General features: G+C 72.7%; 54 protein-coding genes and 1 pseudogene (1 of these 55 only partly in view). 28 read left to right on the top strand and 27 right to left on the bottom strand.

The window, feature by feature from the left end:
- The 7 genes in view from VGL20_03685 to VGL20_03655 are tightly spaced (at most 16 nt apart) and all read left to right on the top strand, a layout consistent with a single transcriptional unit that may run on beyond the window.
- On the top strand, positions 1 to 1345 hold the 3' portion of the coding sequence (locus VGL20_03685; GenBank protein HEY2702771.1) for an ABC transporter substrate-binding protein. 77 nt of this gene lie to the left of the window's left edge; only the last 1345 of its 1422 coding nucleotides appear in the window; the start codon falls outside the window, past its left edge; its stop codon occupies positions 1343 to 1345.
- A gap of 16 nt (positions 1346 to 1361) precedes the next feature.
- On the top strand, positions 1362 to 2267 hold the full coding sequence (locus tag VGL20_03680; GenBank protein ID HEY2702770.1) for a branched-chain amino acid ABC transporter permease: 906 nt from the start codon (positions 1362 to 1364) through the stop codon (positions 2265 to 2267).
- Entirely contained in the window at positions 2264 to 3271 is a 1008-nt protein-coding gene (locus VGL20_03675; protein ID HEY2702769.1) for a branched-chain amino acid ABC transporter permease, read from the top strand. Before VGL20_03680 ends, VGL20_03675 begins: the two co-directional genes overlap by 4 nt.
- Positions 3272 to 3273: 2 nt before the next feature.
- The gene (locus VGL20_03670) at positions 3274 to 4044 is read left to right on the top strand and encodes an ABC transporter ATP-binding protein (GenBank protein HEY2702768.1); all 771 of its coding nucleotides are present in this window, start codon (positions 3274 to 3276) and stop codon (positions 4042 to 4044) included.
- On the top strand, positions 4041 to 4796 hold the full coding sequence (locus VGL20_03665) for an ABC transporter ATP-binding protein (GenBank protein ID HEY2702767.1): 756 nt from the start codon (positions 4041 to 4043) through the stop codon (positions 4794 to 4796). The genes VGL20_03670 and VGL20_03665 overlap by 4 nt, the downstream gene beginning before the upstream one ends.
- 11 nt (positions 4797 to 4807) lie before the next feature.
- Positions 4808 to 6271, top strand: coding sequence for a hypothetical protein (locus VGL20_03660; protein ID HEY2702766.1), 1464 nt, complete (start codon positions 4808 to 4810; stop codon positions 6269 to 6271).
- On the top strand, positions 6268 to 6513 hold the full coding sequence (locus VGL20_03655; GenBank protein HEY2702765.1) for a hypothetical protein: 246 nt from the start codon (positions 6268 to 6270) through the stop codon (positions 6511 to 6513). The genes VGL20_03660 and VGL20_03655 overlap by 4 nt, the downstream gene beginning before the upstream one ends.
- Before the next feature lie 16 nt (positions 6514 to 6529).
- Here the strand turns inward: VGL20_03655 and VGL20_03650 are convergent, their stop codons facing one another.
- Positions 6530 to 6781 carry a hypothetical protein gene (locus VGL20_03650; protein HEY2702764.1) on the bottom strand — a complete coding sequence of 84 codons (252 nt, stop codon included), beginning with the start codon at positions 6779 to 6781 and terminating at the stop codon, positions 6530 to 6532.
- A gap of 148 nt (positions 6782 to 6929) precedes the next feature.
- On the opposite strand from VGL20_03650, the gene VGL20_03645 reads away from it, so the two are divergent.
- Entirely contained in the window at positions 6930 to 7856 is a 927-nt protein-coding gene (locus VGL20_03645; GenBank protein ID HEY2702763.1) for a DNA-3-methyladenine glycosylase 2 family protein, read from the top strand.
- 9 nt (positions 7857 to 7865) lie between these two features.
- On the opposite strand, the pseudogene VGL20_03640 reads toward VGL20_03645, so the two are convergent.
- Positions 7866 to 8450, bottom strand: a pseudogene (locus VGL20_03640) (methyltransferase domain-containing protein).
- Between the two features lie 8 nt (positions 8451 to 8458).
- Positions 8459 to 9124: a class E sortase gene (locus VGL20_03635; GenBank protein ID HEY2702762.1), complete on the bottom strand. Its 666-nt coding sequence runs from the start codon at positions 9122 to 9124 to the stop codon at positions 8459 to 8461.
- A gap of 62 nt (positions 9125 to 9186) precedes the next feature.
- Between VGL20_03635 and VGL20_03630 the strand changes: the two genes are divergently transcribed.
- Positions 9187 to 10623 (top strand): FAD-dependent oxidoreductase, encoded by a 1437-nt coding sequence (locus VGL20_03630; protein ID HEY2702761.1) that lies wholly within the window; start codon positions 9187 to 9189, stop codon positions 10621 to 10623.
- A 55-nt stretch (positions 10624 to 10678) separates the two neighbouring features.
- Here VGL20_03630 and fdxA read toward each other — a convergent pair whose 3' ends face one another.
- From fdxA to boxC, 4 genes are read right to left on the bottom strand one after another with little or no spacing between them, the layout of a single operon-like run.
- Complete coding sequence (gene fdxA / locus VGL20_03625) at positions 10679 to 11011, bottom strand: ferredoxin (protein HEY2702760.1); 333 nt, start codon at positions 11009 to 11011, stop codon at positions 10679 to 10681.
- An 11-nt stretch (positions 11012 to 11022) separates the two neighbouring features.
- The gene (locus VGL20_03620) at positions 11023 to 11595 is read right to left on the bottom strand and encodes a DUF6158 family protein (GenBank protein HEY2702759.1); all 573 of its coding nucleotides are present in this window, start codon (positions 11593 to 11595) and stop codon (positions 11023 to 11025) included.
- A gap of 6 nt (positions 11596 to 11601) precedes the next feature.
- Positions 11602 to 13020 (bottom strand): benzoyl-CoA 2,3-epoxidase subunit BoxB, encoded by a 1419-nt coding sequence (boxB, locus tag VGL20_03615; GenBank protein ID HEY2702758.1) that lies wholly within the window; start codon positions 13018 to 13020, stop codon positions 11602 to 11604.
- Positions 13021 to 13025: 5 nt separating this feature from the next.
- A complete protein-coding gene (gene boxC / locus VGL20_03610) occupies positions 13026 to 14735 on the bottom strand; it encodes a 2,3-epoxybenzoyl-CoA dihydrolase (GenBank protein ID HEY2702757.1) in 1710 nt (569 codons plus the stop codon).
- Between the two features lie 179 nt (positions 14736 to 14914).
- Between boxC and VGL20_03605 the strand changes: the two genes are divergently transcribed.
- Positions 14915 to 15745: a PaaX family transcriptional regulator C-terminal domain-containing protein gene (locus tag VGL20_03605; GenBank protein HEY2702756.1), complete on the top strand. Its 831-nt coding sequence runs from the start codon at positions 14915 to 14917 to the stop codon at positions 15743 to 15745.
- Positions 15746 to 15755: 10 nt separating this feature from the next.
- On the opposite strand, the gene VGL20_03600 is transcribed toward VGL20_03605, so the two are convergent.
- Positions 15756 to 18365: a S53 family peptidase gene (locus VGL20_03600; GenBank protein ID HEY2702755.1), complete on the bottom strand. Its 2610-nt coding sequence runs from the start codon at positions 18363 to 18365 to the stop codon at positions 15756 to 15758.
- A 187-nt stretch (positions 18366 to 18552) separates the two neighbouring features.
- On the opposite strand from VGL20_03600, the gene VGL20_03595 reads away from it, so the two are divergent.
- On the top strand, positions 18553 to 18837 hold the full coding sequence (locus tag VGL20_03595) for a hypothetical protein (GenBank protein HEY2702754.1): 285 nt from the start codon (positions 18553 to 18555) through the stop codon (positions 18835 to 18837).
- Positions 18838 to 18840: 3 nt separating this feature from the next.
- Here VGL20_03595 and VGL20_03590 read toward each other — a convergent pair whose 3' ends face one another.
- A complete protein-coding gene (locus VGL20_03590) occupies positions 18841 to 20073 on the bottom strand; it encodes an ABC transporter permease (protein HEY2702753.1) in 1233 nt (410 codons plus the stop codon).
- A gap of 86 nt (positions 20074 to 20159) precedes the next feature.
- On the opposite strand from VGL20_03590, the gene VGL20_03585 reads away from it, so the two are divergent.
- On the top strand, positions 20160 to 20789 hold the full coding sequence (locus VGL20_03585; GenBank protein ID HEY2702752.1) for a phosphotransferase: 630 nt from the start codon (positions 20160 to 20162) through the stop codon (positions 20787 to 20789).
- A 54-nt stretch (positions 20790 to 20843) separates the two neighbouring features.
- On the top strand, positions 20844 to 21749 hold the full coding sequence (locus VGL20_03580; protein ID HEY2702751.1) for an LLM class F420-dependent oxidoreductase: 906 nt from the start codon (positions 20844 to 20846) through the stop codon (positions 21747 to 21749).
- Positions 21750 to 21756: 7 nt separating this feature from the next.
- Here the strand turns inward: VGL20_03580 and VGL20_03575 are convergent, their stop codons facing one another.
- The 4 genes from VGL20_03575 to VGL20_03560 all read right to left on the bottom strand — a co-directional run bounded on the left by VGL20_03575 (position 21757) and on the right by VGL20_03560 (position 27019).
- Positions 21757 to 22659: an SMP-30/gluconolactonase/LRE family protein gene (locus VGL20_03575; protein HEY2702750.1), complete on the bottom strand. Its 903-nt coding sequence runs from the start codon at positions 22657 to 22659 to the stop codon at positions 21757 to 21759.
- A 5-nt stretch (positions 22660 to 22664) separates the two neighbouring features.
- A complete protein-coding gene (locus VGL20_03570; protein HEY2702749.1) occupies positions 22665 to 24671 on the bottom strand; it encodes a CocE/NonD family hydrolase in 2007 nt (668 codons plus the stop codon).
- 148 nt (positions 24672 to 24819) lie between these two features.
- Positions 24820 to 25929, bottom strand: coding sequence for an NDMA-dependent alcohol dehydrogenase (locus tag VGL20_03565; GenBank protein HEY2702748.1), 1110 nt, complete (start codon positions 25927 to 25929; stop codon positions 24820 to 24822).
- A gap of 226 nt (positions 25930 to 26155) precedes the next feature.
- Positions 26156 to 27019, bottom strand: coding sequence for a DUF1206 domain-containing protein (locus tag VGL20_03560; GenBank protein ID HEY2702747.1), 864 nt, complete (start codon positions 27017 to 27019; stop codon positions 26156 to 26158).
- A gap of 628 nt (positions 27020 to 27647) precedes the next feature.
- On the opposite strand from VGL20_03560, the gene VGL20_03555 reads away from it, so the two are divergent.
- Positions 27648 to 28004 carry a hypothetical protein gene (locus tag VGL20_03555; protein HEY2702746.1) on the top strand — a complete coding sequence of 119 codons (357 nt, stop codon included), beginning with the start codon at positions 27648 to 27650 and terminating at the stop codon, positions 28002 to 28004.
- Between the two features lie 61 nt (positions 28005 to 28065).
- Here VGL20_03555 and VGL20_03550 read toward each other — a convergent pair whose 3' ends face one another.
- Positions 28066 to 28614: a tetratricopeptide repeat protein gene (locus tag VGL20_03550; protein HEY2702745.1), complete on the bottom strand. Its 549-nt coding sequence runs from the start codon at positions 28612 to 28614 to the stop codon at positions 28066 to 28068.
- Between the two features lie 164 nt (positions 28615 to 28778).
- Here VGL20_03550 and VGL20_03545 point away from each other — a divergent pair, with 164 nt between their 5' ends.
- The gene (locus VGL20_03545; protein HEY2702744.1) at positions 28779 to 29885 is read left to right on the top strand and encodes a hypothetical protein; all 1107 of its coding nucleotides are present in this window, start codon (positions 28779 to 28781) and stop codon (positions 29883 to 29885) included.
- Positions 29886 to 30047: 162 nt separating this feature from the next.
- Here the strand turns inward: VGL20_03545 and VGL20_03540 are convergent, their stop codons facing one another.
- Positions 30048 to 30497: a hypothetical protein gene (locus VGL20_03540; GenBank protein HEY2702743.1), complete on the bottom strand. Its 450-nt coding sequence runs from the start codon at positions 30495 to 30497 to the stop codon at positions 30048 to 30050.
- 228 nt (positions 30498 to 30725) lie between these two features.
- On the opposite strand from VGL20_03540, the gene VGL20_03535 reads away from it, so the two are divergent.
- Positions 30726 to 31127, top strand: a complete 402-nt coding sequence (locus VGL20_03535) for a CopG family transcriptional regulator (GenBank protein ID HEY2702742.1) — start codon at positions 30726 to 30728, stop codon at positions 31125 to 31127.
- A gap of 94 nt (positions 31128 to 31221) precedes the next feature.
- The gene (locus tag VGL20_03530) at positions 31222 to 32235 is read left to right on the top strand and encodes a PHB depolymerase family esterase (protein HEY2702741.1); all 1014 of its coding nucleotides are present in this window, start codon (positions 31222 to 31224) and stop codon (positions 32233 to 32235) included.
- 14 nt (positions 32236 to 32249) lie between these two features.
- On the opposite strand, the gene VGL20_03525 is transcribed toward VGL20_03530, so the two are convergent.
- Positions 32250 to 32588 (bottom strand): hypothetical protein, encoded by a 339-nt coding sequence (locus VGL20_03525; GenBank protein HEY2702740.1) that lies wholly within the window; start codon positions 32586 to 32588, stop codon positions 32250 to 32252.
- A 284-nt stretch (positions 32589 to 32872) separates the two neighbouring features.
- On the opposite strand from VGL20_03525, the gene VGL20_03520 reads away from it, so the two are divergent.
- Positions 32873 to 33154: a hypothetical protein gene (locus VGL20_03520; protein ID HEY2702739.1), complete on the top strand. Its 282-nt coding sequence runs from the start codon at positions 32873 to 32875 to the stop codon at positions 33152 to 33154.
- Here VGL20_03520 and VGL20_03515 read toward each other — a convergent pair.
- A complete protein-coding gene (locus tag VGL20_03515; GenBank protein HEY2702738.1) occupies positions 33147 to 34538 on the bottom strand; it encodes a rhodanese-like domain-containing protein in 1392 nt (463 codons plus the stop codon). The two genes, VGL20_03520 and VGL20_03515, sit on opposite strands and share 8 nt — an antisense overlap.
- Before the next feature lie 182 nt (positions 34539 to 34720).
- Between VGL20_03515 and VGL20_03510 the strand changes: the two genes are divergently transcribed.
- The gene (locus VGL20_03510; GenBank protein HEY2702737.1) at positions 34721 to 35359 is read left to right on the top strand and encodes a hypothetical protein; all 639 of its coding nucleotides are present in this window, start codon (positions 34721 to 34723) and stop codon (positions 35357 to 35359) included.
- A 74-nt stretch (positions 35360 to 35433) separates the two neighbouring features.
- Here VGL20_03510 and VGL20_03505 read toward each other — a convergent pair whose 3' ends face one another.
- Complete coding sequence (locus VGL20_03505; protein HEY2702736.1) at positions 35434 to 37140, bottom strand: helix-turn-helix domain-containing protein; 1707 nt, start codon at positions 37138 to 37140, stop codon at positions 35434 to 35436.
- Entirely contained in the window at positions 37137 to 37748 is a 612-nt protein-coding gene (locus tag VGL20_03500) for an MEDS domain-containing protein (GenBank protein ID HEY2702735.1), read from the bottom strand. Before VGL20_03500 ends, VGL20_03505 begins: the two co-directional genes overlap by 4 nt.
- A 234-nt stretch (positions 37749 to 37982) precedes the next feature.
- On the opposite strand from VGL20_03500, the gene VGL20_03495 reads away from it, so the two are divergent.
- Positions 37983 to 41057 carry an AAA family ATPase gene (locus VGL20_03495; GenBank protein HEY2702734.1) on the top strand — a complete coding sequence of 1025 codons (3075 nt, stop codon included), beginning with the start codon at positions 37983 to 37985 and terminating at the stop codon, positions 41055 to 41057.
- A gap of 18 nt (positions 41058 to 41075) precedes the next feature.
- The gene (locus VGL20_03490) at positions 41076 to 41216 is read left to right on the top strand and encodes a hypothetical protein (protein ID HEY2702733.1); all 141 of its coding nucleotides are present in this window, start codon (positions 41076 to 41078) and stop codon (positions 41214 to 41216) included.
- A 70-nt stretch (positions 41217 to 41286) separates the two neighbouring features.
- Here VGL20_03490 and VGL20_03485 read toward each other — a convergent pair whose 3' ends face one another.
- The 4 genes from VGL20_03485 to VGL20_03470 form a co-directional block, all read right to left on the bottom strand.
- Positions 41287 to 41886: a DinB family protein gene (locus VGL20_03485; protein ID HEY2702732.1), complete on the bottom strand. Its 600-nt coding sequence runs from the start codon at positions 41884 to 41886 to the stop codon at positions 41287 to 41289.
- Between the two features lie 100 nt (positions 41887 to 41986).
- The gene (locus tag VGL20_03480) at positions 41987 to 42637 is read right to left on the bottom strand and encodes a peroxiredoxin (GenBank protein ID HEY2702731.1); all 651 of its coding nucleotides are present in this window, start codon (positions 42635 to 42637) and stop codon (positions 41987 to 41989) included.
- A 200-nt stretch (positions 42638 to 42837) separates the two neighbouring features.
- Complete coding sequence (locus VGL20_03475; GenBank protein ID HEY2702730.1) at positions 42838 to 43299, bottom strand: GyrI-like domain-containing protein; 462 nt, start codon at positions 43297 to 43299, stop codon at positions 42838 to 42840.
- A gap of 104 nt (positions 43300 to 43403) precedes the next feature.
- The gene (locus VGL20_03470) at positions 43404 to 43979 is read right to left on the bottom strand and encodes a MarR family transcriptional regulator (protein ID HEY2702729.1); all 576 of its coding nucleotides are present in this window, start codon (positions 43977 to 43979) and stop codon (positions 43404 to 43406) included.
- Between the two features lie 89 nt (positions 43980 to 44068).
- Between VGL20_03470 and VGL20_03465 the strand changes: the two genes are divergently transcribed.
- A complete protein-coding gene (locus VGL20_03465) occupies positions 44069 to 45091 on the top strand; it encodes an aldo/keto reductase (GenBank protein ID HEY2702728.1) in 1023 nt (340 codons plus the stop codon).
- Positions 45092 to 45146: 55 nt separating this feature from the next.
- On the opposite strand, the gene VGL20_03460 is transcribed toward VGL20_03465, so the two are convergent.
- Positions 45147 to 46082 (bottom strand): alpha/beta fold hydrolase, encoded by a 936-nt coding sequence (locus VGL20_03460; protein ID HEY2702727.1) that lies wholly within the window; start codon positions 46080 to 46082, stop codon positions 45147 to 45149.
- A 187-nt stretch (positions 46083 to 46269) separates the two neighbouring features.
- Here VGL20_03460 and VGL20_03455 point away from each other — a divergent pair, with 187 nt between their 5' ends.
- Together VGL20_03455 and pdxH are read left to right on the top strand one after the other, a co-directional pair.
- A complete protein-coding gene (locus VGL20_03455; GenBank protein HEY2702726.1) occupies positions 46270 to 47148 on the top strand; it encodes an NAD(P)H-binding protein in 879 nt (292 codons plus the stop codon).
- A gap of 47 nt (positions 47149 to 47195) precedes the next feature.
- Positions 47196 to 47873, top strand: coding sequence for a pyridoxamine 5'-phosphate oxidase (gene pdxH / locus VGL20_03450; GenBank protein ID HEY2702725.1), 678 nt, complete (start codon positions 47196 to 47198; stop codon positions 47871 to 47873).
- Between the two features lie 23 nt (positions 47874 to 47896).
- Here the strand turns inward: pdxH and VGL20_03445 are convergent, their stop codons facing one another.
- A complete protein-coding gene (locus tag VGL20_03445; protein HEY2702724.1) occupies positions 47897 to 48967 on the bottom strand; it encodes a carbon-nitrogen hydrolase family protein in 1071 nt (356 codons plus the stop codon).
- The gene (locus VGL20_03440) at positions 48964 to 50442 is read right to left on the bottom strand and encodes an FAD-dependent monooxygenase (protein ID HEY2702723.1); all 1479 of its coding nucleotides are present in this window, start codon (positions 50440 to 50442) and stop codon (positions 48964 to 48966) included. Before VGL20_03440 ends, VGL20_03445 begins: the two co-directional genes overlap by 4 nt.
- Before the next feature lie 185 nt (positions 50443 to 50627).
- On the opposite strand from VGL20_03440, the gene VGL20_03435 reads away from it, so the two are divergent.
- From VGL20_03435 to VGL20_03425, 3 genes are all read left to right on the top strand, one after another.
- Complete coding sequence (locus VGL20_03435) at positions 50628 to 51353, top strand: SDR family oxidoreductase (GenBank protein ID HEY2702722.1); 726 nt, start codon at positions 50628 to 50630, stop codon at positions 51351 to 51353.
- A 93-nt stretch (positions 51354 to 51446) separates the two neighbouring features.
- A complete protein-coding gene (locus VGL20_03430; protein ID HEY2702721.1) occupies positions 51447 to 52427 on the top strand; it encodes a transcriptional regulator in 981 nt (326 codons plus the stop codon).
- A 64-nt stretch (positions 52428 to 52491) separates the two neighbouring features.
- The gene (locus tag VGL20_03425) at positions 52492 to 53331 is read left to right on the top strand and encodes a DUF6569 family protein (GenBank protein HEY2702720.1); all 840 of its coding nucleotides are present in this window, start codon (positions 52492 to 52494) and stop codon (positions 53329 to 53331) included.
- 75 nt (positions 53332 to 53406) lie between these two features.
- Here the strand turns inward: VGL20_03425 and VGL20_03420 are convergent, their stop codons facing one another.
- On the bottom strand, positions 53407 to 54144 hold the full coding sequence (locus tag VGL20_03420) for a hypothetical protein (protein HEY2702719.1): 738 nt from the start codon (positions 54142 to 54144) through the stop codon (positions 53407 to 53409).
- A gap of 225 nt (positions 54145 to 54369) precedes the next feature.
- Between VGL20_03420 and VGL20_03415 the strand changes: the two genes are divergently transcribed.
- Positions 54370 to 54735 (top strand): hypothetical protein, encoded by a 366-nt coding sequence (locus tag VGL20_03415; protein ID HEY2702718.1) that lies wholly within the window; start codon positions 54370 to 54372, stop codon positions 54733 to 54735.
- The last annotated feature ends 291 nt before the right edge of the window (positions 54736 to 55026 follow it).

The following is a 55026-nucleotide window of genomic DNA, read 5'->3' as shown; positions in this document are numbered from 1 at the left end:
CGCCTGGCGCTTCGCGCACCCCGTCTACGACCGCACCGCGCTGCGGATGATCCCACCCGGCACCGGCGACACCTCCGGCACCGCGGCACCGCAGGATCCGGTGACGGGCACGCCCGGCGGCTCCACCGGCTCCACCGGCTCCACCGGCGCCACCGCACCGGGCGTGCAGGGGCCGGTCGCCGGCCCCGGCACCGGCACCGGGGCGGCCACCGGCGGCACCCATGCCCGCCCCGGCACCCCCGTCCCGGCTGCGGGCGCGGCCGCGGGCGTCTCCGGCGGGGTCATCACCGTGGGCGGCATCTTCGACGAGACCGGCCCGCTCGACGCCACCGTGCAGCGCGATACCGTGCGCGCCTACTTCAACCAGGTCAACGCCACCGGCGGGGTCAACGGCTACCGGTTCCGGCTCGTCGACTGCGACTCCGCCTTCGATCCCACCCGCGGCCACCAGTGCTCGGAGCGGCTGGTCGGCTCCGGGGTGCTCGCCATGGTCGGCTGGCTGTCGGCGAGCAGCGAGCAGGCCGAGACCGCCTACCTCGCATCGCAGGGCGTCCCCGTGGTCGGCGGCCTCGGCGTCCCGGCCGAGTTCGAGTCGCCGCTGTCCTTCCCGGTCAGCCCCAACCTGCTCGGCCCCACGGTCGAGGGGCTGGCCGCGCACGCCGTCGACCTCGGCATCCACGCACCGGCGGTGGTGGTCATCAACAGCCCCTTCACCGGTCCGGTGGCTCAGCGGATCACCGACAGCCTCCACCGGCACGGCATCCACGAGAAGAGCGTCGACCTCGCCGACGCCACCAAGCCCGACTACACCGACCTGGCGGTGAAGATCCGCCTCGAGGGCGCCGACTCGATCATCGCCGGCCTCGACCCCTTCTCGTACGCGCGCTTCTTCCAGGCGCTCGACCGGCAGAACTTCCACCCCACCTTCCTCGGCTTCGGCATGGACAAGAAGTCGGCGGAGAAGCAGTACGGACCCGCGGCGTACAACGCGGAGTCGGTGACCCCGTTCATCGAGCCAGACGAGCACATGAGTTTGCCGGCGATGAGCGAGTACTACGGGGCGGTGCAGCGCTACTACCCCGCCCAGGTCGACGCCCTCGACGTCTTCTCCGAGGGGACCTGGGTGGCCGCCAAGCTCTTCGTCGAGGCGGTGCGCCGCCTCGGGACGACTCCGCCCACCAGCCGGTCGCTGGTCGACTCGCTCGACCACATCACGAGGTGGGACAACGGGCTGACGGTGCCGCTCACCTTCACCCCGGGGCCGCACGATCCGAACCACTGCGTCCAGTGGATCCGCAACCAGCAGGGCACGTGGCACACGTACTCCGGCTGGAACTGCTTCTGACCGCGTGTCCCCGTCTGTGATCGCGTCGTTGTCCGGCTTCTCGCTGCTGCCCAGCTACACGGTCATCGGGCTCACCCTGGGCGGCGTCTACGCGCTCGCCGCGACCGGGCTGGTGCTGATCTACCGGGTCTCCGGGGTGCTGAACTTCGCCCACGGGGCGGTGGCGATGTTCTCCACCTTCGTCGCCTACCAGGTCTCCGTGGTCGCCGGGATCCCCTCGCTGATCGGCCTGCTCGCGGCCGTCGCCACCGGCGCCCTGCTGGGATTCGTCATCGAGTTCCTCACCATCCGGCCGCTCACCGGACGGCCACCGCTGACCAAGGTGGCGGTGACGATCGCCTGGCTGCTGGTGCTGCAGACCGCGGCGGGCATCATCTGGGGCTCCACCGGCTACCACCGCCCGGTGCAGCTGGTGGGCAGCAACGGGTTCACCGTGCCGCTCACCAACGTGGTGGTGGGATTCGACCAGCTCACCATCTTCCTGGTCGCGATCGGGCTCTCCCTGGGCACCTCGGCGCTGCTGCGCTGGACCTCGCTGGGGGCGCAGATGCGCGCCGTCGCCGACGACCCCCAGGCGGCCCGGCTCTGGGGCATCGACGTCGACCGGGTCTCGGCGGCCTCCTGGATGATCGGCTCGGCGATGGCCGCGGTCGCCGGGGTGCTGATCACCCCGCTGCTCAACTTCGACACCTACTCGCTCACCGTGCTGGTGATCGACGCCTTCACCGCCGCGCTGATCGGGCGCCTCACCAACCTCCCCCTCACCGTCGTCGGGGCGATCCTGCTGGGACTGGTGCAGTACTACCCCAAGGCCTTCTTCACCCAGGCCGGGCTCAGCGAGCTGAGCACCTTCGTCCTGGCGCTGATCACCCTCGCGGTGGTGTTCCGGCCGGGGCTGGCCGCATCACGGGGACGCGGATGACCGGGGCGGTGTCGCGCAACCGGCGGCTCGGCCTCGCCGCGCTGGTGGCCGCGGTGGCGCTGCTCCCCGCCCTCGAGTCCGACTTCCAGCGCGGGCTCGACTCCGACGCCGTGATCATCGCCCTCCTGGTGCTCTCGGTGGTGGTGCTCACCGGCTTCGTCGGGCAGATCTCCTTCTGCCAGTACTCCTTCGCCGCCATGGGCGCCTTCACGGTGGGGTCGCTGATGGACGGTCACGGCTGGTCGTTCTGGCTGGCGCTGCCGGTCGCGGTCGCGGTGGCGGTGCTCGCCGGGGTGCTGGTCGGCATCCCCGCGCTGCGCCTCTCGGGCCTGCTGCTCGCGGTGCTCACCGTGGCGGTGGCGCTCTTCACCGACCGGTTCCTGCTGGTCACCGGCACCTGGGACGGATTCAGCGGCGGCGCCGTCCCCTGGCACCCCACCCGGCCGTCGCTGCTCGGCGCCCCCCTCACCGGCTCGTACGCGTACTACCTGTTCGCCCTGGCCATCCTCTGCGTCGCGGTGGTGCTGGTGTGGAACCTCCGCCGCGGGAAGGCGGGCCGGGTGCTGCGCGCGGTGCGCGACTCCGAGCTCGCCGCCGCCACCGTGGGCCTGGACGTCACCGCCTGGAAGCTCGCCGCCTTCGGGCTCTCCGCGGGGATCGCCGGGCTCGCCGGCGCCCTGCTCGCGGTGCGGATCGGCTCGGTGAGCCCCGGCTCCTACGACTTCCTCCACTCCGTGCAGCTCACCGCGCTCGCCACCGTGATGGGGGTGAGCGCCATCGCCGCGGCCCCCGCCGCCGGCATCGCCACCGTCTTCGGCCCCGAGGTGCTGAGCGGCATCTCGGTCTCCTCCACCTGGTTCCCCCTGCTCATCGGCGGCACCCTCATCCTCCAGCTGGTGCTGGTGCCCGAGGGGGCGGTGGTGCGCACCCGGCACGACATCGCGCGGCTCGGCCGGCTGCTCTCCGGACGCCGCCGGCGCGACCCCGTCGCCAGGGTGGCCTGAGAATGACCGTTCTCCTGCAGATCGACGGCGTCTCCAAGCGCTACGGCGGCGTGCAGGCCCTCTCCGACGTCTCCTTCCGGGTGGAGCGGGGCCAGATCAAGGGGCTGATCGGGCCCAACGGCGCGGGCAAGACCTCGCTGTTCAACTGCGTCTGCGGCGTGCTCCGGGTCGACGGCGGGCACATCCGCTACGCCGGGCGCGACCTCCACGGCCTGGCGCCGCACCGCCGCGCCCGCCTCGGCATCGCCCGCACCTTCCAGACCCTCGAGCTCTTCCGCGAGCTCACCGTGCTGGAGAACCTGATGGTGCCGGTCGACGCCGCCGCCCGGCGGGGCCTGATCGCTGACGCCCTGCGCCTGCCCCGGGCGCGCTTCGAGGAGCACCGCGCCGACGAGCGCGCCCGCGCCCTGCTCCACTTCCTCGGGATCGCCGAGGTCGCCGGCATCCCCGGGGGCGACCTGGCGATCGGCATCCAGCGCCGGGTCGAGCTGGGCCGTGCCCTGGCGCTGCGCCCCACCCTGCTGCTCCTCGACGAGCCCGCCGCCGGCCTCGACTCGCGCGAGACCGCCGAGCTCGCCGGGGTGCTGAACCGCATCCGCGAGCGCTTCGGCACCACCATGCTGCTGGTCGACCACGACATGTCGCTGGTGATGCGCGTGTGCGACGACATCGCCGTGCTCGACTACGGGCGGCTGATCGCCGAGGGGCCCCCGGAGCGCATCCGCGAGGACCCCACCGTGGTCCGCGCCTACCTCGGCGAGAGCGCGGCATGACGCCGCTCCTCAGCGTCCGCGGCCTGCGCGCCGGGTACGGCGGCATCCCGGTGCTCTTCCAGGTCGACCTCGAGGTCGGCGAGGGCGAGATCGTCGCCCTGCTCGGCGCCAACGGGGCGGGCAAGACCACCACCCTGCGCGCAGTCTCGGGGATGATCCCGCTGATGGCGGGGAGCGTCAGCCTGGGCGGCGAGACCGTGAGCGGCCTGCCCGCGCAGCGGCTCGCCCGCCTCGGCATCGTCCACATCCCCGAGGGGCGCGGGGTCTTCCCCTCCCTCGAGGTCGAGGAGACGCTGCGCCTCGCCGCCAGCATGGCCGGGGTGCCGCGGCGCGAGGTCGCGGGCACGCTCGACGAGATGTACACGACCTTTCCCTCGCTGGCCCGACGGCGCGGCCAGGCGGCCCGGCACCTCAGCGGCGGCGAGCAGCAGATGCTCGCCCTCGCCCGCGGGCTGATCCACAGGCCGCGGCTGCTGATGGTCGACGAGATGTCCCAGGGCCTGGCCCCGACGGTGGTCGACGCCCTCTTCGCGCTGGTGGCGACGCTGCCCGCCCGGGGCACATCGCTGCTCCTGGTCGAGCAGTTCGTGAGCCGCGCCCTCGCCCTCGCCTCGCGCGCCTACGTGCTCGAGAAGGGCGAGCTCAGCTACGTGGGGAGCGCCGCGGCCCTGGCCGCCGACGAGTCCTTCGTGCGCGGCTCCTATCTCGGTGATGCGGGCGCGCCCGCAGGGGTGGGAGGATCTCGGGGATGAGGACCATGGGGATGAGGACGATGCGAGGCGTGGTGATCGCGGCGCTGGCCGGCACCGTCGCCCTGGGCGCCGCCGCCGGGCTGGGCAGCGGGGCCAGCCCGGTGCGGGCGGCGGTCGGCCTCGGCGTGGCCAACGGCACCGTCAACGCCGGCGCCGACCACGTGGCCGTCGGCAGCGGCATCTTCCCCAACTTCAAGAGCGGCGCCATCGACAGCTGGGTGCCGCTCTCCCACGCCCACGTCGACAACTCCCCCTTCGCCGAGGGCACCGCGACCCCGCTCGACACCGGGCCGGGGGCGCAGACCGTCGCGGGCACGGCGAGCAAGCAGCAGCCGCAGTACGCCGAGGCGCGCTACCCCAAGGCCGACAACACCGCCGACACGTTCGGCTCGCCGGGCGGTCCATACGCCCATGTCACCGCCGTCCCCGGGGCCGCGACGGCCACCGCGACGATGGCCGGCGGTGGCGTCCCCGCAGGTCCTCCCGCGCCGGGCGGGCAGAGCGCCGGGCGCGGCGCCCAGCTCGCCGCGCTCGACGCCGCCCTGCAGGCCTGGCGGGCGCGCTTCCTCACCCCGGCGGCGGCGCTGGCGTATCCGGCCGTCCATCCCGACGCGGCCGAGCCCGACGGCGTCCTCGCCGGCACCAGCAGCGCCTCGGTCGTGATCGACCCGGCCACCGGCCTCGTCGACAGCGGGGACGCGCGGGTCGGGAGCGCCTCCTTCGGGGGCGGCAGCGTGCTCATCCGCAACATCCACGTCAGCGTCTCGGTCACCAACGCCGGCACCCCCCACCAGACCTCGACCGTCGACCTCGGCCAGGTGACCGTGGGCGGCATGCCGGTGAGCGTGGGCTCGGGCGGGGTCAGCCCGGGGGGCGGCGCGGTGGTGCCCCTCGACCAGCTCCAGCAGGCGACCGAGCAGCTCAACACCGCACTCGCCAAGGGCGGGCTGACCCTCCGCGCGGTGGCTCCGGCGGTGACCTCCTCGGGCAACCAGGTGACCGTGGACGCCACCGGCATCCACGTCGACGTCCAGCAGCCGGCGACCGCGCCCGGCGTGCCCACCCAGTTCGTCGAGCACACCGTCGGCGAGGTCTTCGCCGACTCGCTCGCGGTGCCGGCGGCGCCGCTGCCCGAGCTGCTGCCGCTGCTGCCGCTGTCGCCGGGGACGGGGACGGCGCTGGCGAGCACCGGCCAGTCCGGCTCGTCCACCGGGGGCTCCTCCCTCGGAGCGGGCACGGGCAGCCTGAGCGGGAGCACGGGCGGGGGCGCGTCGTCCCTCTCGGGCTCGAGCTCGGGCTCGACCCCGCGCGGCGCCACCGGGGCGCGCAGCGGCCTGGCCCCGAGCATGGTGGCCACCGGGGTGACCCGGCAGAAGCCGCTCTGGCTGCTGCTGCTCTACTTCATGTGGCAGGCGCTGGTGATCGGCGCCGCGGTGAGCCTGTGGTGGTGGCGGGCGGCGAGGACGGCAGCATGAGCTTGGCCATGGCACGGCTGCGCCGCCACAGCGACCCTCAGGCGATCTGCCCGGTCGACCAGTGGGTGTTCACCCCCCGCTACACCGAGGGGCGCTGCCCGCTCTGCGACTGGCAGGCCCCGGGCGGCGAGAGCTACGTGGGCCGCACCGGCCGCGACCTGTTCTGGCCGGGCATGGTGGTGCTGCTCCTGGTCTCGCTGGCGATGGGCATCCTGGTGGTGCTCACCTACCTCCGCTCCTGATTCAGGCTCCCTCCGCTCAGGCGGCGGGACGCTCTCCCCGGGTGCGTCCGAGGTAGCGGCGCAGATCCTCGTCGGCGGCCCTGCTGGCCTCGTCGGTCTCGGTCGCAAGCTCGAGAAGCTGGGCGAAGCGCTCCAGCGCCACCCCCTCGTCGCACGCCCTGAGGTCGTGCCACCGGCCGCATTTGGGACAGTTCCAGCTGGTCACCGTGGTGCCTCGACCGTCCCACGCGGCGGGAGGGCGGCCACGGGACGGGATGGCCGCACTCACCATGCGATGCTCCGCCCAGCCCGCAAAAGATCCGGTGTGGATCCTGTGACATGGCTGCACCTCGTGCAACGCGGGTCCGTGCACTTTCCTGCGCCGCCAATTCAGGACACGTACCGTGAGGCCGCGCCGGCTGCCACGATGGCGGGCGATGACCGCCGTCGACCCCTCCCCCGCCCCTCCGCTCCGCACCCTGCTCCGCACCCGGCTGCCGGTCGACCTCCGGCTCACCCTGTTCCCGCTCTGGCGGGGCGGGCGTGACCCGTCGATGCGGCTCGGCGACGGGGAGGTGTGGCGCGCCACCCGCACCCCGCTCGGCGCCGCCACCCTGCGGCTGCGCGCCGGCGACGGCGGCCTGACCGCGGAGGCGTGGGGCCCGGGGGCGACGTGGGCGCTCGAGGGCGCGGCCGCGCTCGCCGGCCAGCTCGACGACGACTCGGACTTCCGCCCCGCGGGCGGGCTGGTGGCGGCGCTGCGCCGCCGGCTGCCGGGGCTGCGCCTCGCCCGCACCGGTGGGGTGCTCGAGCCGCTCGTCGCCACCGTGGTGGAGCAGCGGGTGAGCGGGAAGGAGGCGTGGACCGGCTTCGCGGCGCTGGTGCGGGCCCTCGGCGAGCCCGCCCCCGGCCCCGGAGGCCTGCTCCTCCCCCCCTCCCCCGCGGTGCTCGCCGGCACCCCCAGCTGGGACTACCACCGGCTCGGCATCGAGCGCCAGCGCGGCGACACCATCCGCCGCGCCGCCCGGGCGGCGTCACGGCTGGAGGAGGCGGGGAGCATGGCCGCCGCCGACGCCCTGGCGCGGCTCCAGGCGGTTCCGGGGGTGGGGGTCTGGACGGCGAACTCGGTGGCGCTCGCCGCCCTCGGCGACGCCGACGCGGTGCCGCTCGGCGACTGGAACCTCCCCCACACCGTGACCTTCGCGCTCACCGGCAGGCCGCGGGGGAGCGACGCCGAGATGCTCGAGCTGCTCGCGCCCTACCCCGGCCACCGCGGCCGGGTGCTGCGGCTGCTCCTCGCCGCCGGCCTGCGGGCCCCCCGCTTCGGTCCCCGCCAGCGGGTGCGCGACCTCCGCGCGATCTAGCGACGCGGTGCGGTGGAGCGACACGGCGTAGTCACCGCCCGGGCTCCACGGATGCCGTTCCCAGGTCGCCCAGCGCTGCTCCAGGCGGAGCCCGGCGGCGGCGCAGAGCTGGTCGTAGCGGGCCAGGCCGAGACGCCCGGGCTGGAGCTGGAAGCCGGCCACCAGGGCGCCGCCGGGGACGAGGTGGCGCGCCAGGTTGGCGACCACCGCGCCCTCGCTCCCGGGGGCGAGGAAGATCATCACGTTGCCGGCGAGCACCACCACCTCGAAGCGGCGGAGCTCGCCCGGCGGCCGGTGCAGGGCGACCCGGGCGAGGTCGGCCTCGACCCAGGTCAGGTCGGGCGCCTTGCGCCGGGCGGTGGCGAGCATCTCCGGGTCGATGTCGACGCCCAGCACCTCGATCCCCCGCCGGGCCAGCTCGATCCCGACCCGGCCGGTGCCGCAACCGGCGTCGAGCACCGTCGCCGGCTGCAGGCTGGCGACCAGGTCGGCCTCGCCGTGGACGCCGGGACCGGTGGTGGGGCGCTCGGCGAGGCGGCGGTCGTACTCGTCGCCGCCCTCGGAGCGCGAGCTGAGCCAGCGGTTGGAGCTCAGGGGGAGCCCTACTGCGCGCCCGTGCCGGTGACCAGCGTGGCCCGCCAGACCAGCCGCTGGCTGTCCACCCAGAAGGGGGTGCAGGTGATCAGCGTCAGGTCGTGGCCGTCGGTGGAGGTCAGCTGGGTGACCTTCGACGGGGCCAGCTGCCAGCGGCCGGTGATCCGGTACGCCCAGGTCTTGCAGCTGCGGTCCTGGACGTCGACGATGTCGCCGACGTTGAGCTGGTCGATGTGCTCGTATTCGGGCTCGCGATGGAAGGCGATGATGTCGTTGCCCTTCTGGCCCGGAGCCGCGGTGCCCTGGTAGTGGACCATCGAGCGGTGCAGGAGCAGGTCCCAGGTGCCGTCGCCGGCAACCCCGGCGTAGCCGTACTGGGCGAGGCTGGGGAAGGAGACCCGGGCGTAGTTCGTCGCCGCGTCGCCGGTGCCGCACTGGCCGGCGTAGTTGGCGGCGCCGCCGCCCACCAGCGCCTGGGAGCCGCCCCCGTTCCACTGGTTGAGGGCGTTGTCGTCCACCCTGTTCCGCTGCCACAGGGCCCAGAGCGGCGGCACGATCAGCGCCAGGCCGAAGCCGACCAGGACGAGGCCGACGAGCACGCCGACCAGGCGGAAGGGGCCGAGGCGGCGGCCGGAGCCGGGACGGGCGGAGGCGCGGGCACGGCTGGAGGACATCGCAGCCCATCATTCCACCCTCGGGCACCACGGCGGGCCACGGTCGTGTGGAGGAGCGACGGATGAGCGGCTTCGACGTCGCCGTGATCGGCGGCGGGTCGGCCGGGCTCAGCGCCGCCGCGGTGGTGGCGGCGAGCGGCCGCCGGGTGGTGCTGGTGGAGGCTGCCCGCCTGGGCGGCGAGTGCACCTGGAACGGCTGCGTGCCCTCGAAGTCGCTGATCGAGGCGGCCCGGCACGCCCACGCCATCGGCCGGGCGCCGCGCTTCGGCATCGAGGCCACGGGAGTGACCGTCGACTTCCCCCGGGTGATGGCGCGGGTGCGCGATACGATCGCGCGGATCGCCGGGTACGAGGATGCCGCCCACCTCGAGACGGCGGGGATCACGGTCCGCAGCGGCCGGGCCACCCTGGCGGCGCCGGCCGACCTGCGCGTCGACGGCGAGCCGGTCGCCGCCGGCCGGATCGTGCTCTGCACCGGGAGCCGGCCGGCGATTCCCCCGGTGCCGGGCCTCGACTCGGTGCCGTACCTCACCAACGAGACCCTCTTCGAGCTCACCGAGCAGCCCCGGCACCTGCTGGTGATCGGCGCCGGATCGATCGGGCTGGAGATGGCCCAGGCCTTCCGCCGGCTGGGCAGCGAGGTGACCGTCGTCGACGTGCTCGACCGCCTGCTCCCCCGCGAGGACCCGGACATCGCCCGCCTCGCCGGCGACGCGCTCGCCGCCGAGGGGGTGCGGATCCGGCTCGGGGTGCGGGTCGAGGCCGCCTCGTTCGAGGAGGGCATCCACCGGCTGACGCTGCGGCTCGGCGCCGAGGAGCTCAGCCTGGAGGGCGACGCCCTGCTGGTGGCCACCGGGCGGCGGCCTGCGGTGGAGGGGCTCGGGCTCCTGGCTGCGGGGGTGCGGGTGGAGGGTCGGGGGATCGTGGTCGACGACCGGATGCGGACCTCGGTCCCGGGGATCCTCGCTGCCGGTGATGTGACCGGCCTGTATCCGTTCACCCACGCCGCCGCGTACCAGGGGCGGATCGCCGCCGGGACCGCCCTGGGGGAGCGGCGGCGCGCCGACTACCGGGTGATGCCGTGGGTGACCTTCACCGATCCGGAGATCGCCCATCTCGGGCTCACCGAGCCGGAGGCGCGGCGGCTGCACGGGGACGACGTGACCGTGGCGGTCCTGCCCCTGACGGCGGTGGACCGGGCGGTGATCCAGGGCGAGGTGCGGGGGTTGGTGAAGGTGATCACCGGTGGACGGCCGGTGGTGGGGCACCTCGGCGGGGGTTCTCTGCTGGGGGCGCATCTGATCGGGCCGGGGGCGGGGGAGCTGGTGCACGAGTTCGCGGTGGCGATGCAGACCGGGGCGTTCCCGGGGCGGTTGGCGCAGACCATCCATGCCTATCCGACGATGGCTCTGGCGGTGCAGCAGGCGGCGGCGCAGCTGTTTCCCGCGGGGCGGGCGGTGGCGGGGGATCTCCGGGAGGGGCTGTCGGGGCTGGAGTGACCTCCGGCGGGTGCTGGAGGCGGCCGCCGGCCCGGGCCCGCCCGGGATGAGCCGGTCAGCCCCAGGCGGCGACCATCGGGGTGTCGACGCCGATGTCCCCGCTCTGGCTGGTGCCGCCGGGGCTGCCCAGCACGGTCTCGCGGCCGGGCAGCACCTCGGCGAAGAAGCGCCGGTTGTCGGCGATGAACTCGGTCTCCTCGGGGGCGACCCGCCGGTCCTGGGAGATCGCCTGCACCGGGCAGACCGGCTCGCAGGCGCCGCAGTCGATGCACTCGTCGGGGTGGATGTAGAGCTTGCGGGCACCCACGTAGATGCAGCTGACCGGGCACTCCTCGACGCATGACTGGTCCATGGTGTCGATGCATGCGGAGGTGATGACGTAGGGCATCGCCGGTGTCCTCAGGCCGGTCCGTCGCCGAGCAGCGAGCGGTGGTCCTCGAGCCAGGCACGCCCCGCGGGGGTGATCTGGCGGTGCTCGCGGTCGGTGGCGAGCAGCGGCGGATGCTGCGTGTACAGGTGGGCGAGGGCGCGGCGGTCAGTGGCGAGCTCGCGCGCCGCCTGGTGGGCCTCGAGCTTGTGGAGCCTGCCCCCGGGAGCGCTCTCGAAGCGGGCCAGCAGCAGCGCCTCGCGCCGCCCCAGGGTGCGCGGCGCGGGCTCCGCGGCCGCGGGGGCGAGCAGCTCCTCCATCTCGCGGGTGAACTGCCGCAGCAGGTTCCGCATCCGCAGGGCGCGGTCGATGTCGCCCAGCGACTCGCCGGGCGGCGGCTCGCCGGCCGCGCCGCCACTCCCCTGCCAGGTTCGCTTGGGGTGGCGGCGCAGGTACTCCTGCTCCAGCTCGAGCATCCGATCGGTGTGGGTGCGGAACTGCTCGGCGGTGCCGTGGAGGAAGACCCAGTTCCGGGTGGCATGCGCGTGCGCGCCCTGCCGCTCCAGCTCCTCGTCGCTCAGCTCGGTGGCGGGCAGACCCTCCATGGCGCGCTAGCCGAACCGCACGTAGTCGTACTCGAAGCCGTGGTCGTTGATGCCCACCCGCGGCGGCGCCACCCAGCCGGCGATCTTCCCCGGCTCGTGCACCGGCTGCATCAGCGAGCCGACGAGGTCGAGGTCGGCGCGGCTGGGCAGGAACTCGTCGCGGCGGCGCTCCCACTCGGCGTCGTCCAGCACCTCGCCGGCGGGGGTCGCGTGGATTGCGGCGAAGGCGCCCACATGACGGTTGAAGGCCTGGTGGGGAAGCGCCAGCCGGCGCTCGATCCCCGCCTCCTCGAGGATGCGGTTCCAGCGGTTCAGGCCGTTCTCGCAGTCCTGCACGTACTCGCGGCGCAGATCCTGGTTCAGACCGGTCACGGCCGGAACCTCGATGCTGCCCGGCCGCCCGTCGACCACGCTGTCGACGGCGATCATCGAGTCGACGAGCCGGTGGTCGTCCTGGCGGCGGGTCTCCTGCCAGCGTCCCTTGAGCCCGGCCGTGAAGTAGGCGGCGACGTTGCTCGAGGTCTCGCCGCCGAAGAGGTCGAGCGAGACGCTGAAGTGGAAGTTGAGGTACCTCTGGATGATGTCGAGGGGGATGCCGCCGTGGCTGCGGATGTCGTCGGTGTCGTGCTCGCGCATCAGCTGGGCGGTGCGCTCGACCACCCGGTCGACCCCGGTGGTGCCCACGAACATGTGGTGCGCCTCCTCCTTGAGCATGAACTCACAGGTGCGCGAGAGCGGGTCGAAGGCGCTCTCCTTGAGCGTGCCCAGCTGGAACTTGCCGTCGCGGTCGGTGAAGTAGGTGAACATGAAGAACGCCAGCCAGTCCGCGGTGGGCTCGTTGAAGGCGCCGAGGATGCGCGGGGCATCGCTGCTCCCGGAGTTGCGCATCAGCAGCGCCTCCGCCTCGTCGCGGCCGTCGCGGCCGAAGTAGGCGTGGAGCAGGTAGACCATCGCCCAGAGGTGACGGCCCTCCTCGACGTTGATCTGGAAGAGGTTGCGCAGGTCATAGAGGCTGGGCGCGGTCATCCCCAGGTGGCGCTGCTGCTCCACCGAGGCGGGCTCGGTGTCGCCCTGGATCACGATCAGCCGGCGCAGCTCGGAGCGGTACTCGCCTGGCACCTGCTGCCAGACCGGCTCGCCCTGGTGGGCACCGAAGCCGATGGTGCGCCCGGGCTCGCGCTCGGCGAGGAAGATGCCCCAGCGGTACTCGGGGAGCACGACCCGGTCGAAGTGCGCCCAGCCCTCCCGTCCCACCGCCACCGCGGTGCGCAGGTAGACGTCGCGGTGGGGCAGCTCCGGGCCCATCTGCTGCCACCACTGCAGGAACTTGGGCTGCCACGACTCCAGGGCACGCTGCAGCCGCCGGTCGTTCGCCAGGTCGACGTTGTTGGGGATACGCTCGCCGTAGTCGATGCTGCCGGCCATCGTGGTCACACTCGCCTCCTGTCGAAGCTGGCACGCTGCCCGGTCCCGTACTTTCGCAGGGCGCCGTCGGGACCCGCAGCGTTGGGCCGGGTGAAGATCCAGTTCTGCCAGGCGGTGAGCCGGGCGAAGATCTTGGTCTCCAGGGTCTCGGGTCCGGGGAAGCGGAGGTTCGCCTCCATGCCGGTGAGCGCGTCGGGGCTGAAGCTGGCGCGCTCCTCGAGGGCGAGCCGGACCTCGTCCTCCCAGTCGATGTCGTCGGGTGCGGACGTGACCAGCCCCAGCTCGAGCGCTCGCGCCGCGTCCAGCGGCTCGCCGGCGAGCGCGCGCAGGGCGTCGACGTGATCGGGCTCGCCGAGGAAGCGCACCTCCAGCCGGCTGAGGCCGTTGGGCATTGGGAGGGCGCCGAAGTTGGTCTCGCCGAGGGTGATCACGGCGGGCTCGCCCTCCTCCCCCTCGATCACCCCGTCGAGCATGTAGCTGCGGTCGGCGGCGAGCAGCAGCTCGAGCAGCGGCCCGGCGAAGCAGCTCCCCGGGTCGACCAGGGCGATGAGGCTGCGGCTGGTGACGTCGAGCCGCTTCAGGGTGCGCTTGAGGTAGTGGCGGATCTCGTTCACCAGCCAGTCGCCGGCGTGCTCAGCGAGCAGCCGCTCGTGGGCGAGCACCGCCGCCGAGTCGCCGCGGGTGCGCAGCACCCAGGTGCCGAGCTCGAGCTCGTTGGTGCGCAGCTCGAGGATGAGGTCGTCGAGCTCGCGGGCGACCGCCAGCGGCCAGAACTCCGTGCCCGCGGCGTGGATCGCCTCGAGCCCGCCGGGCGCGGGCCCCTCCGGACCCCGCACCGTGATCGTCACCGTGCCGGCCTCGCGGTCGAGCTCGGCGCCCACGTGGGGGTAGTCGATGCGGTCCTCGCCGATGGTGCGCCGCAGCGGGGTCAGGGTGATGCCGCGGCCCTCCGCCGGACGGCCGGAGCCTGCCACCGCCTCGGCGGCGCGCTCGGCGACGACCTCGTCGAAGCGCCGCCTGGGGATGCTCTCGTCGACCAGCCGCCAGCGCACCGCGGTCTCGCCGCGCACCCCCTCGGCGCGGGTGGCGAAGACGTCGGCGAGGTCACGGCGCACCCGGCGCTTGTCGACCACCCGGGTGAGGCCGCCGGTGCCGGGCAGCACCCCGAGCAGCGGAAGCTCGGGCAGCGACACCGCCGAGGAGCCGTCGTCGACGAGGAGGATCCGCTCGCAGGCCAGGGCCAGCTCGTAGCCGCCGCCCGAAGCGGTGCCGTTGAGCGCGGCGATCCAGGTCTGGCCGGAGCTCGCGGTGGCGTCCTCGATGCCGTTGCGGGTCTCGTTGGTGAACTTGCAGAAGTTGACCTTCCAGGGGTGGCTCGACTGCGCGAGCATGCGGATGTTGGCGCCGGCGCAGAACACCTTGTCGCTGCCGCCGGTGACCACGACCGCGCCCACCTCCGGGTGCTCGAAGCGCAGCCGCTGGACGGCGTCGTAGAGCTCGATGTCGACCCCGAGGTCGTAGGAGTTCAGCTTCAGCGGGTAGCCGGGAACCAGCCCCCCCGCCTCGTCGACGTCGAGCACCAGCCGGGCCACCCGACCCTCGATCTGCAGCCGCCAGTGCCGGTAGCCGTCGGGGTGGGCATCGAAGCACACCCGGGGCGGCGTGGCGCCCTCGGTGGCGGGCGCTGCCTCGGCGGGATGGGTCGAGAGAGTCATGTCGCTCCTCCTCTCCCTATCTTCTACGTTTGGATCCATGTGCGTCAAGTACCTGTAGTATGTTCACCCGGCGCCGCGGCTCCCGCCGACGTGGGATAGTCCAGTCGATGTCCCCACCACGGCCGCTCGCGTCGTCCGCCTCGCCATCCCCCCGGGCCCCGCGGCGCGACGCCCGGGCGGTGCGCCCGATCCTGAGCCGCCGCCGCCAGGTGGGCGCCGCCAGCGCGCGGTCGCTGCTGCTCACCATTCTCGGCGAGTTCGTGCTGCCCCGGGGCGAACCGGTGTGGACCTCGACGCTGGTCGCGGTCCTCGGCCGCCTGGGCGTCGAGGAGAAGTCGGCGCGGCAGGCGCTGGCGCGGACCGCGGCGGAGGGCTGGCTGGTCTCGGAGCGCACCGGCCGCCGGGTGCGCTGGTCGCTCAGCCCTCCGGGGCGGCGGCTGCTCACCGAGGGCGCTGAGCGCATCTACTCGTTCAACGCGGCGCTGCCGCAGTGGGACGGCGAGTGGCTGCTGCTGCTCGTCTCCGTGCCCGAGGCCCAGCGGGCGCTCCGGCACCGGCTCCGCACCCGGCTCACCTGGGCGGGATTCGGCTCGCCCGCGCCGGGCATGTGGCTGAGCCCCCACCCCGACCGCGAGGTGGAGTGCGACGCGGTCCTGGTCGAGCTCGGGCTGCGGTCGGCGGCGATGTCCTTCCGGGCCCGCTTCGGCGGCATCGGCGAGCAGCGCGCCCTGGTCGCCCAGGCCTGGGACGTCGACGAGATCAGCGCCCACTACGAGGCCTTCATCCAGGAGGTCGGCGGCGAGGCGCCCGCGCCCGGTGACGGCGTGCTCCTCGCCCAGACCCGGCTGGTCCACGAGTGGCGGCGCTTTCCCTTCCTCGACCCGCGGCTTCCCCAGGACCTGCTGCCCCCCGGCTGGAGCGGAGCCCGTGCCGCGACCCTCTTCCAGTCCCGGCACGAGAGCTGGAACGAGAGCGCGCAGCGCCGCTGGTCGGAGCTCGCCGCCGGCTGAGCGGGCCGCCTCAGCCGCCGGAGACCGGGATCCCCAGCAGCGAGCCGGTGACCGAACGCACCCCGACCACCGCCCGCGGCAGCGAGGGCAGCGGGAGCGGCAGCGACGGTGAGCCGGGCGCGGGCGGTGCCGTGCCGGCCGCCGGGGCAGGAGCGGCGGGCGGCGGCTGCGCGACCCCCAGCGGCAGCGGGATCGGCAGCGGCGGTGCCCCGCCGCCGGGCGGCGCCTTGGTGGTGACCGGCGACCCGCAGGGGACGAGCTGGGCGTCGAGCTGGGTGCCGCCGACGTCGACGGTGGCCGGCAGGATCCCCACCTCGAGCCCGGCGTCGCCGAGCGGATAGGTGAGCCGTGACCCCTGTGGCGGGTTGCCGACGTGGGTGAGGGGGACGTCGATCTCGACGCGGCCGGGGCTGCCCATGGTGAGGCTGCCGGTGTCGTCGGTGTGGGCGTCGCCCGCGCCCTTGGCGTCCGAGACGCCGTCGCCGAAGGTGACCGCGCCCAGCTTGTCGAGCCGGGCGTGGGCGAGGTAGGTCACCCCCCCGTAGGTCCAGTACATCGTCCAGTTCGCCGCGCTGGCGTCCGGCGGCAGCGAGCCGTCGAGCTTGGCGACGGTCAGCGCGGCGCGCAGGGTCCTGCCGTCGGGGCTGAGGCTCAGGTCGCCGCGGAGCAGGTCGAGCTGCGGCACCTGGTCGGTGGTCACCGGGTCGGCGGCGTTGCCCGGGAGGCCGGTCCAGACCGGGTCGCAGGGGGTGGCCAGCGGTGGCGCCGGCACCGTCGCGGGGGTGGTGTTCAGCACCGGCGCGGTCCGGCCGTCGACATCGCGCATCAGGTTGGTGAGGCTGGGGCTGCCGAAGCCGCTGACGTAGTCCCATCCCGGGGTGGCGGCGTAGAGACCATTGCCGCCGACGGTGATGTCGTGGAAGTCCTGGGCGCCGCGCGGCCCGGTGCCCAGCCGGTACAGGGTGGGGTTGGCGAAGCCGAGGCCGTGGGCCTGGTCGGGGGCCGCGGCCTGGACACGCGTCCACATCCCCACCCACAGCGGCGCGCTGAGGCTGGTGCCGCCGCCGGGGCTGATCTTCATGTTGTTGACGATGGTGTAGCCGTTCCCGGCGAGGTCGCCGGAGATCGCGGCCACGTCGGGCACACCGCGGCAGAGCGTGCCCGGCGGGTAGGGCCTGCCGCTGGGGTCGAGCACGCAGGGGTGGTTGATGGCGGCGATGCCCTTCTGGTAGCCGGGCTCGTCGATGAACACCGACGAGCCGCCGCCGGTGAAGGTCCACGCGTACTCCACCGTGCGGCGCGACGGCGGCGCGCCCGCCGAGGAGTAGAGGACGGTGCCGCCGACGGCGACGGCGTACTTGCTCGCCGCCGGGTAGCCCTGGAGGGGGATCGCCTGGTTGGCCACGCCGTTGCCGGCGCCGACGATGGGCAGCACCGCGATCGGGCAGGACGAGCCGGTGTCGCCGGCGGAGGCGAAGAGGCTGCGGCCCTCCAGGGTGGCCTGGAGGAGGGTCTGGTCGCCGACCGGCTCGAGGTTGTCGCCCAGGCCCTGGCCGAAGTTGCCGGGCGGGTTGGCGGACGGATTGCCGAACACCGGGTTGAGCGGATTGGTCTCGCACTCCCCGAAGGAGGCGTCGGCCTGGCGGGGGGCGTCGGGATCGCTCGCCCACAGCGAGAACGCGGCGAGGACGTCGGCGTCGCTGAGGGTGGCGCCGAAGTAGAGGTCCTCGCGCTTGACCAGCGGCGCCATCCCGGTGCTCGACTGGGTGTCGAGGTCCCACTCCACGCCACCGGTGTTGTCCTTGAAGGGGCCGGCGCCGGCGTGCTTCACCGCCACCGGGACGTGGGGCAGGTGGTTGAGGTCCTCGAAGCGGCGCAGGTCGCCGATCACCGAGTCGCTCGCCCCGGCGCCGATGATCGCCATCGTCTGGCCCTGGCCGAGGTTGTCGGCGGGCTGGTCGTAGAGCGACCACAGCGCCTGGGGGGTGTAGGCGTCGGTGTAGAGGCCGCCGACGCCGGGCTTCGGCTGCACCCGCGCGGGCACCGAGAACCGCTGCAGGGTGTTGAGCCCGATCACCGAGACCACACCCAGCCCCGGCGGCACCGAGGGCCGCCGGTCGTTGGCGACGAAGTCGACCCCGCCGGCGCGGTAGCTCCGCAGGGTGGTGGCGAAGAGGTGGTCGAGCTGGGCCACGGTGCCCACCGCCTGGACGTAGGTGCGGGCGGAGTCGACGTGGGAGACCCGCAGCCCTCCGCCCTCCAGCCAGCCGGTGACCGCGCGGAACCGTTTCTCGGGGACTCCGAAGCGCCCCGCCACCTCGGCGGGCGTCAGGAACTGGTGGTAGAGCGGGCTGGCGGGGTCGTAGAGCCGCTCGTACAGGGCGAGCTGGCCGGCCGGGTCGGCGGCGGCGAGGCCGATGCCGACGTGCAGCTCGGTGAGCGGCGAGGGCAGCCCCCGCGGGGCGAGGCGGTCGAGGCCCGGCAGGACGTTCGCGGTCACCTCCTGCGCCGGCGATGCCGGAGCGGTGAGCATCGCCGCCCGGAGGCCGGCCGCCCCCGAGAGCACGAGACCGGCGGTGACGACCGCCGCACAGACGCCGCGGGTGAGTCGATTGACCATGTGTGCAGCTGCTCCTGGGGGTGAACGCCGCCCCGCCTGCCCTCCCTCGGCGGCGGCCGTTCCGGATCGTCCGATTCTCCCATCGGGCGACGGTCGCGCGCATCGTCAAGGCTGGGGAGCACCCTGGCGGAACCCCGGAGAGCGCGTAGACTCCAGGGCACCCGCGGAGCGGGAGGAGGGCGGGAGCATGTCTGCGTGGCCACTGCTGCTGGTGGTCTGCATCGGGATCGCGGCGATGCGCGCGGGGTCCTCGCTGCGGCGCGCGCACCGGGGTGGGCCGGGAAGCCTCACCCTGCTCGGTGTGGTGCTCGGGGTGAGCGGCATCACCATCCTGATCGTCGCGCCGATCGTCGTCGGCATCGCCTTCATCGCCCTCGCCCTCGCCTACGACAACAACCAGCAGCTCGGCGTGGGGATCGTCCTGCTCAGCTCCGGCCTGCTCTGCGAGGCGGTGCGGGACGTCTGGCTCTGACCGCTACGCGGCGCGCAGCGCCTCGATCGGCGCCAGCCTCGCCGCCCGCATCGCCGGGAACACCCCGAAGACCAGGCCGATGCCCGCGGCGATGAACAGCGCGATCAGCGCCGCCGAGGGCGAGAAGACCGCGAGCAGCGACGTGAAGTGGTTGAGCAGGAACGTCGAGCCGGCGCCGAGCCCGATGCCGAGCACCCCGCCGGCGGCGCTCAGCGCCGATGCCTCGATGAGGAACTGGCGGAGGATGTCGCCGCGGGTGGCGCCCAGCGCCTTGCGCAGCCCGATCTCCGAGATCCGCTCGGTCACCGACACCAGCATGATGTTCATCACCCCGATGCCGCCCACCAGCAGCGAGATCCCCGCCACCCCGGCGAGCAGCAGGGTGATCGCGGTGCTGGTCGAGTCGAGGGTCGCCAGGATCGACTCCTGGGTGGTGATGGTGAAGTCGGCCTGGCCGGGGTCGCTGATGCGGTGGGTCTGCATCAGCAGGTCGTTGACCTCCTGATACGCGGGCCCGATGGCGTCGCGACTGGTGGCGCTGATGAGGATGCGCTGCACCGAGGTCAGCGACCCGCCCTGGATGAGCTCACCCTGGGCGGTGGTCACCGGCACCACGGCGAGGTCGTCGGGGTTGAACAGCCCCTGGGCGCCGCGGGGGACGAGGATGCCGATCACCCGGAAGGGCACGTGCTGGATGGTGATGAGGTTGCCGAGGGCGTCGCCCGCGGGGAAGAGCTTCGCCGCGGTGGTGGGTCCGAGGACGGCGACCTGGGCGTGGCTCTTCACGTCGGAGTCGGTGAAGAAGGTGCCGTCGGAGACCACCCGGGCGTTGGCGACGAGCCAGCCTCCGGTGCTCCCGGTGACCCCCGCCGTCCAGTTCTGGGAGCCGGCGGTCATCGTCGCGGTCTGGCGCGACACCACCGGGGCGACCGCGCCGACGTCGGGCGCGACCGAGGGGTTCTGGAGCGCCGCGGCGTCGTCCATGGTCAGGGTGGTGGCGTTGCCCAGCCCGGTGCGCACCCCGCCGGTGGTGAGGCTGCCCGGCGTGACCGTGATCAGGTTGGTGCCGAGCCGGCTGATGTTCGAGGCGATGCTGGTGCGGGTGCCGAGGCCGATGCCGACGGTGATGATCACCGCGCCGACGCCGATCAGGATGCCCAGGGAGGTGAGCAGCGAGCGCATCCGGCGGGAGGCCACCGCCTGCAGGCCGCTCATCACCGTCTGGAACAGGCTCACGTGGTCGGCTTCGCTCCTCTCTCCCTCTCCACCCGCGCCTATGGTGGGGCCAGCACGCGCTCCTTCGCAAGTGCGAAGCTGACCGGATGCAGCGGTCGGAGGACGAGGGCCTGCGCGACCGGCTGGCGGACTTCTGCCGGGCCCACGCCGGCGCCGGCGCTGAGGTCGTGGGGCTGCGGGCGATGCCGGGGCACAGCGGCCTCAGCTTCGGCTTCGCGCTGCGCGGGGGCGACGGGCCGCCGCGCCACGTCCTCCGCCTGCCCCCCGCCGGGGTGCGCGGGCGACTCCTCGTCGCACCACCGCGGGCGCCGCGCCTGGGGCTGCGCCACGGCGACTTCCAGTGGTCGAACCTGCTCTTCCACCGGGGCCGGCTGCTCGCGGTGCTCGACTGGGAGCTCGCCTCCACCGGCCCGGTGCTCCACGACCTCGGCTGGCTCTGCGTCTTCAGCGACCCCGGCTCCTGGGAGATGCCGGGGATGTGGTCGGCGACCGCCCCGCCGGAGCGGCTCGCCACCCTGTACGCCCAGCATGGCGGCGAGGTGGACGCGCTGCCGTGGCACCGCGCCCTGGCCGGGTACGCCTTCGCGGTGATCGCCGCCTTCAACCTCATGCTCCACCGCCGCGGCAAGCGGGTCGACCCCCACTACGAGCTGCTCGCTCCCTCGATCCCGCGGCTGCTCGAGCGCGCCCTCGAGGTGCTCGACGGCGACTCCTGACCGCCGGCGCCGGCCACGGCGCGGGGGGCGGGGGGCGGGGGGTACCCTCCGATGATGCGCATCGGCATCTTCCTCGGCGAGGGCGGCCCTCCCGACCCGCTCGACGAGCTGATCCGGCGCACCCGGCAGGCGGCGGCCGACGGCTTCCCGTCGGTGTGGATCCCCCACATCTTCGGCGTCGACGCCCTCATCGCCCTGGCGGTCATCGGACGCGAGGTGCCCGGGATCGAGCTGGGCAGCGCGGTGATCCCCACCTATCCCCGCCACCCCCTGCTGATGGCGCAGCAGGCGCTGACCACCCAGCTGGCCATCGGAGGCCGGCTGGCGCTGGGCATCGGCCTCTCCCACCAGGTGGTGATCGAGGGCATGTTCGGCCACTCGTTCGAGAAGCCGGCCCGGCACATGCGCGAGTACCTCGAGGTGCTGCTGCCCGCGCTGCGCCAGGAGAGCGTCAACGTCGACGGCGAGACGGTGCGGGCCCACGGCACGATCACGATCCCCGGCGCCCCGCCCTGCCCGGTGCTGCTCGCCGCGCTGGCGCCGCGGATGCTGCGGCTCGCCGGGGGCATGGCCGACGGCACCATCACCTGGATGACCGGGGTACGGACGCTCGCCGAGCACATCGTGCCCTCGATCGCCGCCGCCGCCGAGGAGGCGGGCAGGCCGCCGCCCCGGGTGGTGGTCGGCCTGCCGGTGTGCGTCACCGACGACGTCGAGGAGGCGCGCCGGCGCGCCGCCCGCGGCTTCGTCATGTACGGGCAGCTGCCCTCCTACCGGGCGATGCTCGACCGCGAGGGCGCCGCCGGCCCCGCCGACGTCGTCGTCGCCGGCGACGAGACCGCGGTCCGAGCCCGGCTCGCCGCGTTCGGCGAGGCGGGTGCCACCGACTTCATCGCGATGGAGATCGGCTCGACCGAGGAGCGGGCCCGCACCCGCGCACTGCTCGCCGCCGCTGTCTGACCGCCGGTCAGGGCAGTCCCGCGTGGGGCACCTCGACGGTGGTGGTGAGCAGCACCGCCTCACGGGCGTCGCGGCGCCGGTGCTCGAAGTAGTCCGGGGCGCTGCAGAGCAGCAGGGTGCGGCCGTCGTCGCCCCCGAGCATGCAGGCGAAGATGCCGAGGCCGGCGGGGGCGCGCACCTCGTCGACGACGGCGCCGCCCGGAGCCACCCGGATGCAGCGCCCGCCGACCGCATCGGCCGACCAGATGTGCCCCTCGGCGTCGAGGCAGCAGCCGTCGGGGGCGACGGTGACCCGGGGCAGCATCTCGGCGAACGAGCCGAGCTCGGGCGAGGGGGCGATCTGCGCCCACACCCGGCGGTCGCCGAGCGACCCGTCGGCGGCGATCGAGAACGCGGTGTAGCGGCAGGCGAGGGTCTCGCCGACGATCAGGGTGCCGCCGTCGGGGGTGATCACCGAGCCGTTGGGGAACGCCAGACCCTCGGCGGCGACGGTGGCGGCGCCGTCGGCGTCGACGCGGATCAGCGAGGTGGTCCGCGGATCGGCCGCCCCCATCAGGTCGAAGCCGAAGTCGCCCACCCAGGCGCGGCCCTCGGCGTCGACCACGATGTCGTTGAGCAGGCCGCCGCAGTGGCTGGTGAGGTCGGCGTGCACGGTGACCTCGCCGGACGGGGTGCGTCGCAGCACCCGGTGGTCGCGCATCGAGACCACCAGCATCGAGCCGTCGGGCATCCAGCCGAGCCCCGACGGTTGGCCGGCGACCTCCAGGACCCGCTCCTCGACGCCCTCCGGAGTCACGGTGACAACGGCGTGGCGGTAGAAGTCCGAGACCCACCAGCGGCCGTCGCGCCAGCGCGGGCCCTCGAAGAAGCCACCCCCCACGAGCAGCGTGGTCGGTGTCGCGACCGCCATCCCCGTCACCCTCCCATTCCCCACCTCAGCAGCCGCTCGTCCGGCGCCGCCACCAGCGGGACCTCGATGAACGACGCGGCGGCGGCGTTGCGCTGCACCGCGTACACACCCCCGGCGAGGCCGAGCAGCTGCTGCGGGCCGGGCAGGAGGTGCGGGGTGTCGGACGTGTTCAGGGTGACCCGGAGGCGATGCCCCGCCCCCAGCCGCGCGAAGGTGGGGAACACCTCGATGTCGTAGCGGGTCAGCGCACCGACCGGCACCGCCTGCGCCGACTCCCGGGTGTAGGGGTGGTACGGGAGCAGCGGCCTGCCGTCGGGCGCGAACCAGGTCCGCGCGGTGTCGAGGGCCCGCAGCGAGCCGAGCAGCGCCCCGCTGGTCAGCGGTGTCGACTCCCCGGAGGGGGCGACGTCCTCGAGGGTGGCGACCAGCTCGACCTCCGGCCGGGTCGAGGTGGCGAACACGGTGACGTCGACGGGACCGCCGATCACGGTGTTCCCGGTGAACGGCGCGGTGGTGTACGTCAGCGCGCCGGGACCGCTCTGGATGCTGCGGTCGTCGCGGTCGCAGGGGTTGCCGGCGGGCGCTCGCACCCCCTGCAGGGTGGCGCTGATCGCGCCCGCCGACCACTGGTCCGTCTGCCGGCTGCAGGGGCTGCTCACCCCCGTCCAGACGGTCTCGTCCGCGCCGGCGGGCGCGCTGGGCGGATTCCGGCTCAGGCTGCCGTCGTTGGCCGACGGTGCCCCGGCGCCCTGCGCGCCGCCGAGGTAGAACGTGGTCGGGGTGAGACCGTCGAACGGATAGCGGGAGGTGTCCAGCCAGCGCTGCGAGCCCAGCTGGAAGAGATGGAGCGGCGTGGTGGTGCGGTCGATGCCGGTGTCGACCCCCTTCAGCCAGCGGTCGAACCACTGCAGCTCGATCTTCTGCAGGTCGATCCCGCTGCCGGCGTCGACGTGGTACCAGGGGCCCATCAGCAGCTGGTAGCGGCCCGAGACCGCCTGCCCGGCGACCATCGGCGCCTCCACCGGGCGCCCCGCCGCGGCGTTCTGCAGGCCCGAGTAGTTGAGCGGCTGGCCGCGCTGGAAGAGGTCGAACCACCCACCGACGAGGAAGGTGGGGATGCCCAGCGCGGCGACGTGGGCAAGCCACCGCTGGGGCCGCCGCTCCTGCCAGTAGGCGCCGTCGTACGCCTCCGGGCCGCCGGTGAGGGTCGAGAGCAGCAGCCGTGCCTGGAGCGAGAGCAGGCCCCGGTCGTGAGCGGCGACCACCCGCAGCGAGCCGACCGGGTCCTGGGAGTTCTCCAGCGGCGCGTCGACGCTGTGCAACCCGCCGGTCATCAGCATGTAGGGGAGGTTGAACTCGTCGACGGGCAGGCCGCCCATCGTGACGGTGTCGCGGTACAGGTCGTTGCCGGCGATGATCGGGAACATCGCCTTCAGCGGCGAGCCGGGGCCCAGCGCGTTGGCGGTGAGCAGCTGGTCGATGCCGAGGTAGGAGGGGCCGTAGGTGCCCACCTTCCCGTCGGAGTGGGGCAGCGCCGCCGCCCAGCGCACCAGGGCGGCGCCGTCCTGCTGCTGGACCGGGTCGAAGAGCCCCCAGGTCCCCTCGGAGGCGCCGGTGCCGCGGACGTCGGCGACGACGTTGATGTAGCCGCGCTCGACCAGGTACGAGGACAGGCCCAGGCTGAGGCCGCCCGACTGCTGCGCCGCCTGGGCGCCGCCGCTCAGCGACTTGCCGTACGGGGTCTGGACCAGCAGGACAGGGAACGTGCCCGGCGCCGGCGCCGTCCCGCCCCGGTCGGTGGGGAAGTACACGTCGGCGCGGAGCACGGTGCCGTCCGCCATGGTCACGGGGAGGTTCGAGGTCAGGCCCACCCCGTAGACCGGCGGTCCCGGCTGCCAGGTGGCGGGGACGGCGTGGCCCTGGACCGCGGCGGCGGGGACGGTGGCACCGAGCACGAGCAGCGCGGCGATCGCGGAGACCAGCCGCCGCCGGGCGGCGATGCGTGGCGGCATCGGCGGTGTACCTCCTCCCCTGCGGGCCTCCCCGCGAGTGGAGTCTAGCCGTGCGGGTAGGTCACCGCCGCACTGCCCTCGTGGGCAGCGAGCCGGTAGCCGGCCGCCGGACCATGAACGCGGTGACCGCGTCCGCCGCGGGCAGCGCTCAGTCGAAGGTCACCATGCCGCGGATGTTCAGCCCCTTGTTCAGGTCCGCATAGCCCTGGTTGATCTCGCTCAGCGGGTAGGTGCGGGTGATCAGGTCGTCGACGACCAGCTGCCCGCGCCGGTACATGTCGATGAGCATCGGGATGTCGGCCTGCGGGTTGGTGGAGCCGAACATGTGCCCGCACAGGTTCTTCTCGTACATCAGCATCTCGAAGAGCGGCATGTCGATGGGGTTGTCCTCGGGCCGGGGGATGGCGGTCATGACCACCCGGCCCCGCTTGCCCACCATCGACAGCGCCTGGGTCACGTGCTCGGTCTCGCAGACGTTGGTGCAGATGATCGCCTTGTCGGCACGCTGGCCGCGGGTGAGCTCGCTGACCAGCTCCCAGGCCTCGTCGGCGTCGGCGGCGACATGGGTGGCCCCGAGCCGCTCGGCGTTCTCGCGCTTCAGGGGCACGGGGTCGATGGCGATGATGTGCTGGGCGCCGGCGCAGCGTGCCCCCTGCACCGCGTTGGAGCCGACCCCGCCGACCCCCATCACCACCACGGTGTCGCCGGGCTCGACCCCGGCGGTGCGCACCGCCGAGCCCCAGCCGCAGGTGACGCTGCAGCCGAACAGTCCGGCGATCTCGAGCGGGATGTCCTCGTCGATGCGCACCAGCGACACCGCCGGCACCGTGGTGTAGGGCGCGAAGGCGCCGATGAGGAACTCCTGGTTGACGTCCTCGTCGCCGGAGTGGAAGCGGCAGGTGCCGTCGAGCTGCGGTCCCAGGACGATGTTCGCGCCCAGGTCGCAGAGGTTGGTGTGGCCGCGCACGCACCACCGGCACTTCCCGCAGGCAGGCTCCCAGAGCACCACCACGTGGTCGCCGGCGTCGAGCCCGGTGACCCCCGGGCCCACCTCCTCGATCACCCCCGCCGCCTCGTGACCGCCCACCGCCGGGTACGGGAAGGGCACCACGCCCGTGCCCAGGTGGTCGGAGGTGCGGCACAGGCCGGTGCTCCGCACCCGCACCAGCACCTCGCCCTCGGAGGGACCGTCGAGATCGACCTCCTCGACGCTCCAGGGCTCGTTGAGGCCGCGCAGCAGCGCCGCGTCGACTTTCATCGCTGGTCTCCTCTGTCCCGACCACGGCAGGGTGCCGGCGGCCCGTGCGGAGCGCAGTGTCCGGCGCGGAGCAGCGCGGGTGAATCCCGCGTTCTCGCCCCGGGTGTGGGGTCCGGTGGAGTTGTCGCCGGCTGCGGACGCGCCGCCGGGCCCCCCGTGAACCAGCCCGTCCTCCTGTCGGCGGCGGTGCGCCCTCCGTCGGCGGCGGTGCGCCCTCTGTCGGCGATCAGTGAACCGACAGCCGCCGGTACCGCGCCTCGACGAACGAGTAGAGCCCGAAGGCGAGCAGGCCGAGCGCGGTGAGCAGCAGCAGCACGCTGCCCAGCGGCTGCGCCGCCACCGAGCGCAGGGTGTCGTCCAGCCCCTTCGCCCTGCCCGGGTCGTGGGTCGCGGCCGCCTGCACGAGGGACGCCCCCACCAGGGCAACGACGATCCCGCGCGACACGTACCCGGCGACGCCGAGGCGGATCGCCCACCGCCGCGGCACCGGACCCATGCTGCCCGGGACCAGGTGCTCCTCGAACCGGTCGCGCAGCGCCCACCAGACGAGGGCCAGGCCACCGACGACGACACCCGCCCCCACGGCCATCACCAGGAGGCGGCCGGCGGGAAGGGACAGGAGCCGTGCGGTCCACCCCGCGGGGTGCTCCCCCGATTCGCCCGCCCCGGAGCCGGCCAGCAGCGCCACCGTCATCGCGCAGAGGCCGGCGTACACGGCCGCCTGCACCCCCGCGGCGACGCGCTGCGCGGCCTGCCGCGCGGAGTCGTCGTCGGGCGTCCCGGGCTCTCCGGTGACCACCGTCAGCAGCCGCCAGGCGGCATAGCCGGCGAATCCCGCGGCGAGGACGAGGAGCGCGATCCGCCCGAACGGCTCGCCCGAGACCTGCTGCAGCGCTCCCCTCTGGTCGGCGGAGTTGCCGCGCCGGCCCAGCGCAAGCTGCGCGGCGAGGACGGCGATGAGGACATAGACCAGTCCCCGCGCGGTCAATCCGACCCGGGCCACCGCGTGCGCCCAGGGGGTGTCCGAGGCGCGACGCGCGGTCGCCTCCCCGGCCTCGACCGCGCGCGGCGGCGAGACCTGCGATCCCACCGCCGCGCCCGTTCTCAGCGCCGGCCTCTCCAGTAGAAGCCGCCTCCGCCGAAGAGAAGAAGAAGCACGATGATGATCAGCAGCAGTTCCACAGCCCCTCTCCAATGACCTCCGACCGGGTCGTGCCCGGTGACATGATGATATCAGCAATACCCCATGTATTGATACTTTACGTTGCGGGTAAGCACGCTGCGCCGGCTGTCCGGCTCGAGCGCAAATATTTCAGATTTGATATAACACGTGGCGAACTCGATGGCTGCGGACGCAATCACGTCGCTCTACAACGACATTCTCGGCAGGACTGACGGAGGTGCCTCCGACACCGCCGGCACGACCTACTGGAACTCCCACTACAGCGCGGCCGTCATCGCCTCGCAGTTCCTGTTCAGCCCCGAGGGGCGCAGCTTCCTGGTGGGCACTGTCTACCACCAGATCCTGAACCGGGCCGCCGACCCCGGTGGCGGACCCTACTGGTCGAACCTGCTCCTCGGTGGGGCGGGGGCGCCGCCCCTCTCGCTTTTGACAGGGGAGGTAGGATGGGGCGACGCTCCCTGCATCCACGGGACCTGGCACGCAGACCGGGCGCGCGCGACGCGAATGGGTCCCTGTCCGACAGAGGAGCCACTGGATGCACAAGCCCAGGATCGCCGAGATCAAGGACGCGCTCGGCAATCGCCTGTTCGTCGCCATGTGCCCGAACTGTTACAACGGGTCCCCGCGACGTGATCGCGCGGATGCGGAGCAGGACTGTATGGACCACGCCAGCGATCCGGTCAGCAACCTGCGCGAGCCCCGCGACTTCACCGAGCCCACGCCCGGCACCGGGCCCAACCTCGGCGAGTGGGCAGCCGGTGGCGCCTCCGCCGCACCGGCGCCGGCGTCCGAGCCGGTCGCTCCCCGGAAGCCCGAGGAGATGGATCCGGAGAAGCGACGCAGGGCCGAGGCGATGGCGCGGTTGAACTCCGCTTTGGGCCGCCTGCCCTGACCTGAGGGTTGACCCTCCACCGCCTGGCCGCCACGAGGGTGCCCTGCTCGACGGAGCGCCGCTAGGCCGTCGCCGCCTGGATGTCCTGGGCCGAGGTGAAGCACCAGTCAGCGCCGTAGCGGTCGTCCATGTCCCAGAGGATGTGGGCCAGCCGGAGGAGATCGGTCGCAACCACCTGGTGACCGCCCCCGAAGGCCGCCCGGTCGATGGCGAGAGCGCGCTCGCAGCTCCGCCTCGCCGTGGTGAGCTCGCCGGCCTCGAGGAGGAGCTGGCTCAGGGCGCGCAGGTCCCTGGCCACCGCGGAGTGGCCGGAGCCGCAAAGGGCCTCGTGGATGTGCAGGGCCCGCTCCAGGCAGGAGCGTGCCTCCGCTGCCGCGCCGACATCGTGGAGGACGCATCCGAGATGGTGGAGCAGGAGCGCGAGCTCGGCCGGGTCGGCGGCACCGTCCCCCTCCGCGACGGCGACCGCATCCTCGAGCGCCCCCCGGACAGCGGACAGATCGCCGGTCGCGCGGACCAGGCGGCGGCCGCTGTCGTCGTCTGTCAGCTGCGGGAGTGCCCTGGTTTCGATGGGATGAGCATGCGGCCGGAAGAACAACTGCCGGTTCACGTGATGCGACGGCAGGGCGACGCCCGGTGACGGGCTCAACTCTGAACATGAGTACCCGGCTCCACCGCAAGTTTAGGATGAAAGCGATCGTTTACTGATATGAACGATATAAAAAAGGTGGTCGAAGAGTGTGGCGGCTCGCGGCCCGGAGACAAGGAGAACCCATGAATCGTCTCGTGACCACCACGGCTCCGCTGGCACTCGCCGGCGTCCTTCAGCTCGCCCTGGGCGCCGGCAGCGCCTCCGCTGCCACCCTCCCGTCGGCGATCTCGGCGCCCCTCTCGGCGGTGCCCCTCGTCGCATCCACGGGCGGACCGCTCTCGCTCGTGACCGGCCTCCTGGTCCACCCCGCGACCCCGGCCGCCGCGTCCTCGGCCACCGCCGCCGGCGCCCCGTCCGGCAGGGCGGTCGCCAACGGCGCCAACCTCGGCATCATCGACTCCTGCATCAGCTGCACCAACGCGGTCGCCGGCTCGGGCTCGTCCCAGGCGGGGGCCCAGGCACTGCGCCTCCTCGGCCAGGACCTCTCGGCGGGGCAGGCATCGAGCAACGGCGCCCAGAGCGGCGCTCTGCTGACGCTTCCCGCGAACCCGCTGCTCGCCCTCGCGCTCGCCGACTGGATGACGGCGGCGCAGGCGTCCGGGCTGTCCTCCTCGTCGCACTCGCGCTCGGCGCTCGCGGACCTGGCGCTGGGCAATGGCCAGGTGGCCACCGTGGCGGTGCTCGAGGCCACCAGCAACGCGCTGTTCAGCCCCTCCGCGTCCCATGGTGACGCCGCGAACAACGGCGTCGACGCCACCCTGCTGAACGGCGGTCTGGCGATCATCGTCCTCCACTCGGACACCTCGAGCGACGGGACCGGGACCACGTACGTCGCCTCGATCAACGGCCAGCAGCTCCTCGCCTCGCACGACGGCGGGATCCCGATCAGCCTCCCCGGCGTGGGCACCATCAACCTGCTCCAGGTCGGAGCCGCCGGCGGGGTGGCCGCGTCCGCGATCGGCACCGTCGACAACCTCCTCGGCGCCCCCGGCCAGGCGGCCGGGGTGCTGACCAGCTCCAGCGCCGGCGCCGCGGCGGCGACGTCCACTCCGACCGTCCCCGCAGCCGGGGCCCCGAAGACCGGCGTCGTGGCCGGCCCGACCAGCGCTGATGTGCAGCCCAGCACCCCGTTCACGGGCATCTCGCTCGGCCTCGGAGGCTTCGCCCTCCTCGCCGGCGGCCTCGGGCTGCTCGCGACCCTCGCCCGCCGCCGCACCTCCGCGGCGTAGCCACCAGCACCCTCCTCGAGGGGCGGGGCCGCGCGTGAGCGGTCCCGCCCCACGCGGGTTGACGGGTGACCGGCCCGGGGGATGGCCAACCCCCGCCGGGAGGATCGATCCCGGGGTCGGGCGGCGTGGCCGGAGGTTGACCCCGACCCGCCGCCAGCGCGGTCAGAGCACGCGGCGGAGCACGGGGACGAGGGCGCCGAGCACCCCGCCGTACACGAGGTGGGCCTTCTCCATCGTCTCGGGGCGTCCGGGATGGTCGTCCTCCGGGGCCGGCATCGCGCCGACCGCGGGAGCGACGCCCTTGTACATCGCGTCCCAGACGATGCGGCCGAACAGGGGGCCGACCACCATCGCGGGGAACGGCAGAACCTTGAGGGCGAGCCCGAACAGGGCGCCGGCGCCGGCCCCGAAGGCGAGGTGCCCGAGGTCGGTCACGTTGTCCTCGGTGGACGCGTCGGTGCTCGCGTCGGCCCGGTCGAGCAGCTCGCCGGTGAACGCCTCAGGACCGGATTCGCCCATCCTGTTCGACTCCTGGGCACCGGCCATGACCTTCTGCATCGCGACCGCGCCCACCGTCCCGGCAATCGTGCCGGCGACCAATCCACCTGCCATCGTTTCTCTCCTCGGTCCGCTGGATTGCGAACGCTGGGTGGATTATTACACATTAGTACTATCATAATGTATGCTAATACACAGGCGCCTCTCCCCGGCGAGGACGCCCCGGACCTCCTCCCGCGCCGGATCCCGTCAGGCCGCCATCCGCCGGCCCGGGAGGAGCGCTCGGCACGCGCTTGACAGGCCGTACACCATCCCCTCACCATCCATAGGGATGGTCACCGGATGGTAGCCCTCGGCGAGTCCGAGAAGATCACGATCAACCTCGGTCCGGTCGATCTCGGCCAGATCGACCTGCTGGTGCTCGAGGGCTTCTACGCCAACCGCACCGACCTCATCCGCACCGCGATCAGAACCCAGCTCGCGACCCACGCCGACGCGGTGCGGCACTCGGTGGCCCGCAAGACCCTGGTGCTCGGCGTGCAGCACTACACGAGGCCCGAGCTGGAGGCGCTGCGCGCCGCCGGTGAGACGGTGCAGATCAACGTTCTCGGGCTGGCGAGCATCGCCGCCGACGTGTCACCGGAGCTGGCCCTCGCCACCATCGACTCCGTCGCCGTCCTCGGCGCGCTCCGCGCCCCCGCTGCGGTGAAGGCGGCGCTCGCGGGACGGATCAGGTCGCCGTGATCCGCGGCGCCCTTCCGTCGCCCGCCCGCTCGACCGACCCACCGTCACCAGTCCATCCACGGGAGATGCAGCCATCGACGAGATCCGGCGCCGCATGAACGAGGCGTTGCGCCTCACCCTCGCCGGCAACCCGGCCGAGGCCACCGCGACGATTCGACGTGCCCTCGCCGGCGGCGGGCCGGCCACGCTCGTCTCCACGCCTTCCCGCGCGGCCCTGATGCCGCCGGTGGAGGCACCGCCGTCGACGGGGCGGTTCCTCTCGTACTCGTACACCGGCGCGGCGGGCTCCCGGGCGTACCGGCTCTATGTCCCGAGCGGATGCGCCGGGCAGCCGGTGCCCCTGGTGGTCATGCTCCACGGCTGCACCCAGAACCCCGAACAGTCCGCCGCCGGGACCCGGCTGAATGCACTCGCCGAGGAGGGCACGTTCCTGGTGGCATACCCGGAACAGAGCACCGCCGCCAACCCGTCGAGGTGCTGGAACTGGTTCCTGCCGGCGCACCAGCGGCGCGACGGCGGTGAGCCCGCCATCATCTCCGGGATCACCCGGCAGGTCATGTCCCTCCACCGTGTGGACGATCGCCGTGTCCACCTCGCCGGCATGTCGGCGGGCGGGGCGATGGCGGCGATCACGGCGACCGCCTACCCCGAGCTGTACGCCTCCGTCGCCGTCCATTCGGGCATTCCCGCCGGTGCGGCGCACGACCTTCCCACGGCGTTCGCCGCGATGCGGCAGGGTGCACCGAGAGCGTCGGGAACGGCGGCCCCTGCCGGAAGGACCACCGTGCCCACGATCGTCTTCCACGGCGACAGGGACACCACCGTGAACGCCCGCAATGCGCAGCGGGTGCTCGAGGCGGCCGGGCTGCCGGACGGCACGGCGGCGAGCAGCAGCGGACAGGTGCCGCGAGGGCGCGCGTTCACCCGCACGATCCACCGCGCTGCCGGCGGTCAGGTCGTCGCCGAGTGCTGGCTGATCCACGGCGCGGGCCACGCCTGGTCGGGAGGCAGCCGTGCCGGCTCGTTCACCGATCCGCTGGGGCCCGATGCGACCCGGGAGATGCTCCGCTTCTTCCACGAGCACCCGCGGATGCACGAGATCTCCTGAGGTGGCGGCTCGGGTCAGCGGGCGAACCTGCCTCCCAGCGCACGGATCGCCCGTGAGACGAGGCCGCCCGCCGCCAGGTAGACCGCTGCGGCCAGCCCGTAGTTGATGGCGACCTGCTGCTTCGGGTCCTTGGGGGTGAAGAGCAGCTGGAAGGGGCCGACGAGGCGGTCGGCGAGGCCCCGTACGAAGATCACGATGGCGTTCGCCGGGTTGGCGTCGAGGAACACGAGCACGATGTGCAGCGCCAGCGCCGCGGCAACCGCCACCGCCGCATACATGACCGCGGCCGCGAGGACCTCCGCGGCACGGATCCAGGCGGTGAGCAGCGTCCGCGACACCGTCCTACTCGACATGGCTCCGGCTCCTCCCTCGGTGACGGGCCTCATGCCACCCAAGGTATCAGAAAGCCTCAGACCGTCCGTCCGAGGTTCTTGCTGGCGGCGCGTCCATACGATGTTCTGCACTGAATTGGCCGGATCAGGACACCAGCACCTCCCCCCGGATGCGCGCCCTCAGCGACCCGGTGGCGACGCCGGGGCGCGGAGAGGGTGCCCACCGTCACCGTCCGCGCGGGCCGCCCGGGGCCGTCCCACCGGCCAGTGGCCCGCGCCCGCGCCCGCGTCAGCATCGCTGGGTCATGACCAGCAGTGCCACGATCGCCATCTTCCCCTCCCGTCACTCCCCCTACGTCGTGCTCGACGTCGAGAGGGTCCGGGCTGCGATGGACGGACGGGGCGTCAGTGCCGACGAGCTCGCGGTCAGGGCCGGGGTCGGCGTCGCGGTGGTCAGCCGCATCCTCCGGGCGAAGCCGGTCGGGCGCCGCACCGCGGCGCTGGTGATCAGTGCCATCCTCGTCTCCCCCGAGCTCGACGGGATGGCGGAGTTCCTCAGCGACACCACGGGTCTGGCGGTCAGGTGATCACAGCCCTGCGCGACTGCGCGCCCTCCCAGGCCTGGTAGCCGCCGAGGACGTCGGACACGTCGTCGAAGCCCACACGGCGCAGCAGGCTCGCAGCGATCGACGAGCGGTAGCCGCCCGCGCAGAGCACGACGGTGGGCAGGGTCGGGTCGAGCCTGCCGATCTCCTCGCGCAGTCGCGGCAGGGGGATGGCGGCGGCGCCCGGCACCGAGCCCTGCTCGACCTCGCCCGGGTTTCGCACATCCACGACCTGGAGGCCGGGAATGGTGCGCCGTCTCTCGTCGAAGGCCGCGGCGGTGAGCCGCGAGCCCGCCCGCACCAGCTCGGGGTGCTGCTGGAACACCTCGTAGAGGTTCTCGACGCATCCGACGACGCGGTCGTAGCCGATCCGGCCGAGCCGGATCCTCGCCTCGAGCTCGGTGCCCGGCTCGGTCAGCAGCACGATCTGCTCGTCGGGGCGCACCACGCTGCCGACGTACTGCGCGTAGCGACCCTCGAGACCGACGTTCACCGAGCCGAGCAGGCTGCCGGTCGCGAACGCACCGGGCTCGCGGGTGTCGAGCAGGACCGCACCCCGGCGGCCGTGCTCGAGGACGGCCTCGATCGTCAGCGGTGTCGGGGCCTCGTGCTCGTGGAGGAGCTCGTGGGCCTCGCGGTTGCGCATCGCGTCGAAGGCGAAGTATGCGGGCGCCGCGGACTGACCCTCGGTCACGACGTGGACGAACTCCTCGCGCGACATCGGCTGGAGCGCGTAGTTCGATGCGCGCTGCTCGCCGATCGTCGACGACAGGGCGGTGGACAGGTTCTTGCCGCACGCCGAGCCGGCGCCGTGTCCCGGGAACACACGGGTGGGGTCGGGGAGCCTCATGAGCCTGCCGGTCAGCGAGTCGTGGAGCATGCTCGCGAGCTGGTCGGAGGTCGCTCCGAGCGACGAGAGCAGGTCGGGCCGCCCGACGTCGCCGATGAACAGGGTGTCGCCGGTGAGCACCCCGTAGGGGACGGTGTCGTCGGGGTGCTCGTACACGACGATGCTGATCGACTCGGGCGTGTGCCCGGGGGTCTCCAGGATCTCGAGGGCCACGTCGCCGAGCCTGATCCGCTCACCGTCGTGCAGCGCTCGCGCCGCGAACTCGGGCTTCGCGCGCGCCCCGAAGGCGATCTCGGCGCCGGTCGCCCGCGCCAGCTCGAGGTGACCGGAGAGGAAGTCGGCATGGAAGTGCGTCTCGATGACCAGCTCGATCCTGACACCGTGCTCCCTCGCCGACTCGAGGTACTGGTCGATGTCGCGGCGAGGGTCGACGATGACGGCGCGGCCGGTGGTTTCGTCGGCGACGAGGTACGACGCCTGCGAGAGGCATTCGAGGTAGTACTGCTCGAAGATCACGACCGTCGCCTCCTGACCCCGTCCGGAGCCGTTTCTCCTCATTCAACCACGAACCTGCGGAACGTCCGCCGGAGGGCGGGGCTGGCCGGACGGACAGCGGGTGCCGGACCCTGGGCCGGCTGCGACGGGAGCCGATCGAGGTGACGCTGTCCCGGCCCCCCCAACGTCAATCGGAGCCTCGCATGAGTCACAGGATCTCCGCCCACGTTCGCGGCAATGCCGTGGGCTACATCGCGCTCTGCGCATCCCTCGCCGCAACCTCCTACGCCGCGGCGGCCCTCAGGCCGGGGTGCGTCCACACCGCCGCCGTGGACAGCTCCGCGGTCACCCCGTTCCAGCTCACCGGCCAGGGGATCGGCGGCACCGGCGCCGCCACCGCCACCCCGGGTCCGGCGGATCCGTCCGGGCCTGCGGTGACCGGCAGCAGCATCGGCGCCAGCGCGCGTCTCGCGTCGCCGTCGGTGGTGGCGACCAAGGGCGGGTCCACCGACATCCCGCTCAACGGCAGCACCTGGACGCAGCCCGCCAACGAGCTCGAGCTCCTCGCGGGGACCGTCTCGATCACCATCCCCTCGAGCTGCACGGGCGGGTTCGGGAACGCGCTGACGCTGTCGGTGGACGGGAGCGCGACGACCTTCGCCGCCGCCCCCACCCCACCCACCTCGGGTACCGTCACCATGCCCTTCATCATCGGCACGCTCAGCGAGCCGGGCCGGGACACCCCGCACAAGCTGACCGCGAAGTTCGGCAACTCATGCTCGAAGGGCGGCGAGAACTACACCGTCAAGAGCTTGAAGGTCGACGTCCTGAGGTTCCGCTGACCGGTCCGATCGAGGTGATCGTCCCTCCCACGCACAGGCCTGACCCTGCCCGGCCGGCCAGCGTGGGACGGCCGTCAGGGATCGGCGGCGCGCATTGCGGTGAGCGTGGCCCGGGCGCGTGAGGCCAGCATCAGGTTGAAGCAGGTGTCGGGATCGGTGAGGTCGCGCCCGGAGATCTCGCGGATGCGCTGCAGCCGGTACTTCAGCGTGCTGCGGTGCACCCCGAGCGCCGCCGCGGTGGCGTCGTAGCTGCCGCCGCACTCCAGGTAGCGGCCGATGGTGGCGACCAGGTCCCCTCCCCTGCCCTCGTCGTAGTCGAGCAGCGTGCCCAGCCACTCCCGGACGAAGCGGTCGACGCCCTCCTGCTCGCGCACGTCCGCGAGCAGCCGGTAGACGCCGAGCTGGTCGAAGAGGGTCGTCTGGTCGGGGCCGCCGGAGCCTCGCTGCACGCGCAGCGCGAGCTGGGCCTCGCGGTGGGAGCGCGGGAGGTCGGCGGGGTGGTCGCAGCTGCCTCCGACGCCGATGCGGCACCGCCCTGCGGACAGGTGGGCGAGCACCGCGGCGCGCAACTCCTCCCAGTCGCTCTCCGCGTGCGAGACCACCACCACGACGCCCCCGCGGGCGACCATGAGCGGTCCGGGGTCGCCGGCGACCGTGGCCCGACGGACCGCGTCGAAGAAGGCGTCGTCATCGTCCTGCCGGTTGATCCCGGGCTCGACGACGGCGACACGGTGGGGCCGCCGGAGGTCGTAGCCGAGCGCCTCGGCCCGAGCCAGCGCGCGTTCGTCGTCGATGCCGGTGAGCAGCTCCTCGACCAGGTCACGGCGCAGCCGCAGCTCGGTCTCGGCGAGGCTGCGCAGGCGGGCCAGCTCCATGCCGAGCACGGTGGCGCCGTGCTCCAGCGCCACCTGCTCCACGACCCCCGCGGTGTCGGCGGGATCGATGAGCGCCAGCACGCCGAGCACGTCGCGGCGCGGGCTGACCACGGTGAGCAGGCGGTCGCCGTCGCGGATCGGCCTGGCTTCGGCCAGCGCCCGTCGGAGCATCCGCTCGCGGCGCTCGCGGGACATCGCCGGAGCGACGGTGGGGCGGTCGGGCCCCGCCCAGGCACGCAGGTGCCCGCGCCGATCCTCGACGGCGACCGGGTAGCCGGTGAGCTCGTGGATCGCCCGTGCGATGCCCGCCTCACCCTCCACCGCCATCGCGACCTGGGTGAGACGCTGGTGGATCGCGGTGCTCTGCTCGAGGGCGTGGACCGTGCCCGCAAGCGCGCCGTTCGCCGCCTTCAGCTCGGCGGCGCTGGCCCGCTCGTGGGCGTCCCGACGGGCATTGGCGAGCGCGATCCCGGTCTGCTGGGCCAGCACCCGCAGCAGGAACTGCTGTGAGGGGGGCGGCTCCGCGGCGGCGCTCACCAGGAGAAAGCCGAAATGCCCCTGGATGCTGCGCAGGCTGAAGGCCCAGGCCCAGGCCTCGTGGAGGATCGCCACCGCCCCACCGGCGCTGCTGAGCACGGCGAACTGCGCCTCGAGGTCGGCGCGCACCTCGGCACGCTCGCACGCACCGGCGGTGGCCCGCCACCCCCCGTCGATGAGGTGCACGCCACAGAGGCGGCACGCGCTCAGTGAGGGCACCGCGGTGGTCGCCAGGTGGAGGATCCGCTGCTCATCCCCGGTCTCGGTCATCCGCATCGACAGGACGAGGAGGCCCTGGAGGTTGGAGAGCTGGCCACGCAGCGAGGCGCCGGTGTCGTCCCCCTCTTCGGGATGGGTCGCTCGGGTCAACTCCTCTGGGCGAGAAACTCGTCCGGGGTGAGGTAGTGCGGGTTGTGGAGCACCATGCCGCCGAGCAGGATCTTGGGATGGGTCTTGAGCACGTCGACGAGGATGCCGCCGCCGAAGCGCTCGAGGTCGTAGAGGCAGAGCCCCCACTGCGGGTACCGCAGCACGTAGCGGTTGAACTCGGATTCGAAGCGCCACAGCTCGTCGAGTCCGGTGAGGTCGCGGAGGCCCCAGGTCATCTCGCCGACCACGCGGGCGAACTGGACGTCGCCGTGCATCGCCCTTCCGACCCAGTCCTCCAGGAAGTGGATCATGTCCTCGGGGGTGAACCGGCCGGCGACGACGCCCTGATGCGCCGCCGGCGACGTGTGGATCTCCAGCTGCCCGGATGCGATGCAGGCGTCGACGTCAGCTCCGTCGCAGAGCCCGGCCCGTACCACCTCGGTCCGGTCGTCGATCATGCAGATGCACGTGTGGCCCGAGCGCAGACCGGCCTGGAGGAAGGGGAAGAGGATCGCGTCACGCTCGGCCGCGCCCATGTAGAGCGCACAGACGTGATCGCCTGGGGCCAGGTTCAGCCCGGGGATGCCGAAGTCGAGAGCCGCGGTCACGCCAGCCTCCTTGGGCGGCGATCCTACAAGATCTCGTCGGTGTTTGCCAGTCCTCGGAGGGCACCCTGTTCTCACCTGCCTGTCCTGTCGGGACAGGAGGCCACCCGTCGACGGTGGCACCGCGGCTGCCTCGGGTAACGCCGGTCACCCCATTTCCCCCAGCAGGACGTGGCGGAAAGCCCCCTGCGCACCGCACGCTGTCTCCATGACCGGCACCCGGACCCGGGAAACCGCATGAGGGTCGCGCTGCACGGCCGGCGCCGAGAGCGCCAGGCCATCGACGATCTGCTCGCCTCGGTCCGCTCCGGGGGGAGCGGCGCTCTGGTGGTGCGTGGCGCTCCGGGGATCGGCAAGTCCGCGCTCCTCGCCCACGCGACGGCGTCCGCGTCGGGCTTCCGGCACGCGCGTGCCACCGGCGTCCAGTCGGAGATGGTGCTCGCCTTCTCCGGGCTCCACCAGTTCTGCGGGCAGATGCTCGGCCGCCTCCACCGCCTCCCCGGGCCGCAACGCGACGCGCTCAGTGCGGCCTTCGGTCTGACCGCCGGCGCCGCCCCGGATCGCTTCCTCGTCGGCCTGGCGGTGCTGAGGCTGCTCGGCGAGGTTGCCGAGGACCGGCCCCTGCTGGGGATCGTCGAGGATGCCCACTGGCTGGACCAGGCCTCCGCACAGGTGCTGGCGTTCGTGGGCCGCCGCCTCCACGCGGCGCCGGTCGCGCTCTTCTTCGCGGTGCGCGACCCCAGTCCCCCGGGCGAGTTCGCGGGGATCCACGAGCTGGAGCTCACCGGTCTGGCCGACGCCGACGCCCGCATGCTGATCGGCGCGGCGATCCCGGGCCGGCTCGACGAGCGGGTGCGCGACCGCATCGTCGCCGAGGCCCAGGGCAACCCCCTCGCCCTCCTCGAGCTACCCCGCAGCCTGACGCCCGCCGACCTCGCCGGCGGCTTCGGGCTGACCGCCCCGCAGCCGCTGACCGGCCGGATCGAGGAGAGCTTCCTGCGCCGCATCCAGGCCCTCCCCGAGGACACCCGCCGGCTGCTCCTGATCGCGGCGGTCGAGCCCTGCGGCGAGCCGGAGCTGCTCTGGCGTGCGGCGGAGCGGATGGGGATCGGCCCCGACGCCGCCGCCCCGGCCGAGGCCGACGGGCTGCTCCACATCGGCGCGCAGGTCGGCTTCCGTCACCCGCTGGTGCGCTCTGCGGTGCACCGCGCCGCATCGCCCGACGAATGCCGCGACGCCCATCGCGCGATCGCCGATGCCCTCGACCCCGACCTCAATCCCGCCCGTCGCGCCTGGCACCGGGCCGAGGCGGCCCTCGAATCCGACGAGGAGGTCGCCGGCGACCTGGAGAGCTCCGCGGACCGGGCCCAGGCTCGCGGCGGCCTGGCGGCGGCGGCGGCCTTCCTGGAGCGGGCCGCGGCCCTCACCCCCGACCCCGCCCGCCGGGCTGCGCGCACCCTCGCCGCCGCCGGCGCCAAGCTGCGGTCGGGGGCGCCGGACGCTGCCCTGGGCCTCCTGTCCCTGGCCGAGGCAGGGCCGCTCGACCCGCTGCAGGGGGGCCGGCTGGAGTTGCTGCGCGCCGAGATCACCTTCGCCACCAGCCGCGGCAGCGACGCCCCGCCGCTGCTCATCAGGGCGGCCCGGCGGCTCGAGCCCCTCGATCCCCGGCTGGCCCGCGAGACCCACCTGCAGGCACTGGAGGCGGCGATGTTCGCCGGCCGGCTCGGCGGCGGCCGGGGGGTCCTGGACGCCGCCGAGGCGGCCCGGCTGGCGCCTCCGGTGCGGGGTGCGCCCCGGGCGGTCGACCTCCTCCTCGACGGCCTGGCGACCCTGCTCACCGACGGCTGGGCCGCCGGTGTGCCCCTCCTGCGGCGCGCCCTGGGGACCTTCCAGGAGGATGACGAGGTCCGATGGCTGGGTCTCGCCTGGAGCACCGCCGCGGACGTGTGGGATGACGACGCCACCTATGCCCTGGCCATCCGCGAGGTGGAGCGCGCCCGCGAGGCGGGAGCGCTCTCCCGGCTGCCCATCGCCCTCAACCAGCTCGCCGGCCTCAACGTGCACGCCGGCGAGTTCGCCACGGCGGCGGTCCTGATCGAGGAGGCGGCCGCCATCACCGAGGCCACCGCCGGCGCGCGGGTCAGCTACGGCGCCCTCAAGCTCGCCGCCTGGCGGGGGCGGGAGGCGGAGACGGCGGCGCTGATCGACGCCTGCGTCCGGGACGCCGAGGCCCGCGGCGAGGGGATGCTCATCACCTTCACCGAGTACGCCACCGCGGTGCTGGAGAATGGCCGGGGCAACTATGCGGAGGCGCTCGCCGCCGCCCGGCAGGCGTGCGAGCACCAGGAGCTCTTCGCCACCCGGGTGCTCCCCGAGTACATCGAGGCTGCGGTGCGGGCCGGCGAGCCCGAGCTCGCCGCCGCGGCGCTCGTCCGGCTCTCCGAGCAGACCCAGGCGAGCGGGACCGAGTGGGCGCTCGGCTTCGAGGCCCGCTGCCGGGCGCTGCTCAGCGACGGCGAGGTCGCCGACGAGCTCCACCGCGAGGCCATCGAGCGGCTGGGCCGCTGCCGGGCAACCGCGCAGCTCGCCCGGGCCCACCTCCTCTACGGCGAATGGCTGCGCCGCGAGCGCCGGCGGGTGGAGGCGCGTGAGCAGCTGCGCACCGCCCGCGACATGTTCGTGTCCATGGGCGCCGAGGGCTTCGCCGCGCGCGCCGACCGCGAGCTCCTCGCCACCGGCGAGCACGCCCGCAAGCGGAGCGTGGAGACGGCCTACGAGCTCACCCCGCAGGAGCTGCAGATCGCGGGCCTCGCCCAGGCCGGCCACTCCAACCAGGTGATCGCCGCCCGGCTCTTCATCAGCCCGCGCACCGTCGAGTACCACCTGCACAAGGTCTTCACAAAGCTCGGGATCGCCTCGCGCACGCAGCTCGACCAGGCGCCGCTGATGGAGTTGACCGGAACTCCCGAGCACACCCCCGGGCGACCAGCGGCTGCCGCCCGTGATGGCGCGAACCCCGAGGCGGCCAGGCCGGCCCACCACCGCCGATCGGATCCACCCGAGGGCACCTCACCGGCCGCGGCCGCGAGGCCGGCGGGCGTCGGGCTGGTCGGCCGCCCGGTTCACGCGGAGGCGATGCGCAGCACCAGGGCGGCGATGGCGAGCACCTCGAGCATCAGCGGTGCGGCGATGGCACGATCGCCGGCTCGCAGGTGGGCGGCGACGTCACCGACGAAGGAGCCGATCACCCCGACCGCGTCGGCGGACAGGGGTCTTCTGTCCTTCCGTACGGCCGCCGAACGCGATCCGTGAGATCACGCTTGTGGCGACGTGAAGCACCCCGACCACCACTGCAGCACCTGCGGCCGGCCCTTCGGACGCGTCGAGAGCCACCTCTGCCGCGACCACGACAGCGGCCGGCTGGTGTGGCGGGTGAGCACGCCGGAGGCCGTGAGATCCCTGGAGCGATGAGCACCAGGACCGTGCCCCCGCGGTCTCGGGCGCCCCGATCGAGGACCCGGCCGTCGAGGCGGTGCGGCGGCTACCTGGTCGTGCCGGCCGAGGCCTCATGGGCGGCGTGCTCCAGCCGGCCGCGGTAGCCCTCCCACCAGTCCGGGTCACCCGGGGCCATGTTGGAGTTGTCCCTGCGGAGCCCCACCACACCGTCGATGAGCTCGCGCGCGATGTCGGCGTGCCCGGCATGGCGGTTGGTCTCGGCGATCACGTGCACCAGGATCCGGTGCAGCGTCACCTCCCGCCGGTCCTCCGGAAACCAGGGCACGTGCCCGAGGGCGTCCAGCGGCAGCGCCTCGATGGTCGCATCCGCGTGGGCCCATGCCCGGTGGTAGAGGCCGACGATCTGCTCCCGCGTCTCAGCGGCCGTCGCCCACATGTCGGCATTGGGCTCGGCGCCCTCCTCGAACCAGGAGAGCGGCTCCGCAGGGCGCCGGCCGAAGGTCTCGCCGAAGTAGCCGAACTCGACGTTGGCCACGTGCTTGACGAGCCCGAGCAGGTTGGTCCCGGTCGGGGTCATCGGCCGCCGGACGTCGTACTCCGACAGCCCGTCGAGCTTCCAGAGCAGGGCCTCGCGAGCGGCCTGCAGGGAGCGGAGAAGGTCCGCCTTGGGGTCGTGCCCGGCCATCGCGGCAGTATGCCACGAGGTCCGGCGCATCACCTCAGGGCCCCACGCCGGCGGACCGCGGCAGCTCCTCGCGGCCGGCCGCGAGGAGCTGCTGCGTCCACTACCGCGGCTGCGGGGTGATGCGCAGGTAGGGCTTCGGCGCGCTGTAGCCCGGGAAGATCTGCTGCGCCTCGTCGTCGGACACCGAGCCGGCGATGATCACATCCTCGCCCTGCTTCCAGTTGACCGGCGTCGCGACCCGGTGCTTCGCGGTGAGCTGCAGCGAGTCGATCACCCGCAGCACCTCGTCGAAATTCCGGCCGGTCGTCATCGGGTACACGAGGATCAGCTTGATCTTCCTGTCCGGGCCGATCACGAAGACGTTGCGGACGGTCATGTTGTCCGCCGGCGTGCGCTTCGCCGGGTCTCCGGAGACGCTCGCCGGCAGCATCCCGTAGAGCTTCGACACGTTGAAGTCGGCGTCGCCGATGATCGGGTAGTCGGGCCGGGAGCCCTGGGTCTCCTCGATGTCGTCGGCCCACCTCTCGTGGTTGTCGATGCGGTCGACCGAGAGCCCGATGACCTTGACGTTGCGGCGCTCGAACTCGGGCGAGATCCTCGCCATGTACCCCAGCTCGGTGGTGCAGACCGGGGTGAAGTCCTTGGGGTGCGAGAACAGGACCGCCCACGAGTCGCCGATCCAGTCGTGGAACTTGATCCTGCCCTGGGTGGTGTCCGCCTCGAAGTCCGGGGCGGTGTCGCCTAGCTGCATCGTGGTCCTCCTGTCACCGGCCGGGCGGAGCGCTCCGCGGCAGGCGTCGACTGAATCCGGGGTGGCCGGCACCTAGCCTACCTGCGTCCGTCTCGCGGCCGGCTTCTCGACAGGATGGTGTACGTCGGCGGCGTCCGGCCATCCGGCGGTACGCACACGCCACGGCGCCGAGGCGTGTGCGAGCGGCCGCTCCACCCTCCTCAGCCCCGCGGTTCCGGCTCCAGCAGGAGGAAGAGATCGGTTCGGCGTCGCGCCGGGTCGTCGTCCCAGTCGCCGTAGACCTCCCAGCTGACTCCGGCCGGGCGGCGCCCGGTCTCCCTGCAGGTCCGCTCCAGGGCGGCGTACGCCGGCGCGAGGTCCGAGTACTCGCCGTGGTACGCCGTCGTCGCGACCTCCCCTGACGGAGTGGACGTCGCCCGGATCTCACCTCGAGCTGCGAACTCGGAGAGGGCCTCGACGCCGACGTCGACGAGCAGGGTGCCGCCCTGGTTGCCCTGATACACGACGACGTTGTGCCCGGTGCGGACCTTGAGCTCGCGGAGGACGGGCCAGATGATGTCCAGAAGTCTCACGATGTCCGTCCCCAGCCGCCTGCGGCTGGTGGTCGCGCGAATCGCCGCGAGCGGACGTGGGCCGACGCGTTCGATGCGCACCTCGTTCATCGTCCGCTCCTGTCGACCGGTCGCTCCATGAGGGTTCACTCTCCACGCCGCAATCCTGACAATATCCTGGGCCTGGCGGAGGTGGTGACGCCATCGCCCCTCGCTCAGCGGCGGCGTGGCCTCCGGGCTGGCGCCGCCTGGTCGACGACCCGGCTGTTCGTGGTGGCCGGGCGGTTGGGGTCCAGCGCCACGAAGGGCTCGGAGACGAGCAGCTTGCGCAGCAGTGCGGTGAGCTGCCGGCGCTCCTCGGCAGAGAGCGCAGCGAGGAGCCGCTCCTCGTTGGCGAGGTGGGCGCGGACCGCCTCGTCGACGACCTGGCGCCCCTTCTCCCTGAGCGCGACCAGGGTGCCGCGGCGGTCGTCGGGATCGGGGAGGCGTTCCACCATGCCCGCGGCCTCGACCCGGTCGATGCGGTGGGTCATCGCCCCCGATGAGAGCACCACGGCGCCGCCCAGCTCGCTGGGCCTCATCCGGTGGGGCGGGCCGGACCGCACCAGGGCGGCCAGCACCTCGTACTCGCCGAAGGTGAGGCCGTAGCGACCGAAGACCTCCGCGAAGCTGGCCGATTGGAGGAGATAGAGCCGGGTGATGCGCTGCAGGACGTGGGTCGACGAGCCGTCGAGCTCGGGGCGCTCGCGGTTCCACTCCTCGACGATCCGATCGATGGCGTCCTCGGTCATGAGCACATGATACTTCGACGTGGAGCTTCTTGACTACGTAGTATTCTGCGGAGTATCTTGATATCGAACTACACAGGGAGAGCTCACCGATGACGCTGAACATGCGACGGCTCGGCACCACCGACCTCGAGATCACGACCGTGGGCTTCGGAGCCTGGGCGATCGGAGGGGGCGGCTGGGCCTACGGCTGGGGGCCGCAGGACGACTCCCGCTCGATCGCGGCCATCCACGAGGCGGTCCGGCGGGGTGTGAACTGGATCGATACCGCCGCCATCTACGGCCTCGGCCATTCCGAGGAGGTGGTGGGCCGGGCGCTGCGCGAGATCCCCGCGGCGGACCGCCCCCACGTCTTCACCAAGGGCGGCATGGTTCCCGACCCCGCCAGGCCCTACGAGGAGCCGCAGCGCACCCTGCACCCCGCGTCCATCCGCCGCGAGGTCGAGGCGTCGCTCACGCGCCTCGGCGTCGAGCGCATCGACCTCTACCAGTTCCACTGGCCCGATGCGATCGGCACCCCGATCGAGGAGTCCTGGGGCGAGATGGCCCGCCTCGTGGACGAGGGCAAGGTCCGCGCCGCCGGCGTCTCCAACTTCGACATCGCCCTGTTCGAGCGGGCCGAGTCGATCCGCCACGTGGACTCGCTGCAGCCTCCCTTCTCGCTGATCCGGCGCGACGCCGGCGCCGACGTCATTCCCTGGGTGTCGGCGCGCGGCACCGGGGTGATCGTCTACAGCCCGATGCAGTCGGGCATCCTCACCGACACGTTCTCGGCGGAGCGCGTCGCGAACATGGCCGGCGACGACTGGCGGCGGGGCTCCGCGCCCTTCGTCGAGCCGAACCTGTCGCGCAACCTCGCCCTGCGCGACGCGCTGCGGCCGATCGCCGAGCGCCACGGTGCGACGGTCTCGGCGGTGGCCGTGGCCTGGACGCTCGCCTGGCCGGGCGTGACCGGCGCCATCGTCGGCGCGCGCGATGCCGCCCAGGTCGAGGGCTGGATCGGCGCCGGCTCGCTCCGGCTGACCGGGGAGGACCTGGCCGAGATCGCCCAGGCGCTCCTCAGGACCGGCGCGGGTTCCGGGCCCGTGGAGTCGGACCGGGGGGTGACGGTGTGAGCACGCGGGTCGCCGGCTGGAGCCTGCGGCATCCGGGGTCGAGGGTTGACGCCGTTCACCCTCGCGCCCGAGCACCTCGCCGCGCTCGCCGAGCTCTCGGTGTGGCCGATGCGGCGGGGAGGGTCAGCACCCCCTCGAGTTCCCCCCCATCATGGCCGCAACCGTTCCGGCCGGCACCCGGCGCGGCCCGGACTGCGGAGTGCTGCAGGAGGAAGCGGGCGATGTCCCGATCGGCTCGCGGCTCATCGATGACGTACATGTGACCGGCGTCCGGCCACAGTCGCAGCTGCGCCCCGGGAATCTTGTCGGCCAGCACCAGCGCGTTGGCGGGCGGCACCGTGACGTCCTGCTCGCCATGGACGACGAGCGTCGGGGCGGACACCGTGTTGAGCCGCTCGAACGCGTTGTGGGTCGCCACGGCGGCCGCCTGGTGAAGGTAGCCGAGGGGTTCGACGGGCGAGCTCATCCGATGGGCGATGTCCGCGAAGATGCGCTCGGGGTGATGCCGGCGGGTCTTCTCGCCATAGGTGTAGGCGACGGCCGCCCACTCCGCCTCCTCCGGCCCCATCCCCCCGGCCCGGGCGAGGAACGTGCCCGCGAACGACGAGGGCAGATAGGCGGCGAAGCCGCCGGCGGAGCTGGATCCGAGGACGAGGGCCTCGACCCGGTCCGGATGACGGAGGGCCACCTCCTGCGCCACCAGGCTGCCCAGCGAGATGCCGTACACGTGGGCGCGCTGCTCGCCGGCGGCGTCGAGGACAGCCGCGGCGTCGTCCGCCATCTGCCCCACCGTGTAGAACCACGGCAGCCGGCTGCTGCGTCCGGTGTCGCGGTTGTCGAAGGCGATCACCCGGAACGAGCGGGCCAGGACCGGGATGGTCATCCACCACCCGTCGACCATCATCCCTCGTCCGGCGACGAGCAGCACGGCCGGTCCCTGACCGTAGCTCTCCCAGTGGAGCTTGACTGATCCGTTCCTCGCGAAGGGCATGGGGTCGCATCCTCCTCCCACCGCACGGCGGCGGGTCGACGTCGGGTCTGCGTCCATTCAACGGCGCCGATGCCCTCGGTACGGCTGGCCTCTCGTACGGTAGACCCCATCTCTTGGTCGGTCCTGTTGCGCCTCCGAGCTCCGTAGCCTGGGTCGTCAGGCTGCTGTCAACCGATCGGAGATTCCCATGAGAGTCATCGTCACAGGAGCGGCGGGCCACATCGGCCGCCTGGTCGCCGAACAGCTGCTGGAGCGCATCCCGCCGGAGCAGCTCATCCTGGTCACTCGCCGTCCCGAGGCCCTGCGCGAGTTCAGCGCCCGCGGTGCCGAGGTCCGCCACGGCGACTTCGACCGCCCGGCCTCGCTGCGCGACGCCTTCGCCGGCGGCCACCGGATGCTCCTGATCAGCACCGATGCCCTCGGTGGTCGGGCACGCCAGCATGGTGCGGCCCTCGACGCCGCCGCGGCGGCCGGGGTCGGCCACGTGGTGTTCACGTCACACGTCAAACCCGAAGCCAGGAATCCGATCGGCGCCATCGCCCGGGAGGCGGGCCAGACCGAGGCGATCCTCCACCGCAGCGGGCTGTCCTGGACGGTGCTGCGGTTCGGAAGCTTCGCCGAGCTGCAGCTCGCACCCGCCGCGGTGGCGGTCAGGAACCACCGGCTGGTCACGAACCTCGGCGACGGGCGCATCGCCTTCATCTCGCGCCAAGACTGCGCCGAGGCGGCCGCGATCACCCTCACGACCGACGGCCACGCCGGCAGGACCTACGAGATCACCGGGTCCGAGGCCCTGTCCGCACGCGACCTGGCCGACCTCTACGCCGAGGTGAGCGGACAGCCGTTGACGGTCGTCCAGCTCGGCGACGCGGTGCTCACCTGGGTCCTCGGCTCCATCGGCACGCCCCTGTCGTTCATCCAGCCCGTCATCGCGTTCGGGCGCGCCGCCCGCCGGGGGTACTTCGACGTGGTCGACCCGGCCTTCGAGCGCCTGACCGGACATCCGCCGGTGACGCTCCGGGCCGTGCTCATCGCCCAGCGCGGAGACCTCCTGGCAGCGGCGTGAGACCCCGACGGAGGCCAGCATGTACTTTGGGTGGACGATGCCGACGCATGAGGATCGCACATGAACAGGTGCTGGGCTCCACTCCGATGACCGGCGTGACGGCCTCCGACCCCGACCCCAGACGTACTGACTTCGACGTCGGAGGATTCGCCGCCGACCCGCTCGACCAGTTCCGTGTCTGGATGGCAGACGCGATCGGCGCTGGCGCGAAGGAGCCCAACGCCATGGCGCTGGCGACCGTCGGCGCCGACGGGATGCCGGACGTGCGCATGGTCCTTCTCAACGCCATCGACGACCGCGGCTTCACCTTCTTCACCAACGTCGAGAGTGCGAAGGCGGAGCAGCTCGGCCAGACGCCTCACGCGGCCCTCACGTTCTGGTGGTACGAGACCTGGCGGCAGGTTCGCGTTCGCGGCGGGGTGGAGCGCCTCGACGACACCACCGCGGCGGCCTACTTCGCCACCAGGCCGCGCGAAGCGCAGGTCGGAGCGTGGGCCTCGCGGCAGAGCCGCTCGCTGGTCTCGCGCGAGGCGCTCGAGGAGCAGGTGCAGCGAGTCGGCGAGCGCTTCGCCGGCGTTGAGGTGCCGAAGCCGCCGCACTGGGGCGGCTACCGCGTGGTCGCCGCTGAGGTCGAGTTCTGGCAGGGCCGCAGCGGAAGGCTGCACGACCGGCTCCTGTACCGGAGCGAGCGGGGCTCGTGGATGCGGTCGCGCCTCCAGCCCTGAACACCCGGCGGGGCGCGGGCCGCTTATCCGACTCCCCGAGTACGGAGGTCCATCAGAGGCGCAGGCTCCTTGCCGGCGCCGGGTTCCGGTGGCTGATACGCGAACAGGTCGCTGCTGGGCCACGCCTGCCACGGGAACTTCCGCGCACGCTTGGCACGGCGGTAGTTGATGCGCCCCTGGAGGTTGAGGGCCTGCCAGGCCGCGTGCTGCCCGAAGGGCATCGGGGCCATCCAGAAGGCGGGCGACACCGGGTCCAGTGGCTCGGGCTCGGCGACCCGGACGTCCGCAGCCACAAACCCCTCACCGTCCTCGTAGGCCATGCGCTGCAGGATGTGCCCGTCGCGCTCGACGATCTGTGACTCACCGACCATCCTCGTCGGCCACGGAATCAGCGGCATGATGGGCGTGGGGAAGGTGACGTCCCCGACGTGCGCGGCCACGGCGGCGGCCGTGCCGACGCAGCGCGCCATCCGGCCGACCATCTCCCGGCACAGTGCGGTGATCCAGTACTGCTCACGCCCCATGAACCAGGGCGCGGTCACCCGCCAGGAGGGGAAGGTGGGGAAGCACGAGCCGCCGAGCAGAAGGTTGACGCTTCCGCGCAATCGCGAGGCCGTCCGGCTGCGGCACCACTCGTAGCCGTTGGCCAACCCGACCGGCCCCAGGGAGGTGGAGCAGAACCCGTCATCGGTGCCACCGATGTAGTAGTTGTTCTCCCAGTCGCTGGGCTGGTCCTTGTCGTGGAGGTGGGTGGAGCCGTCGGGCTCGGCGAGCACGTAGGTGCCCTTGGCATCGCCCCCGCGCACCGCCAGGAAGCCGCCACCCACAAAGCATCCGTACTCGCGAGCGAGGCGGCGCAGCAGCTGGTAGGGCTCGCCGTCGACGGGCCTCGCGACCTCCCGCATCACCGGCGAGTACACGTTCGGCGTGGTCATGCTCTCGGGAAGGAGGATGACGTCGGGATGGTGCTCCCGCGCCGCCTGACCGACGAGGTCCTCGACGTGACGCAGGTTGCGCTCGACCTCGCCCAACCGGACGGCGAGTTGGATGACGGCGATGCGGAGGGAGCGCTCGGGTGCGCGGGAGACGGTCATACCAGTGCCTCCTCTGGGGTTTCGGAGGGGGTGCGCACGGCCGCTGCGGGGGTGGGGCGTGCGGCGGCGGGGGCGGGGACACGTCTCCAACCGGGATGGTCCGAGGCAGCGACCCGGCGCGAGCGGAACTCCCGCCTCCATCCCTCGTAGACGACGTCGAAATGGATACGGGTCTCGCGGACTCCCTCGCGGACGAGGCTGCGCCGCGGTGCTCCGGGCCGCATCAGAGCTCGGGCCAGCCAGAGTGCCATGCGAGGGAAGCTGATGACCGTCTCCGGCCTGCGCACGCGGGAGAACATGTCAGAGATGTTCCGCTGATCCGGCGCCGCGGCGAAGCTGCGGAACGCCTCGACCGTCAGGCGGGAGAGTGGCTCGACCCGGGTCTCGTTGTTCGCCCAATGGTACGCCGGCAGGCAGTCACGGTCGCGCTGCGCCTCCCACTCCAGCAGCGCGCGGTCGAGCGCGCGGGGGTCGTCGAGGGTGCGTCCGGCGCACTCGCCGACCAGGCGTCCGTAGAGCAGCGCGTCGCCGATGCCCTGAGCGATGATCGGGTCCTTGAAGTGGCCTGCGTCGCCCACCAGCGCCCACCCCGGCCCGCTCGATGCCCGGAAGTACGAGGAGGTGTCGGCGGTGGCGCGAAGCTTGGTGGGGTTGCCCGCCCCCTCCACCCGGTCGGCCAGGCGCCGGTGCTGCCGGAGCATCTGCTCCCACATGCCCCTGGCGTCCTTCTGGAATCGCGGGATGTCCTCCGCCGGGCCCATGAAGAGCACCAGCATGCGGTCGTCGGGGGTGGGGAAGACCATCCCGAACACCTCTCCGATCCGCCACTGGACGAGGACGTCGCGCCAGGGCGTGCCCGCCTTGGGGTCGTCCATGTACCAGAACGCCAGACCCCGGCCATTCCGGGAGCCGCGGTACGGCTCCTCGGCGCCGACCAGCGAGGCGACCGTCGACCGGCGGCCGTCTGCGCCGATCACCAGGGGCGCCCGGATCTCCCGGGTGGCTCCGTCCTCGGCGCGATAGCGCACCCCGGCGGCACGATCGCCCTCCCAGAGCACCCCGGTGACACCGGAGTGCTCGCGGACCTCCGCGCCGAAGCCTCGCGCCGTCGACACCAGGGCCAGGTCGAGCGCCGGCCTGGGCATGCACATCGCGTAGTCGATGCCCTCGACGGCGCGATAGCGCTCGACCACATCGACGCCGGCGGCGCTCAGCATGATCCGCCGGCACTTCGGCACGCCCGAGGCGAGCACGCGCTCCAGCGCGCCCAGCCGGGCCAGCTGGGCGATGCCGGACGGGAAGATGACGTGGGTCGACAGGGTGTCGGACGGGAAGGTGGCGCGGTCGAGCGCCACCACCCGCCGTCCCGCCTTGGCGAGGGCGATGGCGGCGGCGGATCCGGCGCATCGGGCGCCGACGACCACCACGTCAACCGCTTCCGTCTCTCGGTTGGTGACCTTCGTCGCAGCGCTCATGTTGGCCCTCACACGGCTCCGATCAGCCGATTAGGGGCAATGGTACAGACTGAACGGTCGACTCGGAAGTCCCCCCTTTCTCTCGCCGGAGTCGAGTTCGGGTCAGGGTGCCACGAAGGGTATTGGACGGGGCGTGGGCTCACGGGCGAAGATCGAACCGCATCCACTCACGAAGGGTTCGACCAGTGACACTCGACGGAGCCCGCATCCTCCTGGTCGGCGGCACCTCCGGGCTCGGCCTCGCAGTCGCCCAGGCCGCCGCCGAGCGCGGGGCGACGCCGATCGTCGCATCCCGCAATCCTGCAAGCGTCGACCGCGCGCTCGGCACCCTGCCCAAGCGCGCGGAGGGGGCCACGGTCGATCTCGCCGACACCGGCTCGATCGCGCGGCTCGTCGAGCACGCCGGACCGATCGACCACCTGGTGTACACCGCCGGCGAACCCCTCCACCTCACCATGCTGCCTGACCTCACCCCGGAGATCGCCCGGAGCCTCTGGGAGACGCGCTACTTCGGCGCGCTCGGCGTCGTCCGCGCGGTCACCGTCGCCGGCGCCGTGCGTGAGCGCGGCTCCATCGTGCTCACCGGCGGCAACGCCGGCCAGCGCCCCGGCCCAGGCTGGGCGCTCGCAGCGAGCGTGTGCGGCGCCATGGAGGCACTCACCCGGCAGCTCGCCCTCGAACTCGCACCCCTTCGGGTCAACCTGGTCGCACCCGGCGTCACCCGCAGCCCGCTCTGGGCCGGCATGTCCGGCGACGACGAACAGGCACTGTACGACGGCCTCGCCGCCACCCTACCCGTCGGCCGCGTGGGTGAACCCTCCGACGTCGCGCTCGCTTACCTCTACGCGATGGAGCAGCCGATGGCCACGGGCACCTCGATCCTCGTCGACGGTGGCGCCGTGCTCGTCTGAGCACCGAGCCGACGGCTCGGCTCCTGACCAGTGGTCCACGGTGCGGAGGTGGCGTCGAGCACGACCGCCGCCGAAGCGCAGTACCCTCCGCGGATGCCAAGCACCTACGAGCCGGGCGAGAAGTTCATCCGCGTCTTCCAGCTGTATCAGCGCCTCTGCGAGACGCGCACCGGGCTCACGACCGCCCAGCTCGCTGAAGAACTCGAGGTGACGGTCCGCTCCGTCCAGCGCTACCTCGCCACCCTCCGGGACAGCGCGGGAATCGACATCGAGGAGGAGAGCGGTCGCTTCCGCGTCGGTGACCGCACCCGCCTACCGGCGATGCAGCTCGACCAGCACCAGGCAGCAGCCCTGCTCCTGGCGGTTCGGCTGCTCCACCAGATGCGCCCCAACCAGGACCCCGCGCTGGTGGGAGCGCTCGCCCAGTTGGCAACCGCGCTCCGCCTCCCCCTGGTGGTCCGCTACCTGGAGTCGACCATCGTGGCCATCGAGGCGCGGCCGCCCAACCCAACGCGGCAACAGGTGGAGCGCACCGTCGTCGAGGCCTTCGTCCAGTCACGGGTCGCCGAGATCGAGTACGAAGACGCCGAGGGCAAGGCCACGCGCCGGGCGATCCATCCCTACTTCCTGGAGCCGCGTCCCGAGGGGCGCACCATCTACGTCCTCGCCTACGACGAGAAGTCGAAGGAGGTCCGCTCCTTCCGCCTCGACCGGATCGCCTCAGCTCGGCTGCTCGCGCACCGCTTCGAGGTGCCCGAGGACTTCGACGTGGACGCCCACCTTGCCGGCTCCTGGGGAATCTGGCGCGGCGATGGCGAGGAGGAGGTCGTCCTGCGATTCGAGCCGCGGGCCGCCCGGCGGGTGAAGCAGACCGTCTGGCATCCGAGCGCACGTCTCACCGAGCTCGACGGAGGCGGTGTCGAGATGCGCCTCACGGTGTCCAGCGAGGTGGAGATGCGGCCTTGGGTGCTGGGCTGGGGAGATCTCGTCGAGGTGCTCGAGCCGCCGTCGCTCCGGGCGCACGTGTCCGAGGCCGTCCACCGGGCCGCGGAGCGGTACCGCGGCGACAGATAGCTGTCGCCTGGCTGAGGCAGGGTGACGCCCACGCAGCCACGACACGCTCCGAGCCAGCCCAACAATGCACCACGACGTCGCCGCCCTGATCCCAGCACTGCTCGGACGCCTGCGATCGGGGGGCGCCCATCTCGACCGCTTCGGTCTGACGGTGGTCCCCATCCATCCCGCCGCAAACGACGAGCTCCGAATCGGGCACCCAGCTCAGGAGGCGGTGCCCACGGAGCATGACCCGCCGCTCGCGGATCGGATCGTCGTGACGAACCTCTCAGATCACGCCATCGTCCTGGCGACGGGCACGATCGCCACCGGTGGTCACTGCGCTCGGGCTCTCTCTGAGACCACCGTCGTGGAGGCCCATGAGACGCACTCCATCCCGGTGGAGGCAATCGAACCGCGATGGTGGCACCAGGGCACTCTCCGGTGGGCCGGCTCGCTCGAGCCGGCGCTCGTGGCCGCCGTCATGCTCGTGCACGGTGCGGATGGAGGCCTGAGGGCGAGGGCACGCACGGCGCTCTGGAGTGTGCCGGGGCTCGCTCCGGACGAGAGCCCTGTGCTCTCCTCGGCTGACTCCCTTCCCGTGCGCGCGAAGAGCTGGCTCCTCTACCACGAGCGGGGCTTCCTCGCCGCGCGTCTTCCAGGACACGACCGGCCGAGCCTTCCGTCCTCCTCGATCCGGGCGGGGGTGCGGCCGCCGCCTCCACAGGTACCGGGCGAGCCGCTGGCCGACGTGACGGCACGGCTCAACTCGATCCGCTGGACCAACGGCACGGGCGCGGCACGTACCCAGGACGGCCACACGTTCGCTGCTCAGGCAACACGCTCGGCCAGCGGCATCGCCGAGCTGTCGCTGGTTCGCCTGACGGCCGATCTGCTGCGGCACCTGCTCCACACGCCCGGCTGACGGCCCGGTCTCTGGACCGCACTCGGGAGGCGGCGTGCCTGGCGGGAGGCTGCTCAGGCGCCGAGCTGAACACCCTCAGCCCGAGCGGTACGACAGGCCGCTGTCGCACGTCCTCTCCACGCTGAGCGCATCGAACGCTACGAACGCCCCCAACTTGCGGCCGGCGACTCCGGCCGGTGGCTCCTGCACGATGCCGACGATCTCGGCGGCGCACGCGCACGTATGGAGCGCGCGCTCACCGAAGCGGTCGCCCGCCATGGCTCGGACCATGCAGAGACGGGAATCGCCCTCCGCGACCTCGGCTGCGTTCTGCATGACCTTGGGATGCTCGCCGAAGCCCGGGAACTCCTGGAGCGAGCCCTGGCTCTGCATGAGGCAACCCACGGGCCCGTTCACGCCGATGTAGCAGCCGACCTCCAGCTCCTCGGCCGGGTGCTCAGCCACCTCGGTGATCGGACCCTCGCAGTCGAGCTCCTCCAACGTGCCGCGGCCGTTGATGAACAGTGTCACGGAGCCGGGCACCCGACCGTAGCGGCTGACCTTCGCCACCTCAGCCGTGTCCTCCAGGACGCCGGCGCACTCGCTGAGGCGCGGATCACCTGTCATCGCGCGCTGGCAATCGACGCAGGAGCCTACGGACACGAGCACCCCATCGTCGTCGCCGATCTCCGCCACCTGGCGCACATCCTCTGGGACACGGGCGATCGCTATGCAGCCGAGCACTGCTTCGAGCGCGCACGGACGATCGAGTTGCGAACCTCTGATCGACGACAGACCATGGATTGCGATGCCCTCTTCGGGTCCCAGCACCACTCCTGGGGTTCGATCAAACCCACCGAGATTCAGCCTGATGGCATTGCCGCTGCGGCAGCGCCCCAGTCGGTCAGGGCCGTACCTTGCGACGGAGTCGTCACGCGGGACCACGACATGCGCACGGCCATGACACGACTCGATGCCAATCCCGAACCTGAAGACCAGAATCAATACGCTGACAGAATGAGAGGTGACAGCTCACCTCGTTGCACGGAGGAAACGTCTATGCGTTGGTCCGGCGCCAAGGTCAAGGTGCTCTTCACCGCGGGGATCTACTGGTACTTCTGGCACTCCTATGTCTGCGAGTGGCTGCGCAGCGCTGGCATCGAAACGCCTGAGCAGGATTGGTGGCGGCTGTTCATTCCCATCTACAACCTCGTGGTGTTGTGGCGGTTCTACGGCATCGTTCGTAACGCCGAGATCGCCACGCTGGGCACGATGAATAACAAGCCACTGTCGGTGCCGCGCGCCTTCTTCTGGTCGGCGATGTGGTTCGCGGCCGTGCCGCACGTCAACCGTCACCTGAACGCCCTGGCGGCAGCTAACGCCAGAACGAACGCTCAGGTTGTCGCCAAGACGGCGGTAGCCTAGACCAAGTCGGCAAGAGCACGGGAGAGCTACACGTCCCATAGCCACCGTGCGTGAAAACGGCCCCGGCCGCTCTCGGCGGCGGGCGCGGGGGAGTGCGCCGACCACTCCTGCGGCTGTCGAGTAGTCACTCCGCACAAGAGCCCGGCCCACTTGGAGAGGGTCGGGTTCTTTGCGTTCCCCCTCTCTGTGAACGTAGCCTCGCTCGGGCTGGGTTACTACATGGGTTGCTACAGCGGGCACCCCGCACACGGAAAGTTGAAGTCGGGGCGCCCAGATTCGAACTGGGGCCTC

This window comes from Candidatus Dormiibacterota bacterium, assembly GCA_036495095.1.
Lineage (GTDB): Bacteria > Chloroflexota > Dormibacteria > Aeolococcales > Aeolococcaceae > CF-96.
Note: the sequence above shows the minus strand (reverse complement) of the source record. Positions and strands in the feature narration are given on the sequence as shown.

Bases quoted from the DNA above. Each gene is read 5' to 3' on its own strand.
- VGL20_03675 (HEY2702769.1), top strand. From the start codon at position 2,264: ATGACCGGGGCGGTGTCGCGCAACCGGCGGCTCGGCCTCGCCGCGCTG.
- VGL20_03670 (HEY2702768.1), top strand. From the start codon at position 3,274: ATGACCGTTCTCCTGCAGATCGACGGCGTCTCCAAGCGCTACGGCGGC.
- VGL20_03665 (HEY2702767.1), top strand. From the start codon at position 4,041: ATGACGCCGCTCCTCAGCGTCCGCGGCCTGCGCGCCGGGTACGGCGGC.
- VGL20_03660 (HEY2702766.1), top strand. From the start codon at position 4,808: ATGAGGACGATGCGAGGCGTGGTGATCGCGGCGCTGGCCGGCACCGTC.
- VGL20_03655 (HEY2702765.1), top strand. From the start codon at position 6,268: ATGAGCTTGGCCATGGCACGGCTGCGCCGCCACAGCGACCCTCAGGCG.
- VGL20_03645 (HEY2702763.1), top strand. From the start codon at position 6,930: ATGACCGCCGTCGACCCCTCCCCCGCCCCTCCGCTCCGCACCCTGCTC.
- VGL20_03635 (HEY2702762.1), bottom strand. From the start codon at position 9,124: ATGTCCTCCAGCCGTGCCCGCGCCTCCGCCCGTCCCGGCTCCGGCCGC.
- VGL20_03630 (HEY2702761.1), top strand. From the start codon at position 9,187: ATGAGCGGCTTCGACGTCGCCGTGATCGGCGGCGGGTCGGCCGGGCTC.
- fdxA (HEY2702760.1), bottom strand. From the start codon at position 11,011: ATGCCCTACGTCATCACCTCCGCATGCATCGACACCATGGACCAGTCA.
- VGL20_03620 (HEY2702759.1), bottom strand. From the start codon at position 11,595: ATGGAGGGTCTGCCCGCCACCGAGCTGAGCGACGAGGAGCTGGAGCGG.
- boxB (HEY2702758.1), bottom strand. From the start codon at position 13,020: ATGGCCGGCAGCATCGACTACGGCGAGCGTATCCCCAACAACGTCGAC.
- boxC (HEY2702757.1), bottom strand. From the start codon at position 14,735: ATGACTCTCTCGACCCATCCCGCCGAGGCAGCGCCCGCCACCGAGGGC.
- VGL20_03600 (HEY2702755.1), bottom strand. From the start codon at position 18,365: ATGGTCAATCGACTCACCCGCGGCGTCTGTGCGGCGGTCGTCACCGCC.
- VGL20_03595 (HEY2702754.1), top strand. From the start codon at position 18,553: ATGTCTGCGTGGCCACTGCTGCTGGTGGTCTGCATCGGGATCGCGGCG.
- VGL20_03585 (HEY2702752.1), top strand. From the start codon at position 20,160: ATGCAGCGGTCGGAGGACGAGGGCCTGCGCGACCGGCTGGCGGACTTC.
- VGL20_03580 (HEY2702751.1), top strand. From the start codon at position 20,844: ATGCGCATCGGCATCTTCCTCGGCGAGGGCGGCCCTCCCGACCCGCTC.
- VGL20_03575 (HEY2702750.1), bottom strand. From the start codon at position 22,659: ATGGCGGTCGCGACACCGACCACGCTGCTCGTGGGGGGTGGCTTCTTC.
- VGL20_03570 (HEY2702749.1), bottom strand. From the start codon at position 24,671: ATGCCGCCACGCATCGCCGCCCGGCGGCGGCTGGTCTCCGCGATCGCC.
- VGL20_03565 (HEY2702748.1), bottom strand. From the start codon at position 25,929: ATGAAAGTCGACGCGGCGCTGCTGCGCGGCCTCAACGAGCCCTGGAGC.
- VGL20_03555 (HEY2702746.1), top strand. From the start codon at position 27,648: ATGCACAAGCCCAGGATCGCCGAGATCAAGGACGCGCTCGGCAATCGC.
- VGL20_03545 (HEY2702744.1), top strand. From the start codon at position 28,779: ATGAATCGTCTCGTGACCACCACGGCTCCGCTGGCACTCGCCGGCGTC.
- VGL20_03540 (HEY2702743.1), bottom strand. From the start codon at position 30,497: ATGGCAGGTGGATTGGTCGCCGGCACGATTGCCGGGACGGTGGGCGCG.
- VGL20_03535 (HEY2702742.1), top strand. From the start codon at position 30,726: ATGGTAGCCCTCGGCGAGTCCGAGAAGATCACGATCAACCTCGGTCCG.
- VGL20_03530 (HEY2702741.1), top strand. From the start codon at position 31,222: ATGAACGAGGCGTTGCGCCTCACCCTCGCCGGCAACCCGGCCGAGGCC.
- VGL20_03525 (HEY2702740.1), bottom strand. From the start codon at position 32,588: ATGTCGAGTAGGACGGTGTCGCGGACGCTGCTCACCGCCTGGATCCGT.
- VGL20_03520 (HEY2702739.1), top strand. From the start codon at position 32,873: ATGACCAGCAGTGCCACGATCGCCATCTTCCCCTCCCGTCACTCCCCC.
- VGL20_03510 (HEY2702737.1), top strand. From the start codon at position 34,721: ATGAGTCACAGGATCTCCGCCCACGTTCGCGGCAATGCCGTGGGCTAC.
- VGL20_03495 (HEY2702734.1), top strand. From the start codon at position 37,983: ATGAGGGTCGCGCTGCACGGCCGGCGCCGAGAGCGCCAGGCCATCGAC.
- VGL20_03485 (HEY2702732.1), bottom strand. From the start codon at position 41,886: ATGGCCGGGCACGACCCCAAGGCGGACCTTCTCCGCTCCCTGCAGGCC.
- VGL20_03480 (HEY2702731.1), bottom strand. From the start codon at position 42,637: ATGCAGCTAGGCGACACCGCCCCGGACTTCGAGGCGGACACCACCCAG.
- VGL20_03475 (HEY2702730.1), bottom strand. From the start codon at position 43,299: ATGAACGAGGTGCGCATCGAACGCGTCGGCCCACGTCCGCTCGCGGCG.
- VGL20_03470 (HEY2702729.1), bottom strand. From the start codon at position 43,979: ATGACCGAGGACGCCATCGATCGGATCGTCGAGGAGTGGAACCGCGAG.
- VGL20_03465 (HEY2702728.1), top strand. From the start codon at position 44,069: ATGACGCTGAACATGCGACGGCTCGGCACCACCGACCTCGAGATCACG.
- VGL20_03460 (HEY2702727.1), bottom strand. From the start codon at position 46,082: ATGCCCTTCGCGAGGAACGGATCAGTCAAGCTCCACTGGGAGAGCTAC.
- VGL20_03455 (HEY2702726.1), top strand. From the start codon at position 46,270: ATGAGAGTCATCGTCACAGGAGCGGCGGGCCACATCGGCCGCCTGGTC.
- pdxH (HEY2702725.1), top strand. From the start codon at position 47,196: ATGAGGATCGCACATGAACAGGTGCTGGGCTCCACTCCGATGACCGGC.
- VGL20_03445 (HEY2702724.1), bottom strand. From the start codon at position 48,967: ATGACCGTCTCCCGCGCACCCGAGCGCTCCCTCCGCATCGCCGTCATC.
- VGL20_03440 (HEY2702723.1), bottom strand. From the start codon at position 50,442: ATGAGCGCTGCGACGAAGGTCACCAACCGAGAGACGGAAGCGGTTGAC.
- VGL20_03430 (HEY2702721.1), top strand. From the start codon at position 51,447: ATGCCAAGCACCTACGAGCCGGGCGAGAAGTTCATCCGCGTCTTCCAG.
- VGL20_03425 (HEY2702720.1), top strand. From the start codon at position 52,492: ATGCACCACGACGTCGCCGCCCTGATCCCAGCACTGCTCGGACGCCTG.
- VGL20_03415 (HEY2702718.1), top strand. From the start codon at position 54,370: ATGCGTTGGTCCGGCGCCAAGGTCAAGGTGCTCTTCACCGCGGGGATC.